The sequence below is a fragment of the Tessaracoccus lacteus genome, assembly GCF_029917005.1.
Taxonomy (GTDB): domain Bacteria; phylum Actinomycetota; class Actinomycetes; order Propionibacteriales; family Propionibacteriaceae; genus Arachnia; species Arachnia lactea.
Window position 1 is genome coordinate 2,624,712 of sequence record NZ_CP123967.1, and the last position, 57,671, is coordinate 2,682,382.

Sequence of the window (57,671 nt, forward strand, 5' to 3'; positions counted from 1 at the left end):
CCTGGCCTTCGCGGCCTGGGAACTGACCGGAGGGTCAGGAGGTGACCTTCTTCGACTCCTTCAGGATGTCGGTCAGCCTGGTCATCTGCTCTGCCTGCGAGTGGTAGTCGAACGCGGCGACGCCCCACTCGTGGGTCTGGCCCGCCGTCAGGGCCGGGTGATCCGCGAACGTGGCCTGCTCAGCCAGCTCGTCGGCCTGCATGCCCTCCTCGCTCAGCAGCAGCACGTCGCCGGTCATCATGTCAGCGGCGTTCTCCCAGGTGTAGATGTCCCAGTAGTAATCGCCGTCGGGGTTGAGGTTGGTGTAGGTGACGCCGAGCTCGGTGTAGTGGGCCGTCTCGGGCTCGTCGGCGGGCTTGACCAGGTAGATGCCGCTGGCGTCGGCGTACATCTGGGTGACCTCGAGGTCGCTGGACCCTGCGGTCTCCGTCAGGGCGGTGACTGCCGCGTCGTACTCGGTCCTGGCCTCGGCGATGCGGTCCTCGGAGGCGCCCAGCGCGGTGGCGAGCTTGTTGAAGCTCTGGGTGACGTCGGCGCCGCTGCCGCCGATCTCGATCGCGACGATCGGCGCGATCTTCTCCAGCTGGTCCTGCTGCTCACGGTCGGCGAAGGCGTACAGGGGGCCCTCGAGGTCGAGCGTGCCCTCACGGTCGGTCGGGTAGATGCCGGTGACGATGATGTCGGGGTCGGAGGCGGCGAGCGCCTCGAGGTCGATCTCCCCGTAGCTGTTGCCGACGATGGCGGTGTTCGAGATGTCGTACTCGGAGAAGCGCTCGTCCGTCGCGACGTCCATGCGGCCGAAGATGGCGGTCGGCGTCACGCCGTAGCTCAGCAGGCCGGCCGCGTAGTCGGCGAAGGCCGCGATGTTCGTAGGCTGCGCGTCGAGCTCGACGGTCTTGCCCGTGTCGTCCGTGAAGGTCCAGGGGCCGGAGGCCGAGGAGCTGACGGCGGCCGACGTGTCGTCGGTGGCGGTGTCGGTCGAGGAGCAGGCCCCGAGCGTGAACGCCGCGGTGAGGGCGAGGATGCCGGCCAGGCGGCCGACCTTCGAGATGCGAGTCATGCGGATTAAGTTAGCAAAGGCTTCCCTAATGAGGAAACGCGGGTCAGGCGGAGCCCAGCTCCTGACCCTCGCGCAGTAGTGGCACCACCAGCGGGGTCTCGCTGACGGGGTCCGGGATGACGAGCGCGCGCAGCCCGAACGACTCCTGCAGCGTCTCGGGCATCAGCACGTCCCACGGGGAGCCGTCGGCCGCAACGCGGCCGTCGGCGAGCAGGATGAGCCGGTCGCAGTAGCGGGCGGCGAGGCTGAGGTCGTGGAGCACCATGACGACGGTCGTGCCGCGGTCGCGGTTGACCTGCTCGACGAGGCTGAGCACCTCCACCTGGTGGCCGAGGTCGAGGAACGTGGTGGGCTCGTCGAGCAGGACGGTACCCGCCTGCTGCGCGAGCACCAGCGCGATCCACGCCCGCTGCAGCTGGCCTCCTGACAGGGAACCGGCGTCGCGGTCGGCGATGTCGGTCAACCCCGTCGCCTCGAGCGCCTCGTCGACGATGCGGGCATCCTCGGCGGTCCAGGGTCGCCAGAGGCTCTGGTGGGGGTGCCGTCCGCGAGCCACGAGGTCCCGCACGCTCGTCGCGGCCGGGGTGAGCGGCTTCTGCGGCAGCAGGGCAAGGCGGCGGGCAACGGACCGGGTGGAGACACCCGTGATGTCTTGGCCGTCGAACGCGATGGTGCCCGCCGTGGGCTTCAGGATCCTGCCGAAGGCCTTCAGCAGAGTGGACTTGCCGCAGCCGTTGGGACCCAGCAGGCCGGTGATCCGGCCCGGCTCGATGGCGATGTCGAGGTCGCGGAACACGACGTTGCCCTCGTAGCCGAGGGTCACACCTCGCGCCTCGAGTGCCGCAGTGGTGTTGACGGTCATGCTGTGGTCTCCTTATGTCGACCGCGAATGAGAAGCCAGATGAGGTAGGGCGCGCCGACGATGACGGTGATGACGCCGACGGGGAGGCCGGGAGCGACGGCCCGGGCGAAGGAGTCGCCGCCGAGCACGATGATGGCGCCCATCAGGGCGGAGGCCAGCAGCGGCGGGCGGGAGACACGTGCCACGCGACGGGCGATCTGTGGCGCGACGAAGGCCACGAACTCCACCGGGCCGCTGGCCGAGACCGCGACGGCGGTGAGCACGGTCGCGACGAACAGCAGCAGGAGGCGGTGCAGCTGGATCCGCACGCCCAGGCCGACCGTGAGCTCGTCGCCGAGCTGCGCGATGTCGAGGTTGCGTGACTGGCTCAGCGCGACCGGGGCCAGGATCAGCAGCGCCAGCGCGGCCGGCCACACGCTCGCCCACGAGACGCCCGACAGGCTCCCGACCATCCACTGCGCGGCCTGCGCCGCGTCGGTGATCTGCGCACGGGCGACGAGGAAGCTGGTGATGCCGCCGAGCGTGGCGGTGGCTCCGATGCCGATGAGAATGAGCCGGTAGCTCTCCACGCCGTCACGCCAGGCGAGCCCGTAGACCGCAGCCGACGCGGCCAGCGCGCCGACGATGGCAGCCAGCGGGATGCCGATGGAGCTGAGCGTGCTCGCCACGGCGTAGGTGCCGCCGCCCAGCACGATGGCGGCGACCGCGCCGAGGCTGGCGCCGGAGGTGACGCCGAGGATGTCGGGAGAGGCGAGCGGGTTGCGCGCGAAGCCCTGGGCGAGGGCTCCGGCCATGCCGAGGCACAGCCCGACGACGAGGGCCGCCGCCACCCGAGGCATGCGCAGCTCGAACACGATGAGCTGCATCTTGGCGTCGCCCTGCCCGAACAGCGTGGCGACGACGTCGGCGGGCGTCAACGACGAGGAGCCCACGACCAGACCGGCGACGACCAGCGCGGACAGGACGGCGACGAAGGCGGTGTCCGTGACTACGCTGCGCGCGGCGCGGCGACCGCTGGTGACGGATGTGCTGGCGATGCTCACAGCGCGGCCACCTTCACTCGTCGGACGATCAGGATGAACACGATGCCCCCCAGGACGGTCAGGACGACGCCGACGGGCACCTCCGCAGTCCCGTCGCCGCCGGCGGTGCGGCCGAGCACGTCGCTCAGCAGGAGCACGACCATGCCGATCAGGGCCGACGCCGGCAGCAGCGAGGCGTGGTTGCCGCCGACCATGGACCGCGCCACGTGCGGGGCGGTCAGGCCGACGAAGCCGATGGGGCCCGTGATCGCGACGGCGCTCGCCGTGAGCAGCGTGACGGCCGCGAGACCGACGAGGCGGGCACGGACGAGGTTGACCCCGAGCCCGGTGGCGAGTTCCGTGCCGAGCGCCAGCGCGTTGAGCGACGACACGTTCAGGCCCGCGAACACCGCCCCGAGGGCGGCGAGCAAGGCCGCGGCCTCGATGCCGTCGAGGCTGCGTCCCGAGAGCGACCCGACGACCCAGATCCGGTAGGCCGCAAGCGTCGTCTCGTCGCGGAGCACCAGCAGCGACGTGAGAGCCACCAGGAGGGAGGACACGACGGTGCCGGCGATGGCCAGCGGGACGGGGCTGCTGAGGTCGCGGCCGAGCGCGGCAACCGAGAAAACGACCACGCTGGCGACCAGTGCTCCCACCAGCGCGAAGCTCAGGGTGCCGAGTACCGAGGTGACGCGGAACAGGTACACGCCGGCCACCACGGCCAGGCTCGCGCCCGCAGAGACACCCAGCACGCCGGGGTCCGCAAGTGGATTGCGGGTCTGGCCCTGCATGACTGCTCCCGCCAGTCCGAGCGCCGCCCCGACTAGGAGCCCAAGCACCGTGCGGGGAACGCGCGACCCCCAGACGACAGAGCCGGTGTCGTTCGCGCGATCTACAAGGGCCGCGACCACCTGGGACGCCGAAATGGGATTGCTGCCGACCATCATGGAGAAGATGGCCGCCAGGGCGACGAGAACCAGCAACGCGACGAGCACGATGAGGGTTCTAGCCACTGGACGGGGCTTGGACATGTGCGGCAGCTTAGTGTGCCCTAACCTCGTCGCGAACTCCGGCTCCACCACGAGTTGTTACGCGCACGTCACCTCCCCGCAAACCAGTGATTAACGCCCCTCGACTAATGTGGGGGGTATGTCTGAGAACGTGCGCACTGACCAGCTTCCGCTGGCCGACGAGTCCCCGACCACCGAATCGCGTGATCTGGGACCCTCCGGGAACCCGACCCACCCGTTGGCTACCGCCCCCGTCGGCGCCCCGCCCCACTCCGTCGACGGATTCGTGAAGGAGTTCCTGCACGAGCTGAACACCAACCAGGGTGTCCCGCTGTCGATGTCGTCCGTCAACGACCAGTACATGGCGCTGGCGAGCACCGTCCGCAACTACCTGATGGCGCGCTGGCTCGAGACGAACCGCAAGGTGCACGAGAACAAGCCGAAGACCATCGGCTACCTCTCCGCCGAGTACCTGCTTGGCCGTCAGCTCGGCAACGCGCTGCTCGCGACCGACCTGAGCGACATCGCCGAGAAGGGCCTGGCCCTCTGCGGCATCGACATCGCGACGCTCCGCGCGCAGGAGGTCGAGCCGGGCCTCGGCAACGGCGGCCTCGGCCGCCTCGCCGCGTGCTTCATCGACTCGCTCGCCACCATGGACGTGCCGTGCGTCGGCTACGGCATCCGCTATGAGTACGGCATCTTCCGCCAGACCTTCGTCGACGGGCGCCAGGTCGAGCAGCCCGACACCTGGCTGTCGCTCGGCTCGCCGTGGGAGTTCCCGCACCCGGAGGCCTCCGTGCAGGTCGACTTCGGCGGCCACACCGAGCGCTACATCGGCGAGGACGGCCGCGAGCGCGTCCGCTGGGTGCCGGCGTGGAACGTGCTGGGCGTGCCCTACAACTACATGGTCCCCGGCTACCTCAACGGCCGCGTGAACACGCTGCGCCTCTGGTCCGCGCAGGCCACCAAGGCCTTCGACCTGCAGATCTTCAACTCCGGCGACTACGCGCAGGCCGTCCGCGCGCAGACGTTCGCCGAGAACATCTCCAAGGTGCTGTACCCGGAGGACTCCACGCCCCAGGGCAAGGAGCTGCGCCTCCAGCAGCAGTACTTCTTCGTCGCCTGCTCGCTGCGTGACTTCATCGACCACTCGCTGGAGGACGGCTTCGACCTGCACAACCTGCCGGAGCGCATCACGTTCCAGCTGAACGACACCCACCCGGTGATCGCGGTGCCGGAGCTCATGCGCATCCTGATCGACGAGTACGACTTCGAGTGGGACGAGGCGTGGGACGTCACGAGCCGCTGCTTCGCCTACACGTGCCACACGCTGCTGCCCGAGGCGCTCGAGGTGTGGCCGACCGACCTGCTCGGCCGCCTGCTCCCCCGCCACCTCGAGCTGATCTACCAGATCAACGACCACTTCCTGGCCGAGGTGCGCGAGGCCTTCCCCGGCGACGATCTGCGGGCCCACCACATGTCGATCATCAGCCACGGTCAGGGCGTGCGGATGGCGTTCCTCGCCACCGTCGCCGGCACCAAGGTCAACGGCGTCGCCGAGCTGCACTCGCAGCTGCTGCGCGACAAGGTGCTGCCGGACTTCTCCGCACTGTGGCCGGAGAAGTTCACCAACGTCACCAACGGCGTCACCCCGCGTCGCTTCGTCCGTCTGTCGAACCCGAAGCTCTCGGAGCTGATCAACGACACCATCGGCAACGGTTGGGTGACGGACCTCGAGCGCCTCAAGGAGCTTGAGCCCTACGCCGACGACCCGGAGTTCCGGGCCCAGTTCGCCGAGATCAAGGCGTGGAATAAGCACAGGATCGCCGACCTGCTGCGCGCCCGCGACGGCATCGACCTGCCCGACGGCCACCTGGTCGACGTGATGGTCAAGCGTCTGCACGAGTACAAGCGACAGTCGCTGAAGCTACTGCACATCGTGTCGCTGTACGAGCAGGTGCTCTCCGGCAAGATCGCCGCCTCTGAGGTCATGCCCCGTACCGTCGTGTTCGGCTCCAAGGCCGCCCCCGGCTACGCCATGGCGAAGGAGACCATCCACCTGATCAACAAGGTGGCCGCGACGATCAACGCGGACCCGATCCTCGAGGGTCGCCTGAAGATCGCCTTCCCGGCGAACTACAACGTGACCCTCGCGGAGAAGCTGATCCCCGCCGCGGACCTTTCCGAGCAGATCTCGCTCGCCGGCATGGAGGCGTCCGGCACCGGCAACATGAAGTTCGCCCTCAACGGCGCACTGACGATCGGCACGGACGACGGCGCGAACGTCGAGATCCGCAAGCTCGTCGGCGACAAGCACTTCTTCCTGTTCGGCATGTCCGAGCCGGAGGTCGCCGAGCTGGGCGCACAGGGCTACAACCCGCACTCCTACTACGACGCGAACCCGCAGCTGAAGGCCACGCTGGACCTCATCTCGTCGGGCGTCTTCTCGAACGGCGACCGGCACCTCTTCGACATGGTCGTGGAGAACCTGAAGAACCAGGACCGCTTCATGGCGCTGGCCGACTTCGATTCCTACGTCGCAGCGCAGGCCAAGGTCGAGGAGCGCTACGCGGACCAGGATTCGTGGATGCGTTCCGCGATCCTCAACATGGCCCGCACCGGCTACTTCTCCTCCGACCGCTCGATGCGCGACTACCTGCAGCGCATCTGGCACACCACGCCGATGCTCTGACGCGCTGGGGGACCCGAGGTACAGACCCGAAAAACGGTCAGTGGTCGATTCTCCCCGGTCAGGTGCCGAAAATCGGTCGCAGGGCACCGGCGCCACCCTTGCCGACAGACGCCATCCATGCCGACAGATGCCACCGCCATGGCGGTGGCATCTGTACCGGAGGGTAGCGTCGGTCGGTGAGGGTGGCGTTTGGGCCTGTAGCGTCGCCGACAGAGGCAGGTGCCGGCAGCTCGCTGAGCACTTCGACAGGCTCAGCACATGCTTGTCGAGTCGCCCTGAGCGCGACGAAGGGAAGCTCCGCCCGGCCAGGCCCCTCGCCCCCTTGAGGCACCTCCACAGGCATGTGCCGAGCCTGTCGAAGTGCTCGGCAAACCCGGCATGAGCGCGACGAAGGGAAGCTCCGCCCGGCCAGACCTCTCGCCCCCTTCGAGGCACCTCGTCAGGCATGTGCTGAGCCTGTCGAAGTGCTCGGCAAACCCGGCATGAGCGCGACGAAGAGAAGTCCTGCCCGGCCAGCCCCCTCGCTCCGCTCGAGGCACCTCGACCAGGTCGGGCGGGCTGAGCCTGTCGCAGCGCTCGGTGAACCGGGGCTGAGTCCGTCCTAGCTCGGTAGCGATGGCCCGCCCGCGGCAGAGCACGGTGAATCGGCTCGTTGAGCACTTCGACAGGCTCAGCACATGCTTGTCGAAACGCCCTGAGCGCAGCGAAGGGAAGGTCATGCCCGGGCAGACCTCTCGCCCCACTCGAGGCACCTCCACAGGCATGTGCTGAGCCTGTCGAAGTGCATGTGCTGAGCCTGTCGAAGTGCTCGGCGAACCGGGCATGAGCGCGACGAAGGGAAGTCCCGCTGCGCAGAGCTCGGAAACCAAGCCCGTCGAGGTCGGGAACCGGGACCAAGCCCGTCGAAGCTGCGGCAGACCTAGGCCAGGAAACCCCACCGTAAGCCCGGCCCGCCCGCTGCCCGTCTCCCGCGAGAGGGTCAGCCGGTGTCCGGCTCCAGGACGACGGGTCTTCGGGTCTCAGGATCGATCACGATGCGCCAGCCGTCGCGGCTCTCGACGCCGTCGGTGCGGGTGGGTTCCAGTTTGGCGTGGTGGAACGGGCACAACAGCGCCAGATTCTCCAACGACGTCGATCCACCTGCCCACCACGGAACGAGGTGATGCCCTTCACACTCGGCGGCCGTCGCCTCGCAGCCGGGGAAGATGCAGCCCCCGTCGCGGATCACCAGCGCCTGTCGTAGCGCCGGCGTGACCCACCGCTCCGCCCTGCCAAGGTCGAGCAACTCGGAGCGTCCACCCAGCACGACGGGGATCACGTTCGCGTCGCAGGCGATCCGCCGCATCTCCCCCGCTGGGATTCTCTGGCCGGACGCCAGGACGCCGCCCGCGTACGACTGGCTCAGCAGTTCCTCGTAGCTGACCGTCACCACGAGCGTCGGCCGCGCCCCCGCACCAGAGGGAACAGGTGTTGGACGCGGCCCCTGGGCCGCTGACATAGGTGTCGGCCGGGCGGGTGCCGCAGGCTCGACGGCCACCACGGAAGCCCCGTCACCCGTCGCCCCAACGGCCGCCGCGGGAGCCTCGTCACGCCCCACGGCGCCAGCCCTCACCGTCATGACTGCGACCAGCGCGTCGGCCTGGCGCTGCTGCCAGGTGGGGGTCAGGTCACGGTGTCGCTGACGGCGCTCGGCCCGCTTCCGATCCGCGACCTCCGCGGTGATCGCGTTCACCACTATCTCCGCCTCAAGCGTCGGCAGCGACCCCTTGATGAACCAGGAACCGGGATGCTCGGGATCAGGCCCGTACACGAGGTGGCGACGCTGGAGAGCCCGCTCACGCTGCCGACGCAGCCGCGCGTCGACCTGAGCGGCCGTCGGCAGCAACTCCGGAGCCACCGCCTGCAGCACCTCGTCGTGACACTCGGCCACCTGACGCGGGGTGGCGCTCCGCGCCTTCTCCAGGAGGAACTCACGGGCGCTGACCCGCTGTTCATCGGTCAGCACACCGGGCAGCCCGCCCAGCGCCTCTCCGATCCCGATCGCATGCCCCGGAGACAGCTGACCCTCCACCACCCGCCGCGCGACCTCCTGGTGGCTCGTCATCCGTCCCGCCTCAGAGATCGACCGCTGCGTCACCCGCCGGTCGAGATGCTCCTCACGACCCAGCAGACTCGACAGCTGCGTCCCGCTCACCACCTCCGCCGAGCCACGCTCCTCGGCCTCCGAGATCAGGCACGCCTCCAGCCCCGCCAACCGGTCCTTCGCCCGGCGCACCTGCCGCAGCAGGTCCAGCCGTTCACGATGGTCGATCCCGGCGCGCTGGGAGTGATCGATGGAAGACAGCGCGCTGGCGATCGCGGCCAACGCCGCGCCCGTCGACAGCTGCTCATCCCCCATAACGCGAGGCTACGGACCCCCACCGACAGTTTCTGAACGGATAGGTTCGATTCGGAGGCCGTTCACTCATGGCGAACGGCTGAGGGCGTAACCCCTTGTCAAACGTGCGCAGCACAACAACGAGGCCGCCACCGGTTGCCCGGTGACGGCCTCGCTGGTGCCGGTTCGGCGGTCTCAGTAGGCGGGTCCGTCATCGGCGGCTTCAGAGGCCTCAGGGGCTTCGGACTCGGCGGCGGGGGCCTCGGCACCCTTCGTCACCTCGGGAGCCGGGGCACTATCGCGACCCGCGCTGCGGCCACGGTCGGCCAGGTCACGGAAGCCACCGGCGATGTCGGCGACGAGCTTGTCGAGCTGGCTGCCGAGCTGGGTCAGGAAGCCGCTGGTCGTCTGGGCGTCCTCGTCCGGGTGCGCCGTGGCGTACTGCTTCTTCTGGTCGTCGTAGAACTCGCGGGCCTTGGAGCTGACGAGGTCGACCAGGCCGACGGTGGCGTAGGCCGTCTCTGTGGCTGCCTTCTTCAGGCCCTCGGCCAGCTGGTCGACATCGCTCTTCTGCTCGGGCTCACGGAAGTCCTTGGCGTCCTCGGCATCGACGATCGGGGTCTCCGCCGTCACGTCGTCGTTCTTCTCGGTCATGGGGCACTCCTTCTGCGCTGTTGCTTCAAGTCTGCCCGCCGCCAGGCGCGATCGGGAGCGGGAGGCCCCTGACCCGCCCCCGATCCGACCCCAGTCAGAGCAGCGAGGAGTACAGTCCCTCGATGTCCTCGAGCGTCGCGGTGCGGGGATTGCCCGGCGTGCAGACGTCGGCGAGAGCATCCGCGGCCAGCGCCGGGACGTCGGCCGCCGTGGCCCCGACCTCCGTGATGGTCGTCGGGTTACCCAGGTCGACGGTGAGCTTCCGCACGGCCGCGACCGCCGCGTCGCGGACGGCCTCGAGCTCGCCCGTGTAGGCGTCCTCGACTCCAAAGGCGGCCGCGATGTCGCGGTACTTCTCGCCCGAGAAGTCCTTGTTGTACTCCATGGCCGTGCCGAGCAGGATGCCGTTGGCCACGCCGTGCGCGACGCCGAGTCGGCCGCCGAGCGGGTGCGCCATGCCGTGCACCAGGCCCAGCCCGACGTTCGAATACGCCATGCCCGTCACGTAGGAGGCGTAGGCCATCTGCTCGCCAGCCGGGACGTCGCCGTCGGCCGACTTCGCAAGGTTCGCGGCGATCATCTGGATCGCCTTGAGCGACAGGGCATCGGACAGCGCCCACGCGCCCGGCGTGATGTAGCCCTCGATCGCATGGGTCAGGGCGTCGAGACCCGTGGCCACCTTGAGGCCTCGCGGCATGCCGTCGGTCAGGTCTGGGTCGACGAACGCGACGACGGGGATGTCGTGCGGGTCGACGGCGACGAACTTGCGCTTGCGCGCCGTGTCGGTGATCACGTAGTTGATCGTGGTCTCGGAGGCGGTGCCGGCCGTCGTGGGAACTCCAAAGATGGGGACGGACGGGTTGCGGGTTGCCGCGACCCCCTCGAGGCTCAGCACGTCGGCGAATTCCGGGTTCGCGCTGATGATGCCGATGCCCTTGCACGTGTCCTGAGGCGACCCTCCACCGAGGCCGATCAGGAAGTCGGCGCCCGACGCGGCGAACTTCTCGACGCCGTCGGTGATGCACTCGACCGGCGGGTTCGGCTGCACGTTGGTGAAGATCTCGTAGGCGATGCCCGCCTCGTCGAGGATGGCGGTCACCTTCGCTGCCGTGCCGACCGCAGGGTCGGCCAGGACCGGGTCGGTGACGATGAACGCCTTGGTGAACCCGCGCGCCGCCGCAACGGCCGGAATCTCGTTGATGGACCCGCGCCCGAAGTATGCGTTCTGGTTGAAGATCATGCGGTAGACCATGAGTCTCTCCTTCGAAACTGGTCGGCTGCCACCGCGGCAGAGCCCACGTAGCGGCGAGGATACGTCGCCTCTCCGACCGGATCACGGGGGTGCACCTAAGTACCGCGGTCGACCGACACGAGCGGCATCCCTGACCTCCCACGGGAGCAGAATCCCGGTATCAGGCGCGATCCCCTGCCCTCCTGGCAGGTGTATCCAGCCATGATCGGAGGCAGCATGTCCCAGGCAGCCCTACGGGTGCTCGACCCGCTCAGCGAGCCGCTGCCCTCCGGCTCCGCGCCGCACACCACCACCTACCTGGGCGACCGGGTCCTGGTGCGGGGGCTCCCCGGCCACGCCCAGGACGCCCCGCTGGAACTGCTCCGCAAGGTCGCGGAGGAGGCGGGGGTCGAGGTCGTCGCAGCCCGGGAGTCAGAAGTCCTGGAGAAGGTGCTGAGCGGCCTCGACGGCCGGCTCGTCGAGCTCCTCGACCGGTGCTGGGTGACCAGCTTCCGGCTGGTGCGCCGGGAGGGCCCGCCCGTCGACGCATGGCCGCTCCTACTGGCGGCCCGCCGGGCGGACCCGAAGACCGCCCGCGGTCTCTCGCTGGACCACCTGCTCACCCTCGGCCCCTACTACGTGTCGATGCCGTACTACGTCTCGATGCCCTATTACGTGTCCATGCCGTACTACGTCTCCATGCCCGCCGGCGAGCCGCCGTCGGCGCAGTACCAGCGGCCGGGCACCGGCGGACGCAGCCCCGTGGCGGTCGTCGCGGCCGACCCGGCGCTGCGGGCTCGCCGGCTCCGTCGCTCACCGCTGGTCGTGGTGTGTGACACGGCGCTCGGCGCTCACCCGTGGTTCGCGGACACCGCCCGCGCGACCGACGAGGTGCACGCGGCCGGGCTGCGGCTCGGGCTGGGCGGCGACGTCCCAGTTGCCGATCCGCCGGAGCCACGGAACCCGCTCGACGGCTCCCTCCTGCCGTTCTCCGGCCACGCGATGTTCATGGCAGGCCTGATCCGCCAGACGTGCCCCGAGGCCCGCCTGCAGGTGGTGCCGATCGTCGACGAGGCCGGCGGTGTGCCGGAGGGGGCACTCATCCAGGTCCTCGCTTTGCTGCTCGTCCGCCAGGTACAGGCGCAGGCCGACGAGCACACGGGCGATCTCATCGACGTCATCTGCCTGGCGCTGGGCTACTACCACGAGGACCCCGAAGACTCGCTGGAGGACGCCCCGCTCCGGGTCGTGCTCGACGACCTGGGCTCCGCCGGCGTCGCCGTCGTCGCCTCCGCGGGCAACCAGTCGACGACCGACCCCCTCTATCCGGCGGCCTTCGCGGGCGCGGCCCCGTTCGACGCGGCGGCGGTGCCGCTCGCCAGCGTCGGCGCGCTGAACCCCGACGGCACCGACGCGTACTTCTCCAACGCAGGCGACTGGGTCTCGTGCCACCGCCCGGGCGCGGGCCTGGTCAGCACGCTGCCCGTCGACCTCGACGGGGAGCTTGAGCCGGCCGCCCGGCTGCAGCACGCGGGCCAGCGGCGCGCCACCATCGACCCGGACTCCTTCGTCGGCGGGTTCGCCACCTGGTCGGGGACGTCTTTCGCGGCGCCGGTGCTCGCAGGGCAGCTGGCCGCGCGGCTGGCCGCCGACCGCACTCTGCCCGAACCCGATGTCGGCGCCTGCGTCCGCCGCGGCTGGGCAGCCATCACCGCAGAGCTGGGGTGGCTGCCATGACCACGCCCGGTCGCACCGGCTCGCTCGCCGACGAGGCGGGCGCCGCCTTCCGTGACTACCTCGCGGGCGACACCGCGCGCATGGCCGACCTCGTCCGGCTGCTCACCCCGCCGCTCTGGGCCGCCGTCAGGTCGTGCGGACTGACGCGCGAGCAGGCCGAGGACGTCGTGCAGGGCGCCTGGGTGTCCCTGGTCCGGCACGCCGACGGTGTCCGTGACCCACAGGCCGTGTTCGCGTGGCTGCTGACCAGCGTCCGACGCGAGTCCTGGCGCGTCGCCGGCGGCCGACCGACCCAGCCCCTCGACGTCGAGCCTGTGGACGAGACCTCCGGCCCGGAGGACAGCGTCCTCGACGCCGACGCAAACGCGCGCCTGTGGCGCCACGTTGCGACGCTCAATCCACGCTGCCAGGCGCTGCTGCGCGTCGTCGCGTACGCCGCGACGCCCGACTACGCGGCCATCTCGAAGGCGCTCGGCATGCCGGTGGGGTCCATCGGCCCGACGCGCGGCCGCTGCCTCGCCGCGCTGCGCGCCGCGCTGTCCCGCGACCCAGGATGGAGCCGGTCATGAACTCCCACGACGCCGATGCCCCGCTGACCGACGACGACCTCGCCCTGCTTGCGGCGCTCGCCGACGCTCAGGAACAGGCCGACCCGATGCCCCCCGGGATGCTGGACCGCATAGCCCTCGCCGTGTCGCTGGAGCTGATGAACGCCGAGTTGGCCGTCCTGACCAGCGATGCCCTGCAGCCGGCCAGGGCTGAGGTCGACACCGTCACGTTCACCGCGTCGACCATCAGCCTGATGGTGACGTGGGCCCCGTCCGACGACGGCGTGCGGGTCGCCGGATGGATCACCGGCGGCGGCGTCCGCGTCGACCTGCACACCTCCACCGCCGTGCACACGTCCACCTCCGACGCGACGGGGCGGCTCGAGTGGCCCGCGGTGCAGCCCGGCAGTGTCCGATTCGTCATCCACCCCGTCCGCGAGGGCGACCGGGCGGTGGCCACCCCGTTCATCGAGATCCCGGGAGCGTCTTGACCTCACCCACCGAGCTGTACGAACAGGCCCGCGCCGCGCTGGCTGAGCAGCGGACCGACGCGGCCGACCTGCTGCTGCGTCGTGCGCTCGCCGTCTGCGGCCCGTCCGACGCGGAGACGCGGTTGCGGGTGCGGCTCTCGTCGAGCTGGGTGACGTTCGAGAGGTCCGGGCCGGCGGCGGCGCTCGCCGAGGTCCGCGCCGTCGCCGCCGACGCAGCGCTGCTGCCACACGTGGCGGCGGCGGCCGGGGTGCAGGAGGGCATCGTGCTGGCGCGCTCGGGCGAGCTCGACGCCGCGCTCGCCGCGCTCGACCGGGTCGACCCCGACTCGCTCCCCCCGCCCGACCGCGTCCGGCTGTTCCTGAACCGCGGCACGCTCGCATCCGAGCTCAGGCGCCTCGACGCGGCGGTGACGGATCTGCGCGCCTGCGCCGAACTGGCCGGGGAGCTGGGCGCGATGCCGCTGCTGTTCATGGCCCGCCACAACCTCGGCTGGGTGCTGTTCGTGCGCGGCCAGTTGCCCGAGGCGCTGGCCGCCATGCGGGAGGCCGACGCGATCGACGTCGATCTCGACCGCAACACGGCGCGCCTCGACCGCGCCCGCGTGCTGCTCGAGGCCGGGCTCGTCGACGAGGCCAGGTCCCTGCTAGCCGACATGGCCCCCGCCGACCCCCAGCTGGGCGGCGAACGCGACCTCGAGCTGGCCCGCGCGCTGCTGCTCCTCGGACGCCCGACCGAGGCAGCCCGGCTCGCCAGGCGGGCCGCCGACGGTTTCGCGCGGCGCGGCGAGCCCGCCTGGGCCAGGCGCTGCCTCCTCGTGGCGCTGCAGGCGGAGCCTCAGCACGATGCCGCGGGGGCCCTGCTCGTGAAGGCACGGCGGGCGAGAGACCGCTGGGTCGCCCCGCAGGCCGCCGCCGTCCTCCTCTCGCTGACCCCGTCGGGCGACCCCACCCACGAGAGCCTCGCCGAGGCCACCCGCACGCTCGCCCGCTCCCCCGTCGTGTCGCGGCGCCTCGCCGGGCTCGTCGCCCTGGCCCGCGAGTCCGACCGCCAGGGTGACCTGCCGCGGGCACGCCGCCAGCTCCGGTCGGCGTACTCGACGCTGCTGCGGGCCCAACTCGGCACCTCCAGCCTCGACCTGCGCGCGGCCGTCGCGCTGCACGGAGTCCAGGCTGCCGACCTCGACATCGCCCTGGCCGCGCGGGCCGCCCCCGGCCGCCGCGTCGCCACACTGATCGACGCGACCGAGCGGTGGCGCGCGGCGCTGCGACCCACCCCGAGGATGGAACCCGACGAGGACCCGCGCGTCGCCGAGGCCGCCGCCGAGCTGCGTCGCGTGCGGGCCGCCGCGAACGCCGACCCGTCGTCGGCAGCCTGTGAACGGGCCGTCGTCGATGCGGAACGGGAGCTCCAGTCCGTCACGTGGCTCGCCACCGACGTGCCGGCCGCGGTCCTCACGCTGCCGATCGCCAGGCTGCGACGAGCCGTGCGCGAGAACGGCGTCACGCTTGCCGTGGCGGTCCCGATGGCCGACGAGCTGTGGGTGGCCGTCCTCGGGCAGGGACCCGAGCGGCTCGTGCGGCTGGGCGGCCGCACGGAGATCACGGCGCTGGCCGGCGCGGCGCTCACGGACCTCACAGCCCGGGCCCGCGTCGGCTCGGCGCACCCCCTCGCCGCCACCGTCGACGCCTCCCTGGCTGCGCGGCTGGGGGCGCTGTCGGAGGTGGTCGCCCGGCCGCTGTCCGGGGCCTCCCCGCTAGTTGTTGTCCCGTCCCGCGAGCTGGCGGGTGTCCCCTGGCTCGCGCTGCCCGACCTGGCAGGCCGGAGCGTCACCGTCGCCCCGACGGCGTCCAGCTGGGCGACCTGCGGTCGTCAGGTCGCCGACCCCGTCGTCACGGCGCTGAGCGGGCCCGACCTGCCGCTCGCCGACGCCGAGGTGGCCGCCGTCGAGGTCACCTGGGGCGCGGAGAGGGCCTCCCGGGTCGACGAGGCCCTCGCCAGGGCGGACCTGGTGCACGTCGCGGCCCACGGCCTGCACCGCCCCGACTCGCCGCTGTTCTCCAGCCTCCGGCTCACGGAGGGCACCGTCGTGGCGCACGAGCTGGAACGCGTCCGGCTCCGGGCCAGCCACATCGTGCTCAGCGCCTGCGAGGTCGGTCGCACGACGCACCGGCCCGGCGAGCAGCCCCTCGGGCTGACCGCGACGCTGCTGGCGCGCGGCGTCGCGTGCGTCGTCGCCCCCGTCTCCCCCATCGCCGACGCCACGGCCGCCGCCACGATGGCCCGCTACCACGACGGCCTGGCCCGCGGGCTCGACGCGGCGGCCGCGCTCGCCGCAGCCACCGTCGGAACCCCGGCCGCCGGCGCCTACACCTGCTTCGGCGCACCCTGGCGCGCAACCTGGAGTATCAACCGGGCCGCAGCCGTCTCCTGAGGGGTGTCGCGACGCGCCCGCGCCGCGCCCCACAGTCAAGGAGGCAGCATCATGGTCCAGGCAATGGGTCCGACGTACGCCGGGGGATCACAGCCGATCACCCACGGCGGCTACGACGTCCTCTATCTTCCGGACGTCAACAACCGCGAGCTCATCGCCGCTGGCGAGGCACCGGTCTTCTACTACATCCCCAACCAGGTGCGCATGGCGCGCAAGAACGGCCCCGACGACGGGGACTACCTGTTCAACCTCGTCCGGTTCTCCGGCACGGGCGGCGAGGGCGTGATCGGGGGCGGCGGCGACGTCGCCGGCGGCATGCTGACGTTCACGGTCACCGGGGCGCTGCCCGAGGAGACCCGCAAGCAGGCCGAGGCAGCCATCGCGGCGCAGTTCACCGACTCGGAGGATGCCTTCTGGGGCATCAAGCGCGCGAAGAAGGCGCCGACGTTCAGGCCGGCGATCATCACGCAGTCGACCACCAGCGTGTCCAACATGGCGCCGACCGAGGCCGGCTTCCCCGTGCTGGACCAGGGCGGGAACCGGGCCGTCGGCAGCGGGTTCCGCACCGTCGGCATGCCCGCGGCGCGCGCCATGACCCGCGACCCGGAGCCTGGCGCGACCGACAACAACCTCGACCCCTGGTACTGCGTCATGCAGGGCCAGGGCGCCGGCTCGATCGACCCGACGGGGGCGCATGCCTTCTCCGGCCTGCTCGGCAAGTACCCGACGTCCATCGCGTGGGCCGCCTTCCACGGCACCTCGAGCCCGCTGATCGTCATCCAGAACTACAAGCTGAAGGTCTGGTCGCCGGTGTGCACCATCAAGATCGACGGTAACTGGGAGTCGGTGTTCCAGCACTTCTCCGCCGCCGCGTCGGGCCGCTACCTGTGGGCGAAGGTCGACGCGCAGGCCGAGTTCAACAAGATGCGCAAGTCCGGCACGATCACCGTCGACATCAAAGTCGACACCACGCTGCCCGGCGCCGACGAGATCTCCAAGCGCATGGAGGAGCGCTCCGACCTGGTCTTCAACAAGTTCATGGAGATGGCCCAGAAGGCGATCTTCGACCCGCCCGCGCCGACGGTCGAGGCAGCGAAGGCCGACTCCGGCAGCACGTTCCTTTCCCCGTGGGGCGTCGGGCTGTCGCTCAAGATGCGCCGCGACGAGAACTACATGGACCTGCACTACGAGGAGACCAAGCAGTTCGCCTACCTGCAGGACCACACGATCTCCAGCTCGCTCGCCGGGCTGTGCGACGAGATCGCCGCGGACCCCGACGCCGAGCGCAAGTACTTCCTGACCGTCTACCTCGACGACTGGCCGCGCCGGCTCGCCCGCGTGGTGCGCCCCGTCGCCAGCTGGACCGACAACACCGTGCAGTTCCTGTCTGTGCAGGTCGGCTACCCGAGCACGACCGGAGAGATCAACTGGGAGGGCCACAGCTTCGCCGGCAGCGACGGCAACGACCCGACGTGGAAGTACCAGACGGCACAGAAGCTCGCCGCCGACGTCACCGGGGCCCCGGACGACTGGACGCCCGACAAGACGTTCGTGAAGCGGAAGGTGCACCTCGCCGAGCCCCCGAGCGAGATCCTCGACCCGTACAACCGGATCCAGATCGAGCGCAACGTCATCGACCTCGACCCCGAGCCGAACGGCACCCTGCTGAACGACACGACCCTCGAGGTCCGCGCCGACAGCGCAGGCCGCATCGCGGTGGGCCCCATCGGGCTGGGCGTGATGCTGGAGGATGCGTCGCAGACGGTGGAGGTCGTCGTCGAGGCTACGGACAAGACCTACGAGCCGATCGGCCTGGCGCCCGTGCGGTTCCGCTGGGGCTTCTCCGACGTCGACAGGGACCGGACGTGGACGGTGTTCTCCGGCGACCCGGAGCTCCTGCCGTACTACCGCTACCAGGTGACGGCGACCGTCAAGGGCACGCTGTTCCGCAAGGGCCAGTCCTGGACCGGCCCGTGGGTCACGGCCAACGGCAACGGCCCGCTGATCGTCGACGTTCCCCCGCCCGACGGCGAGGGCGTCACGACGCGCGGGCTCCTGGAGGACCGGGTCCGCGCGCTGCGCGAGCTCGCGGCTCCCGCCGGCAGCCGGGAGCTGCCCGCCGCTGACGCGACGGAGACGCACGCCACCCGGGACGCTGCCCGCGCCACCTTCCTCAGCTACCCGCTGTGAGGTGCCGACCATGTCCATCGTCACAGTGCGCAGGGCGGCCTTCTCGCTGGTCGTCCTGCTCTCCCGCACCCCGGCCCCGCACGAGCGGATCGGCTCGCTGATCCTCAGCGCGACCCTGGCCGTGGAGCTGCACTGCACGCTCGACCGACTGGCGCGGACCTCGTTCCGCGTCGGTGACGCCGAGGCGGTCACGGACGGGCCCTTCGGCACCGCCGCGCTCGCAGCGTCGCTGACGGGGCCGGCGGCCGGGGACCTCGTCGCGGCGCTGGCCGGCTCGGGGACGGGACCGCTCCTGCGCGTCGCGGCGCGCCGGGTCGACGGCCTGACCCGCGAGTGGGAGCTGCCGCTGGCCGAGGTGCTCGCCGGGGGCGTCGACGACGTCTCGGCGCACGTGCGGCTCGTCACCGCCGACGGTGGCATGGTCACCGACGTCCCGCCGGTGGTCGCAGGCCGCACCCGCGACCTCGCGACCACCGGCGGAACGCTCATGCTCCGCGACGGGGCGTTGCGCCCCGTCGCGTCGCTCGTCAGGCCGCATCCGGCGGTGCTGACCACGCTCGTCGCATCGGAGTCGCTGCTGCTGGTGCCGCTGGCCCCGGTGGTCGGCGGCCCGATCCTCGACGGCTCCCCGCTGCTGGGCGACCGCGATGGCACCAGCCGCTGGTACCTGCCGGAACTCACGCTCGTCGTCCCCCCGCCTGGTCAGGACCCCGACACGTCGCCGTTCCGCTACGACCTCGTTACCGTCGGGCACCAGGACGACGGGTCTCCCGGCCTCGAGGCGACCGTCACCGTCACGCTGGCGGCCGGGCCGTCCGCGGCGACCACCGCCGCCTGGGAGGCAGCGGGTCGGCCGGCCCTGAAGCCGCTGCCCTGCACGCCCACCGTCGGACTGCGGATCCCGTTCCGGGACGCGCAGGGTCGCGCGGCCTCCGAGGTCATCCCCGCCACGGGCACCGTCCTCGACGGGGTCCTCGGCGAGGACGGCTCCACGCTGACCGCGATGTTCGTGCTGCAGGACCGGTGGGCGAGGCTCGCGTACGGCGTCTTGTCATATCCGGGCTACCAGGCGCAGGCGCCTGCGCTGGAGGTCGGGCTCACGCACTCCGGCTGGCGCGAGTCGCGGCGGTTCCAGATCGACCCCGCGCTGATCGCCGGGAACAAGCTGCTGGCCCTGCGCCGCGGCGACGACGCCACCCGTGCGGTCGCGCCGACGCAGGTGCTCGGCATGGCGAAGGCCCGCATCCAGCTGCACCCGCCGGTCCTTCAGGCCCAGCCACTCGGCGTCACGCAGTGGCGCCAGGTCACCGCGACCACCGCGGCGAGCATGCCGACGGTGCTGCCGTGCGCCGACCACGGCCAGCTGTACCGGCAGCAGGGGGCGGCCGGCTGGGAGGCCATCGGCTGCCAGGACACCCTGCGGCTCGGGCAGGCCGACCACCGCGTGTGGCAGCCCGAACCCGTCGCCACCGCCGGCGCGACGGTGTTCCGGTCGCTGACCCAGCCCGGCCGCTACCTCGTGGTGCCCGCCGCATACGCCGTCGGCAGGCATCCCGCCGACGACCTGGACCGGGCGCTCCGGCCGACGCTGCTGCTGACGTCCACCATCGACGTCGACGACCCGTCGGGCATCCGCTGCGTGCTGGCCGCCGCGCTGCAGGCCGACCTGACCCCCGCCCGGTGGGCGATGCTCGGGGCGGAGCTGCGGGCGAAGGCCGGGCGCGACGTGGTGCTGCAGACCCCGTGGCAGGCTGCTCTCACGCCCACCGTCAGCTGGGCGATCCCCGGCGCCGACGACCTCGACTGCGTCGCCGTCGACGACGGATTCACGCTCGTGATGAGCACCGACATCCCCGGCCTGCTGACGCTGCGGGCCATGCTGCAGCGCGGCGGGTTCCTCGGCTCGGCACGGTGGCAGCTGCCCGGCGGCGACGTCGCGGTGGCCACGCTGCGCCTCGACCTCGGCACCGTCGTCGGGCCGGCGGAGGGCCCAGTCGCTGTCACCCGCACCGTCGACGAGGCGAGGCTGACTAATCTGCTCGACTCCCGCGTCGCGGTGCGGAGGCTGACTGCCGACGGGACCGTCGTCGCGTCGCCCGGCTTGGTGCTGGAGGCGCACGGATCCGCGACGGTCGCCCTCCCTGCGGGCACCGTCGGCGAGCTGGCCGTCGACCACGAGGTCGAGGCCGGGAGCGAAACCCTCGACGAGTCCCGCAGCTACATCGACGACCTCGAACTCGCAGTCACCTTCGTCGCCACCGGCGACCTCACGCAGGTGGCGGGGATCGAGATCTCATGCACCCTGCTCGGCGACGTCCCGGCGCCGCTGACCCTGACACGGTCCGTGCGCCAGGGCGAGCGGCGGTTCCTGATGCCGCTGACCCACTACGCCGAGGACCCCACGCTCCGGTTCACCGCCACCGCCGTCGCCGCCGACGGCACGCGCACCGCCGCCCCCGCCGTCGACTGGCCCGTCCGGTCGCGCGGCGTCCTGATCCCCATCGACACACCCACCCCCGCCTGACTACACGGAAAGGACCCTGACATGTCCGGCTACTCACTCCACCTGGGCCTCAACCGGCTCGACCCCTCCTGCTATATCCCGGCGCCGGCGGTCCTCGCGGGCTGCGTCAACGACGCCAACGACATGCGGGCCATCGCCGAGGCCGCGGGATTCATGCCGCGGGTCATGCTCGACGAGGAGGCCACCTCGTCGGCGCTGCTCGCGGCGCTGCAGCAGCTGACGCAGGTCGCCCAGCCCGGCGACGCGATCTTCATCAGCTTCTCCGGGCACGGCGGCCAGATCTACGACTCCACCGGCGACGAGGATGACGGCCTCGACGAGACGTGGTGCTGCTACGACCGCCAGGTGCTCGACGACGAACTCAACCGGATGTACGCCCAGTTCCAGGCCGGGGTCCGCGTGCTGGTGCTGTCCGACTCCTGCCACTCCGGCACCGTCGCCAAGACCGTGCTGGCCATTGCGACGCGCGAGGCGCTGACCCGCAACCCGCTCGGCCACGAGTTCTGGGAGGGCGAGGTCAAGACCCCGAAGCTGGTGCCGAAGTACCTGCCGCTCAGCACGGCGCTCGCCGACTCCCAGCGTCGCGAGGCCGTCTACTCGTCGGTGCAGGCGCTCGCCGGGCAGACCCGCGCGGCCGACATCTGCGCCGAGCTGATCCTCATCTCCGGCTGCCAGGACAATCAGCTGTCCAGCGACGGCGACGCCAACGGTCTGTTCACCGAGGTGCTGCTGAACGTGTGGAACTCCGGCTCATTCCAGGGTGACTACCGCGCCTTCCACCGCGCGATCGTCGCGCAGATGCCGCCCGACCAGACGCCGAACTTCTTCACGATCGGGCCGTCGTCGGGGTTCGCGTCGCAGCGGCCGTTCACGGTCGACGCGCCGGACCCGGGATCGGCCCCCGTGACGCCCACACCGTCGGGCGGTGCCGCGACGAGTCGCCCGACGCTCCGCCAGGGCGACCGCGGCGACGACGTGCGCTACCTGCAGCAGAAGCTCGTCGACCAGGGCGCGTGGCTGAGCGTCGACGGCAACTTCGGCCCGGCCACCGCGTCGGCCGTGCGCAGCTTCCAGACCCGGAACTCGCTGACCGCCGACGGCGTCGTCGGGCCCGCCACCTGGGCGGCGCTCGAGGGCACGGGAGGCACCGGCGGGATGACCGGAGGAACCACCGGCGGCGCGACGGGAGGGACCACAGGAGGAACCACCGGAGGCGGCTGGGGAACCGGCACCACAGGTGGCACGACTGGGACGACCGGAGGAACTACGGGCGGCACCACCGGCGGAACCACCGGAGGCGGCTGGGGCACCGGTACCACCGGAGGAACCACGGGCGGTACGACGACCGTCCGTGCGACCGTCCGGCGCGGCGCCACCGGCCCCGACGTGGTGTACCTGCAGAAGCGGCTGAACCAGTTCGGGTACTACCTGAGCACGGACGGCAGCTTCGGGCCGGCCACCGAGTCGGCGGTGCGCTCGTTCCAGCGCAGCGCGTCGCTCACCGCAGACGGCGTCGTCGGCCCCGCGACCTGGGGGGCGCTGGGCTGAGGACGCGCTCATGCAACCGGCCCGGGGGAAGCACTCCCCCGGGCCGGTTGTCCGTGTCAGCTCAGGCTGAGAGGACCTCGGCGGCCGGCGTCGACTCGCGGCCGATCAGGCGCTGCAGGTCGTCGCTGTCGCTGTACAGGGCGCCCGCCGCGGTCGCGACGTCCCAGCCGGCGAACATGGCCGCGATGGGCGCGGGGAGGCCCGCCCCCTTGAGAGTGGAGGCATACTCGCCGGCGCTCTGGTCGACGTAGGTCACCTCGGTGCCGAGGATGCCGCCGATGACGGCGGCGAGCTGGGCGTAGGTGAACGCGGGGCGTCCGGCGAGCTCGTAGACCTTGCCGGCGTGGCCCTCGCTGGTGACGACGACCGCGGCGGCCTCCGCGTAGTCCCTGCGGGCAGCCGCGGAGACCCGGCCCTCGCCGGCCGCGCCGAAGGTGTGGCCCGTGGCGCGCGCGGTCTCGACGGCGGACGCGAAGTTCTCGATGTACCAGCCGTTGCGCAGCAGGACGGTGGGGATGCCGCTCTCGGCGAGCAGCGCCTCGGTGGCGCGGTGCTCCTCGGCAAGGTCGAGCGTCGAGGTGTCGGCGTTGAGCAGGGAGGTGTAGGCGATCAGCGCGACGCCCGCGGCCTTGGCGGCAGTGATGATCGAGGTGTGCTGCGCGAGACGCTTGCCGACCTCCGAACCGGAGACCAGCACGAGGCGGTCGACGCCGGCCAGCGCGGTGGTCAGCGCGGCCTCGTCCTCGTAGGCGGCGACGGCGACCTGAACGCCGCGCTCGGCGAGGTCGGCGGCCTTGGCCTCGTTCCGGACGATGGCGACGATGTCGGCGGTGGCGACGCCCCTGGACTCGAGGGCGGCGATGACGAGGCGGCCGAGGTGGCCCGCTGCTCCGGTGACTGCGATGCGCATGGGGAGACTCCTTCTGAAGTGGTGACGAGACCCAGTTAAGCACTTACTTTTCCATAGCGCAAGGTCATCGGTTAGCACTTGGCGATCGGATGCGGGCAGCGTAGAATCGTGGCATGGTCGACACGCAGCAGGCACCGGATGTCATGAGCGCAGCCTGCCCGTCGCGTCCCACTCTGCAGCACCTGACCGGGCGCTGGGGAGCGCTGACGATGGCCGCGCTGGCCCACGGGACCCAGCGGTTCAGCGAGATCCGCCGTCGCATCGAGGGCATCAGCGACCGGATGCTGTCGCAGACCCTGGGCGACCTGGAACGCGACGGCATGGTCGAGCGGACCGTCCTGAGCGCCATCCCGCCGAAGGTCACCTACGCACTGACGCCCCTTGGCGTCGAGGTCGCCGACCGCCTCGAGGCGCTCATCACGCTCGTTGAGGCGAACATGGACGAGGTCACCGCCTCCCGCGAAAGCTACGACGCGACCCACTGAGCGGGATCCCGCGCCGCCGCCCCACGGTTCCCTGAGCCTGTCGAAGGGCCCTGAGCCTGTCGAAGGGTCCTGAGCCGGAACCCCAGCCGCCGCCCCACGGTTCCCTGAGCCTGTCGAAGGGCCCTGAGCCTGTCGAAGGGTCTCCCTCTCGCTCCGCTCAAGGCACCTCCGCAAGCTCGCCCCGCCAGCCTCCGTGCCGTCGCGACACGCCCGCCGGTGGCGCTGCCCGATTTCTCCCGGCACGCCTCCGCGACCACTCTCCGACACGGCATTCAGGCTCTGCCCGACCGCCCGCAGAACCCGACCCGCCGATCGGATGAGCCTCGCGGTCGTCCTCCAACACGAGACACACCCACCCACGCTGGACGTGGATGGGCGTGACTTCGCGCAGGGCTCAGAAGCCGAGGCTGCCCGCGACCTCGCGGATGTGGTCGGCGCTGGCCTTGAGGCCCTTGTACTCCTCGTCGGAGAGCGGCAGTTCGAGCGCGTCGCCCACGCCGCGGCGCTCGACGACGCGCGGCACAGACATGCACACCCCGGAGATGCCGTGCCAGTTGTCGAGCATGCCGGAGACGGGCAGGACGCGGTGCTCGTTGCGGAGGATGGCCTCGATGATGCGGGTGCCCGACAGGCCGATGGCGTAGTTGGTGGCACCCTTGCCCTCGATGACCTCGTAGGCGGCGTGCACGACGCGGTGGGCGATGTCGTCGCGGACGGCCTTCCCGAGCTGGCCTGTCTGACGCTCCCAGTCGTCGATCGGGATGCCTCCGATGGAGGCGCTGCTCCAGAGCGGGATCTCGGTGTCCCCATGTTCGCCGCAGACCAGCGTGTGGACGTTGCCCATGGCGAGCTGGACCTCGTTGGCGACGAGCCACCTCAGGCGCGACGAGTCCAGCACGGTGCCGGAGCCGAAGACCTGGTTCTCGGGCAGGCCGGAGATCTTCAGAGCGGCCAGCGTCGTCACGTCGACGGGGTTGGTGACCATCAGGAAGATGGCGTCGGGCGACTGCTCGACCAGTGGCGGGATGATCTTCTTCATGAGCCCGACGGTCTTGTTGGCCAGGTCCATCCGGGTCTCACCGGGCTGTTGCTTCGCGCCGGCCGAGATGACGACGATGTCGGAGCCCTGCGTAACGGCGACGTCGTCGGAGCCGTCGATCCTGGCCGAAGGGATGAACTGGCTGCCGTGCGCGAGGTCGAGCACCTCGGCATGCACCTTCTTGGCGTTGATGTCCTGCAGCACGACCTCGGATGCCACGCCCTTGATCAGGGCGGCGTACGCCAACGACGTGCCAACTGCTCCCGCGCCGACGACTGACAGTTTCGTTCCGGTGCGCTTCTCTGCCACGGGGTGCTCCTTCGTGAGGGATCGACTCGATCCTAGCGAGGCCGACAATCAGCCCGGCCTCACCCCTACCACTCCTGCCGGTGCGCTCGCCCTTCTGCCTGAGCCACCCGGCTCCCTGAGCCTGTCGAAGGGCCCGCACCACCGGCTCCCCGAGCCTGTCGCACCACCGGCTCCCTGAGCCTGTCGAAGGGCCCGCACCACCGGCTCCCTGAGCCTGCCGAAGGGCCCGCACCACCGGCTCCCTGAGCCTGCCGAAGGGCCCGCACCACCGGCTCCCTGAGCCTGCCGAAGGGCCCGCACCACCGGCTCCCTGAGCCTGCCGAAGGGCCCGCACCACCGGCTCCCTGAGCCTGTCGAAGGGCCCTGAGCGCAGCGAAGGGTCACCTTTCGCTCCGATGCACAAGCGCGGCGACCCGGTTCCCTGACCCCGTCGATTGCTCATCCGCGAGACAATGCCCCGAACGACTGTCCGCCGACGAAGGAGCGACGATGGAACTTGAGGTCACCCACGACTCGGACATCCCACCGTTCGAGCAACTGCGGCGCCAGCTGATCGAGCAGATCACGACCAGGGCGCTTCCCGCCGGAACGAGGTTGCCACCGGTGCGTCGCCTGGCGGAGGACCTCGGACTGGCGGCCAACACCGTCGCGCGGACCTACAAGGAGCTGGAGGCGGAGGGGTTCGTCGTGACGCGGGGCCGCGCGGGCACCGTCGTGTCGGACATCGCGGCCCCAGACCAGGCGACGGTCACCCGCGCCGCCGAACTCACTGATGCCTTCGTCGCCTCCCTGCACGCCCTCGGCCTCGGCGACGACGCCGTCGTCGCCGCCGTGCGTCGCGCCCTCGGCCCCGGCCGCTGAGACTTCGTCCCACCTCCAGCGAGAGCACCCACTCGCGGACGCCAACGGTATTGCCCAGACGCCAACGGTATACACCGACGCCAACGATATTCACGCGAATATCGTTGGCGTTGGTTGATTTCGTTGGCGTCTACGGATGGAGACGCCTCCAGAGCTTCAGCACACCACCGAGATATAGAAGTAGGCGTTGTACAGCTCGGACTCATGCGTGATCGAGTCCACGTACCACGTGAACACCCTTACCTTGCCGTACTCGGTAGCGGCACTGGCGAAGATTCCGACGCCTCCGAACACGCCGACGGTGGGCGTATAGAAGCTGACGTCCTGATCGAAGGTCACGGTGTACTGCCCCGTACTGATAATGGTTGCGGACAGGATCCGCGAAGAGCCGGAGTAGACAGAGCCACTGGGGCCGATCAAGGCATGGAGCTGTGGTGCGTAGTATCCGTTGATGTCGATCGCGACGTCAGTCTTCGCCCCCGATCCCCTGATACTCAGCATGTTCCCGCCGCCTGGGCGCACCGCGATGCTCTGTCCATGGGAGACGGTGGCCTTGTTGAACCGCAGCGCAGTGCCCGACGGAACCGACCCACCGGATGCCCATGCGCGGATCGCGCCGGACCCCGACGGGCTGACAGCCACGATCGACGCCGCGACCGCCGTCGCCGACGCTGGAACCCCGCACCCGCTCGGGTTGCCGCCCTGCGCCGCGAACCCCGCTGACCCGGAAACCTTGAGGTTGCGCGTCGTGTCGACCGGCAACGGCTTCGCGAACACGCCAGTTCCAGCCCTGGTGTCGGCGATCCTGCACGTCGCGATGGGCACGAAGACGGCCGCGGACGTGGCCGGTGCGTAGGCCTGAGCGGACAGCTGAGGCGGCACTGGCTGCTCGGGCGGCTTGTCCTACGCGACGGCGGATCCGACGGTCAGCCCGCCGACCAGCAGGAACGAGCAGATCAGGACTCTCACAATGCGTCTGTGCATGACGGCGCCTTCCCCCTAGGCGTCGGGAATCGCGACGCGCCCCTTACGACGCTGCGGGGTGGCCCCGCTGGTGTCACGCTTCGCCCGTCCTCCATTCAGGACACCAACGAGATTTCCGCGACGCCAACCGTATACACAGACGCCAACGATATTCGCGTGATTATCGTTGGCGTCTGCGAGAAGGGGGCCAAGCGGTCGCGTCGACAGACGGTCGCCGGAGAGACCGGAGTTATCCACAGCTGATGCGCTGCCCCGCATCTCGACCCGTCCGACGGTTTCACTGTCCCGCATGGACACCCCCGAACCGCTCTCCTACCGTCGACTCCGCGACGGCGGGCTCAGCCACCGCGACATTGACCAGCGCGTCCGAGGCGGCAGCCTCCGCAAGCTGCGGCACGGCATCTACTGGGCGCCGGGCGAGATCGACGGGCGCGCACGACACCGGGCTCTCCTCCGCGGCACGGGTGGGCTGGTCGACGGCTCGAACGTGGTCAGTCACCAGTCCGCGGCCGTGCTGCACGACCTGCCGCTGCCAACCGGTTCGCTCTCCAGCGTCACGATGACGCGGCTCTCGTCGGGGCACGGCGACACGGGAAACGATCTGCGCGTCCGCCAGACCCCGCTGTATCCCGAGGAGATCACGATGGTCGACGGGATCGCGGTCACCACCCTGGCCCGCACCGCCGTCGACCTGGCGAAGGTCCTCCCCTATGAGTGGGGAGTGGCGGCATGCGACGCGGCGCTCGCCCGCGGCCTGTCGCCCTGGGATCTGAGCGCCGCCGTCGCGGCAGGCCGTCGCCTTCGCCGACAGTCGGAGCGAGTCCCCCGCCGAATCCCTCAGCCGGGTCGCCATCGCCCGGGCGGGGCTCCCGCTCCCCCGCCTCCAGGTGGAGCTGTTCGATCGCAACGGCATCCTCATCGCCAGGCCGGACTTCCTCTGGGAAGGGGTCCGGCTCGTCGGCGAGGTCGACGGCCGCTGGAAGTACGACGAGCTACTTCGCCACGGGGAGACGAGCGCCGACGTCATCATGCGCGAGAAGCGTCGCGAGGAGGCCATCCGTCAGGCCGGCTACTGGATCGTCCGCTGGGACTGGAAGGCAATCGTCGACGGCACCGTCGCGTCACTCGTCCGCCAGGCGATCCTCCACCAGGCCGCAGCGCTCGGCATCGCCGCGCCGCTCCCCTGCTGACGCGCCGCACCGCTCCCCTGACGCGCCGCTCCTCTCACCGGTCCGAACGCCAGCGCCCGCCGTCGGCTCCCCTGCAAACGCCAACGGTATGCACGGACGCCAACGATATTCGCGCGAATATCGTTGGCGTCCGTGCATACCGTTGGCGCCTGGGTTTTTTCGTTGGCGTCTGCGCATTTCGTTGGCGTCTGCGACGGGGCAGGGCAAGGAGTCAGCGTGCAGGCGGCGTCGTCGTCGTCGACGGGTCCGGGCGGCGCGTCGACGGGGGGAGAGCAGCCAACGGGACGGACCGCTGGAAGTGGCCGTGGTGCACCGCGCCCGACGACTCGGCGGTGAACACCCGCCGCGCGACGCGGTCGCTCTGCAGGTGGCGCACCAGCTCTCCGAGCCGCTCAACCTGGTCGCGCAGCGCGTCGACGTCCGACTCGAGCGCGAGAATCCGACGGATCCCCTCCAGATTGATGCCCTCGGACTGGCTCAGATGCTGCACGTGGCGCAGCTTGGCGACGTCGCGCAGGGAATAGCGCCGGCCACGGCCCCGGGCCCGCTTGGGGACCACGAGGCCGAGCCGGTCGTAGCCGCGCAGGGTCTGCGCGTGCATGTCAGCCAGCGACGCGGCCACCGACACCGTGAAGACGGCGGCGTCCGGGTCGAACGGCTGAGGAAGAGACTCCACGCTCGTCACTCCCCGAAGAGCGCGACGCGGGGGTTCTGCTCGTGCGCCTTGGAGGCGTACTCCTGCAATGCGGCCTTGGCCTCATCGCTCAACTCGTCCGGCACGGCGACCTTGACGGTGACCAGCAGGTCGCCGCGGTGACCGTCGGGCTTGGAGGCGCCCTTGCCCCGGACGCGCATGGTGCGGCCGTTGGGCGTGCCCGCCGGGATGCGGAGCCGGACGCGCGGCCCGCCCAGCGTCGGGATCTCGATGTCAGCGCCCAGCGACGCCTCCGCGAAGGTCACGGGGACCTCCAGCGTCAGGTTGCTGCCGCTGCGGCCGAACAGCCGGTGCGGCGTGACGTGCACCGTGACGTACAGGTCGCCCGACGCGCCGCCGTTCTCGCCCGCCGCACCCTTGCCCTTCAGACGGATCCGCTGGCCGTCGTCGACGCCAGCGGGGATCCGGACCTGCATGGTCTTGGTGGACTTGCCGCGGCCGGAGCCGCCGCAGTCCGGGCACGGGTCGTCGACGATCAGGCCGCGCCCCAGGCAGTCGACACACGGCTGCGACATCTGGAAGACGCCGCCCGCCTGCGACGACTGCATGCCGGACCCCTCACAGGTCGGGCAGACGCGCGGCAGCGTGCCGGCCTTCGCACCGGTTCCCCGGCACGAGGAACACGGCTGGTCCGACGTGGTGCGCAGCGAGATCGTGGTTCCCTCGACTGCCTGCTCGAACGTCAGGCTGGCCTCGCCCTCGATGTCCGCGCCCCGACGGGGCCCGCGCTGGGTCGCGCGCCTCGTCTGGCCCTGGTTGAACAGCCCACCGAACAGGTCGGAGATGTTGCCCGACGCACCCGCCCCGCCGGCACCACGGAACAGGTCCTCGAAACCGTGGGCCTGGCCTCCGGCCTGCCCCGGCTTGTTGAACCGGAATCCGCCGCCGAACAGGCTGCGGGTCTCGTCGTACTCCTTGCGCTTCTCGGGGTCGCCGAGGACGTCGTTCGCCTCGGAGGCCTCCTTGAAGCGCGCCTCCGCGGTCTTGTCGTCCGGGTTCTGGTCCGGGTGGTTGTCACGGGCGATCCTGCGGAACGCCTTCTTGATGTCGGCGGCCGACGCGCTCTTGGAGACGCCGAGAATCTTGTAGTAGTCCTTCTCGACCCAGTCCTTCTGACTCACTTCCCGCTCATCTCCTTCCGTTGCTCGTGGACGCTCAGGGGTTCGCCACCGCGACGCGGGCGGGTCGGATGACACGACCCTTCAGCTCGTAGCCCTGCTGCATGACCTGCGAGACGGTGACCACCTCGACGGGGGACTCCAGCTGGACCTGCATCAGTGCCTCGTGGCGAACCGGGTCAAAGGCGTCGCCGACGGCCCCGAACGCGACTAGGCCGTTCTTCGCGGCGACCTTCTCCAGCTCGCCGATCACCATCGTGAACCCGTCGCTCAGGTCGTCGTGCTGGCGGGCCAGCTCGATGGAATCGAGCACGGGCATGAAGTCGCGCAGCACAGACTCGACGCCGGACTGGCGGGCCAGGTCGCGGTCGCGGTCGACGCGCTTCTTGTAGTTGGCGTACTCGGCCTGGAGGCGCTGCAGGTCAGCGGTGCGCTCGGACACGAGGGCCTCCAACTCGGCGCCCCGGTCAGCGGTCGTCTCCTCGGAGACGTCAGCGGTCGCGGCGTCGGTGGCGGCGTCGAGGCCGAGGCCCTCGGGCGAGAGCGCCTCAGCGGCGCTCTCGCCCGTGGCCGCGCTGTTCGTGTCGAACTGCGGATCGGTCACTTGTTGTCCTTGTCCTCGTCGACGATCTCAGCGTCGACGACGTCATCGTCACCCTCGGGCGCGGCGGACTCACCGTCGGCCGGGGCCGACTCCTGGGCCTTGGCCTGCGCGGCGGCGTAGATGGCCTGGCCCATGGCGGCCGCCTTGGTGTTGAGGTCGTCGATCGCGGCCTTGACCGCGTCGTTGTCCTCGCCCTTCAGGGCCTCCTTGAGTTTCTCGGTTGCCTCGACGACGGGAGCCTTGACGTCCTCGCCGATGGCCTCGGCGTTCTCGGCCAGCAGCTTCTCCGTGCGGAACACCAGGGCGTCGCCCTCGTTGCGCATGTCGACGGCCTCGCGGCGCTTGCGGTCCTCCTCGGCGTGCGACTCGGCGTCCTTGATCATCTTGTCGATGTCCTCCTTGCCGAGGGCGGAACCGCCGGTGACGGTCATCGACTGCTCCTTACCGGTGGCGAGGTCCTTGGCCGCGACGTGCACGATGCCGTTGGCGTCGATGTCGAAGGTGACCTCGACCTGCGGGACGGAGCGGGGGGCCGGAAGGATGCCGGTCAGCTCGAAGTTGCCGAGCGACTTGTTGTCGCGGGCGAACTCACGCTCGCCCTGGTAGACCTGGATCATCACGGAGGGCTGGTTGTCCTCGGCGGTGGTGAACACCTCGGAGCGCTTGGTCGGGATGGTGGTGTTGCGCTCGATGATCTTCGTCATGACGCCACCCTTGGTCTCGATGCCGAGGCTCAGGGGGGTCACGTCGAGCAGCAGCACGTCCTTGACCTCGCCCTTCAGGACGCCGGCCTGCAGCGAGGCGCCGAGCGCGACGACCTCATCGGGGTTGACGCCCTTGTTGGGCTCCTTGCCGCCGGTGAGCTCCTTGACCAGGTCGACGACGGCGGGCATCCGGGTCGAGCCGCCGACGAGCAGGACGGAGTCGATCTTGTCGATCGAGGTCTTGGCGTCCGCGATCACCGCGTTGAACGGCGCGCGGCAACGGTCGAGCAGGTCCTGGGTCATGCGCTGGAACTCGGCGCGGGTCAGCTTCTCGTCGAGGTGCAGCGGGCCCTCGGCCGAGGCGGTGATGTAGGGCAGGTTGATCGCGGTCTCGGAGGCCGAGCTCAGCTCGATCTTCGCGCGCTCGGCGGCCTCCTGGAGACGCTGGCGGGCCATCTTGTCCTTGGACAGATCGACGCCGTTCTTGTTCTTGAACTGCGTGACGAGCCAGCCGACGATGACGGCATCCCAGTCGTCGCCGCCGAGGCGGTTGTCGCCCTTGGTGGCCTTGACCTCGAACACACCGTCTGCGATATCGAGCAGGGAGACGTCGAAGGTACCGCCGCCGAGGTCGAAGACCAGCACGGTCTGCTCCTCCTCGGCCTTGTTGAGGCCGTAGGCCAGAGCGGCCGCGGTGGGCTCGTTGATGATGCGGTCGACGGTGAGGCCTGCGATCTCGCCGGCCTCCTTCGTGGCCTGACGCTCGGCGTCGGAGAAGTACGCGGGCACCGTGATGACGGCGTTGGTGACGGACTCACCGAGATAGGCCTCGGCGTCCCTCTTCAGCTTCTGCAACACGAACGCGGAGATCTGCTGGGGGCGGTACTCCTTGTCGTCGATGGAGACCTTCCAGTCGGTGCCCATGTGACGCTTGACGGAGCGGATGGTGCGGTCGACGTTGGTGACGGCCTGGCGCTTCGCGACCTCTCCGACGAGGACCTCGCCGGAGGGAGAGAACGCCACCACCGACGGCGTGGTGCGAGCGCCCTCGGCGTTCGGGATGACGGTGGGCTCGCCGCCCTCGAGGACGGCGACGACGGAGTTCGTGGTGCCGAGGTCAATGCCTACTGCACGAGCCATGTGATTTCCTCCTGTAGGAGATTGGATGTCCAGGTTGATCCCTTGAGCGGGGTTGACTCAAGACTAGGCCCTGAGCCATCCACACTCAAGTTCAAAGTTGAGTACATCAGACTCAACCCGGGTCGCCTCAGGGTTATTCCCGATCCGGTCACTAGGCTTGGGGCAGTCGAGCTCATGGAGGAGTGGTCATGGCGGTCAACGTCGAACAGGTCATCGCGTCGGTCCCGGTCGGGCAGTTCATCGCAGGTCAGTGGCACACCACCGGCGCCTGGTTCGAAGTGACGGACCCCGCGACCGGGGAGGTGCTCAGCCGGGTCAGCGACGCCTCCCCCGCCGACGCCGCAGCGGCGATGGACGCCGCCTGCGCCGCGGCTCCGGACTGGGCCGCCACCGCACCCCGCGACCGCGCCGAGATCCTGCGCCGCGCCTTCGACCTCATCCAGGAACGCAGGGACACCTTCGCGGCCCTGATGACGCTGGAGATGGGCAAGCCGCTGGCCGAGGCCTACGGCGAGGTGGCCTACGGGTCGGAGTTCCTGCGCTGGTTCTCCGAGGAGGCGTGCCGCGCGGAGGGCCGCTGGTCGGTCGCACCCGCGGGCGGCACCCGGTTCCTGACGATGAAGCAGCCCGTCGGCCCCGTCTACGCCATCACCCCGTGGAACTTCCCCCTCGCGATGGGCACCCGCAAGCTCGGCCCCGCGTTGGCCGCCGGCTGCACCGTCGTCATCAAGCCGGCCTCCGCCACCCCGCTGACGATGCTGTACCTGATGCAGGCGCTCGCCGACGCCGGCCTGCCCGCCGGCGTCGTGAACTGCGTCGTCAGCTCGCGCTCCTCGGATGTGTCCGCCCCGATCCTTGCCGACGACCGGCTCCGCAAGCTCACCTTCACGGGCTCGACCGAGGTGGGTCGCTCGCTGCTGGAGCAGTCGGCCGGGCATGTGCTGCGCACGTCGATGGAGCTCGGCGGCAACGCCCCCTTCGTGGTGCTGTCCGACGCTGACGTCGACGAGGCCGTCGCCGGGGCGATGGTGGCCAAGTTCCGCAACAACGGCGAGGCCTGCACGGCCGCCAACCGGTTCTTCGTGCACACCGACCTCTACGACGAGTTCCGCGACAAGCTCGTCGCGGCGGTGGAGAAGCTCGTGGTCGGGCCGGGCATCGCCGACGGCACGACGCTCGGCCCGCTCGTCGACGAGGCCTCGGTCGACAAGGTGGCCGGGCTCGTCGACGACGCGGTCGCCAAGGGCGCGGTGGCACTGACCGGCGGCTCCCGCGTCGACGGCCCCGGCCACTTCTTCGCCGCGACGGTGCTGGCGGACGTCAGCCGCGACGCCCGCGTCCTGAAGGAGGAGATCTTCGGCCCCGTGGCGCCGTTGATTCGCGTCGACAGCGACGACGAGGCCATTGCGCTGGCCAACGACACCGAGTTCGGCCTGATGGCCTACCTCTACTCCCGCGACATCTCGCGGGCGCTGGCCGCGGTCGAGAAGCTTGAGTCGGGGATGGTGGGGCTGAACACCGGCCTGGTGTCGAACCCGGCCGCCCCGTTCGGTGGGGTGAAGCAGTCGGGGCTCGGCCGCGAGGGCTCGCACGAAGGCCTCGACGAGTACCTCGAGATCAAGTACGTCGGCCTGCCCCTCTAGCGCCACAATGAGGCGACGAGACACGAACGGAGCCCGCCGTTGAGCAGCGACGCACGCCCACCCGCGGGGCGCCCCGACGCCTGGGTCGACCCAGCGACCGGAGCCTCGCAGGACGCGTCGGGCGCCCCGTTGCGTCCGCCTCCGCCTCGCCCCGAGGCGCATCCGCCACGTCCCGGGCCGGTTCCGCAGCCGGCCGACGCGGGCCCCGCGCCCCACGCTCCCCCACCGTCGTTCTCCCCGGTACCCGAGGCTCCCCGCCGCGCGCAGAGCTCCGGCTCGACCTTCCGCTGGGCCGCGGTGGGCGTCGCCGGGGCCCTGGTGTTCGCGGCTTCGGTGGCGGGCGCCACCTGGCTCGCCTCCGACCGGCCCTCCGACCGGCCGTCCGACGTCCCGACCGCGGAGGCGTCCACGTTCGACCCGACGGTGCTGCCCGGACCCACGTCGGGGGTCGTGGGCATCGGGCCGCTGACGCTGAACGTGCCGTCGGGCTGGGGTGTGGAGACGGCCTCCGACGACGATGGCACCACGGTCATCCTGACCCCGGCCGCGGACGACGCGTGGCTGCGGTTCACCTGGCAGCCGGACGGTAACGACGTGGACACGACCTGCCAGGACGCCCTCGACAGCCACCAGGTCGACCTCGAGAGCGACACCGGCGGCATCTCGCCGGTGTCCTGGGCGCCCGGCCGGGGCGACATCACCGCCGCGAGGTGCCGGCTGCACGGGTACGGGATCGGGCGCAGCACCTATCACGCCTGGCAGGCGACGGCGATCCAGCGCACGAGCGAGGGCGACACCGTGTTGGAGTTCGGCTACGAGGGGCCGGACACGGTCCCTGAGCTGAGTGAGTGGGAGACGTACCTCGGGTGCTCGCTGGCGAGCCAGCTGGGCGGGACGCTGCTGGACTGCTGAGGCGTCAGGCGTTGTCGGCGAGCTTGACCGAGTGGCCCGCCCAGAAGAGGAAGCCCTCGATGACCAGCGTGCCGTTCGAGCCGTCGCCCTGCGCGTTGGTGTCCACGTCGCTGCCGGCCATGATGGCCATCGACTGGTCGAGGACCCGCACGCCGCGCGGCACGCGGATGTCGTGGCCGGCCATGATGGCCGTGAGACGCAGGGTCACGATGCGGCCCGGGCCCATCGCCTGGGTCAGGTCGTAGGTGTTGCCGCCCCACCAGGCGAAGTCGGAGACACTGCGGGTGTTGGGCGTGACGACGACCTTCTTGCCCGACATGATCGTCAGGGTGCCCGGCTGCTCGATGACGGGCAGGTCGCCGACGCGGGGCGCGACCGGCGCGGGCGGCGTCATGGGTGAGACCAGGTCCGCGGCCTCGGGCAGGTCCGCGAGCAGCCCGGGCAGCTCGTCGGTGTAAACGACGCGCAGCGTCTTCTCCTGGCGCTCGTGCATCTCCTCGAGGTCGAGGCGGCCGGCCTCGTAGGCGCGCTGGAGGGCGTTCAGCGCCCGGTCGCGCTCGGCGTCGCCGGCGCGCAGCCGCTGCTCGGGAAGGTTCGACTCAGCCATGCCGAGAGCCTACCGCCCTGCTCAGCTGGTGCGGCAGGGGCCGAACCCGAGCTCGACAAGCCGTTCCGCGGCGCCACGGGAGTCAAGACGGGTAAGTCGCCGGCTGAGGGGAGGCCGGGTCGGGTGGCGCCACCGGCCGCGACGACCGTGACCTGCTGCTGGGCGGAGCGCCCGCTGACGGTGCCGGTGGACGTGAGCGTGTACGTCCCGGGCGCGGTGCCCGCGGGGATGGGGATGGTGCCGCGGAACGCGCCGTCGGCCTGCGCGCGACCCTTGGCGCCGATGGGCAGGGTGGCGAGCGTCACTGTGCTGCCCGACGGGCCGATCAGGGTGAGGCGCACCGGCTCGGCGACCGGCTCGGGAGACAGGTAGCCCTCGCCGCGCACGAGCATGGTCTCTCCGCCAGCGACTGAGCCGTCGTAGTCGAGGAGTTCGAGCGAGACAGGCACCGCGGCGGCGCACGCGTCGGCCACGTCCGCGGGCACCTCGTAGGTCACGGAGTCGAGCGGGGTCGGGTCGCCGCCGCCGGCCGGCGCTCCGGTCAGGCTGAGCTCCACCGGGTTGAGGAGACTCGCCGGGAGCGTCAGGTCGTAGGCGATCCCGTTGGTGTCTGGCTCGTAGTACGCCCACTCCCAGGCCTGCCCCGACGCGGGGGCCACCTCCGCGAAGAACGCGTTGCCGCGCCCGCCGGTCGTCACGGTCGCGCGGAAGCTACACCGGTCCACTGCCACGTCCGTGATGCTGCCCGTCGGGGTCTCCGGAGCTGCGAGAACCTCCACGTCGTAGCCGTCGTAGGGCCACGACGAGGTGTAAGTGTCGCAGGTGGCGCTGACGGTCAGGGTGTCGACATCGGCGGCGGTGGGGATGTAGTCGATCTGCCAGGAGCCGTCGTCCTCCACCGTCGGCGACACCGTCGTGCCGTTGAAGGAGACGGACACCGATGCGGGGCCGCTGCCCTCCGACACGCAGTCGAGGCCGCTGACCGAGTACGGCATGCCCACGATCGCCAGCGAGTCGGGCGAGTAGAGGGTCGTGTCGGCGGCGCTCGCGGCGAGCGGAGCGCCGGCCAGCAGCAGCGAGGCGCCGAGCGTGACAGAGCCGATCACCGTGGCACGGCGCATGATTCCTCCTGTGGTCCGACTGCTGTCGATCCTTCCGCAGCCGAGGGGCGCTGACAAGCCCCAGCGGGCGGGGTCAGCCGGCGGCCTCGATCGCGGCCCGCACCGCGTCCGCATCGGCGGGGATCTGCGTGACGTGGCGCGGGAGGTCCTCGATGCCGTCGAAGCGCGCCGGGCGATCGGGCTGGCTCCCGAGCGCCTCGACGATCGTTTCGGCGAACTTCACAGGGAGGGCTGTCTCGAGCACGATCACGGGCGACGCCCCGGCCAGCCCCCGCGCTACGTGGACGCCGTCCGCGGTGTGCGGGTCGACGGTGTAGCCGTCGGCCTCGTGCACGCGGCGGATCTCGGCCAGCCGATCCGCATGGGAGGAGGCTCCCGCAACGAAACCGAACCTCTCCGCCTGGGCCGCGAACTCCGGAGTGCCGGACAGGTCGAAGCAGCCGTTGGCCGGCAGCTCCTGCGAGAACAACTGGCGGACCCGGTCCGCGTCGCGGCCGAGCAGGTCAAAGATGAAGCGCTCGAAGTTCGAGGCTTTGGAGATGTCCATCGACGGGGAGCTGGTCGCCAGGGTCTCCGCCGAGCCACGGACCCGGTAGACGCCCGTGCGGAAGAACTCCTCCAGGACGTTGTTCTCGTTGGTGGCGAGGATCAGCCTGTCGATGGGCAGCCCCATCTCGCGGGCGATATGACCCGCGGCGATGTTGCCGAAGTTGCCGGACGGCACGCAGAAGCTGACCGGGCCCCCGTCGCTGACCTGCAGCCAGGCGGCGAAGTAGTAGACGACCTGCGCCATCAGCCTGGCCCAGTTGATGGAGTTCACGGCGCCGATGCGGTGCTTCAGCTTGAAGGCCGCGTCGGCGTTGATCTCCTTGACGAGGTCCTGGCAGTCGTCGAAGACGCCCTCGACGGCCAGATTCACGATGGCCGGGTCGTCGATCGAGAACATCTGGGCCTGCTGGAACGGCGACATGCGTCCGGCCGGGGACAACATGAAGACCTTCACTCCGGGCTTGCCGCGCAGCGCGTACTCGGCTGAGCTGCCCGTGTCTCCGGAGGTGGCGCCGAGGATCGTGATGGTCTCGCCGCGGCGGGCCAGCTCGTAGGGGAACAGCTCGCCGAGCAGCTGCATCGCCATGTCCTTGAAGGCAGCGGACGGCCCGTTGCTCAGGTGCGCGAGCCACATGCCGTCGCTCAGCTGCGAGACCGGCACGATCGCCGGGTCGAGGAACTTCGACGGCTCGTACGCGCGGGCCGTGATGCCACGCAGATCCTCGGCGGGGATGTCGTCGACGAACATGGACACGACCTCGAAGGCCAGCGCCGCGTAACCCTCGTCGCGGAGCACGGACCGCCAGCGCGCCAGGGTCTCGGCGTCGACCTGCGGGTACTCCTCGGGCAGGTACAGGCCCCCGTCGGGCGCGAGGCCGGCGAGCAGGATGTCGCTGAACGGACGGGAGGGCGCGTCGGAGCGGGTCGAGACGTAGCGCATGGCGGGCAGTCTATCCGCCGGCCCCCGTGTGCCCGCGCCGTCGCCGCGGCGGCGGTCAGCCCCGCACGTCGCGGCGGTTGAAGGAGATGAGCGCGGCCGTCGCGAGCAGCGCGATCACGACGAGGTGGTAGCCGATCGCCTCCGGCCGCGTGATGTCCGATCGGGTGTACTCGGCGGTGTACATGGCAGACCCGGCCAGGAGCGCCTGGCCCTGCCAGACGGGCGACACGTGGTAAATCCACCAGGCCGGCGTGGTCGGGCTGATTCCCTCGACGATGACCTCGGTGACCAGCGTGAGGAAGGCCAGGCCGCTCGCCAGCGCGGATCCACCCAGGCAGAACACCAGCAGCGCACCCACGGCCCCGAGCAGAATCCCGTACAGCATCGCGGACCAGAGGGCCGCCAGCAGCCCTTCGCCTGCGCCCACGGACCCGAACCCATGCAGCGCCAGGTACCAGACGATCGACACGGAGCTGCTGGTGAGGGTCGCGACGGTCATCAGAGCGCCGCCGAGGAGCGCCGCGCCGCAGGTGCGGGCCGCCAGCACCGCGGGGCGCCTCGGGGTGAAGGTCAGCTGCGTTGCGAGCGCGCCGGAGGCGAAGTCGGAGCCGACGTAGGTGACCACGATGAAGAAGACGACGAACGCGACGAACAGTCCGCTCTCCGCGACGCTCCGCGCCACGTCCTCGAAGTCGAGGACGGTGCGGAGATACTGGTCGAGGGTGCAGCCGTCGGGGCAGTAGCCGGCCGCCGTGTCCGACTGCAGCCAGGCCCGGGCCTCCGCGATCTCCGCCGAGGTCAGCGGCTGCGCGTTGGGCATCCACTGCGTCGGAAGCAGCACCCCGATCAGCACCATCAGCAGCACGCTCCAGGTGGCGCGGCGGCGGTAGCGGAGCCGGACGACCTCGGCCCTGAGCAGGTCCACGAACATCAGGCGGCCTCCCGGCTCGGCAGGTTCGTGTCCGCGGTCAGTTCGAGGAACACCTGCTCGAGGCTGTGCCGGTCGGCCCTCAGCTCACGCGGCCACAGGTCCGCGGCGCCGAGAGCCCGCGCGACGCAGGCGGGGTCCGGCTCGCGCCCGTCTCGGCAGGTGATGCGCAGGCCCGCATCCTGGGACTCGACCCGCCAGCCTGCGGAGCGCAGCACCTCGGCCGCGCGCACGTCATCGTCGACGACGACGCGGACGTGAGGCGTGCCGCTGCGGAGGAAGTCGTCCATGGACCCCTCGGCGACGAGTCGACCGCGGGCGATGATCGACATCGAGTCGGCGATCTGCTCCACCTCGCTCAGGATGTGCGAGCTGACGAGCACGGTCCGTCCGGCGTCGGCAAGACCCCGCATCGTGGAGCGGATCTCGTGGATGCCGACGGGGTCGAGGCCGTTCGTCGGCTCGTCGAAGATCAGCAGTTCCGGGCTCTTGAGGAGCGTCGCGGCGATGGCGAGGCGCTGCTTCATGCCGAGCGAGTAGGTGCCGAAGCGACGGTCGGCGTCAGCGACGAGGCTGACCTCCAGCAGCACCTCCATGACCCGGCGACGGGGCTGTCCGATCGACACGGCAAGGACGTCGAGGTTCTGGCGGCCGGTCATCCGGGGCGCGAACTTGGGCGACTCGACGATGGCGCCGACGCGGCCGATGACGTGTGGCAGATCGCGGGGCACATCGTGCCCGAGGATCGTCGCGTGACCCTGCGTCGCGCGAGCGAGCCCGAGCAGGATGCGGATGGTGGTGGTCTTGCCGGAACCATTGGGGCCGAGCAACCCGTGCACGCCGCCGCGCGGCACCCGAAGGCTCAGCCCATCGAGGACGGCGCGACCGCCGTACCGCTTCACGAGGCCTGTCGCCTCGACGGCCCACTGCTCCGATCCCATGCGGGAACCCTAGTGCGCGACGCGGGGCGAGGCATCACACCGTGGTCGCGGCGCCGTAGGCCACCGGTCTCAGGCGACGGGCAGGGGCGAGTAGCCGGTCCTGCCCCAGGAGCGCAGCATCAGGAACAGCGGGACAGCGAGGATCGCCATCGCCACGTACGGGGAGATGAGGTCCTGCAGCGGCGGCAGCAGCCCGGCGGCGAGCACGCCCAGCAGCCACAACCGGTTCCAGCGCGCCCCGAGTCGGCACAGCACGAAGAAAGGAATGAACCACGTCACGTACCAGGGCTGCAGCGCAGGGCCGCACACGCAAGCGACCACGAGCACCGCGACGAGGAAGGGCCACGGCCTGGCGACCGTGTCACCGCGCGGGCCGAGCAGCACCCACACGACCACGATGCCGATGGCGATCAGGACGGTGGAGGCGAGGCTGACGAGTCAGACCCAGTGCGGTTCACCCCATCACCCACCGTCATCTGTGAAGAGCCGATGAAGTAGCCGAGGAACGCGTCTCTCCACTGGTTCAGGGTTCTGCCGAGGCGGGCGATCTCGGGGATCGGGCAGGTCGGGAACGACGTGAGGATCTGTTCAGCGATGCGGCGGCCGTCGGCGGGGCTGGTCTGGTGGTAGATCGATCTGACCTGTTGGGGGGGCATCCCCAGGCGACCTCGACGGAGACGTGGTCGTTGTGGGCGGCGAACGCGGCCTGGAGCAGTGCCTTCTGCCGGTCGGTGAGGTGTTCCTCGCCGGCGCGGAGCAGGTTGCGGATCCGATAGAGCGGATCGTTCTTGCGGCCGCGGTGGCCGTGGATGTCCTGCTGGATCCGGCGGCGGACCTCGTCGACGGCTGCGGTGGCGAGGTTCACGACGTGGAAGGCGTCGAGCATCACGACCGCGTCCTCGAGCTGGTCATCGATGGCGTTCTTGTAGCCGTGGAACGGATCCAACGTCGCGACCTTCACGCTCGTGCGGAACATTTCGCCGCGGTCGATCAGCCAGGTCTTGTAGGCGTCGCCGGAGCGTCCGGGGACCAGGTCCAGCAGCCGGGCCCTCACGCGTCCGTGCTTGTCGCGGGTGAGATCGACCATGCCGGTGAACCTTTTCGGCCCCAGACCGCCCTGCTCCAGCGGCCTCGTGGAGACGTGGTGCCACGATGTGTTCGTCGACGCCCAGCTCCGTGACCCCGGCGAAGCGGGACTCATCGTTGGCGGCGGCCTCGAGGACCGGGCGGGTGGCCCGCCACAGGGTCTTCCAGGCACAGCCCAACTGGCGGGCCAGGCCCTGGACCGAGGCGTTCTCCCTGCGCATCTGCCCGACCGCCCAACCGACGGCCCGGGTCGTGAGCAACGCCCGCCGCCCCGCGACGCTGGGGTCCTGCTCGAGGAATGTGCCGGTCGGGCACGACGGCTCCGGACACAACCAGCGACGCTTCCGCCACACCAGCCTGACCGGGGAACCGAAGCACGGGGCGTCGATCAGCCGGACGGACTGCCGGCCGTGAGCGTGCGCGACCACCCCGCACGTCGGGCAGCCCATCACTGCAGGCGGCGACGATTCGACCTGGACCCTGAGCCGGCGGTCGTCGCGGTCGACGCGGTCACATGAAGGCCGGGAAGCCCGACAAGATGATCACAGCGCTGGCAGTACACGCCGCCAACGCAACGGCAGGACGTAGGATCGGGCATCGGCAAGGTCCTTGCGGATCAGGTGGTGTGGTAACCCCGATTCTTGAGGGCCTCGCCCCTCACACCCGCTCCAACACGCCGACCCCGCCGGCCACGCTCACCCCACGCTCAAGTCAGAAGAGCCCCCATGTCGGACTCTCCTTCAGGACCTACATAACGGCCCTGCCACTAAGTCTGACGCGCGACACCACGACACCGCCGACATGTAGCCAAGTTGCGAGAATCAGAGTGGCAGATCCCGCCACTGGGCAGGGCGCGGTATCTCCCTTATACGCTTTGCAAAAACTGAGACGCCCAGCGCGACCAGCATCGGGCTGAGCGCGACAGTGTAGGCCACAGTCGGACCGAAGCCCTGCAATGCGAGCCCAACCAAGAAGGGCGCCACAGCACCGATGCCCACCGAAAACGTCGCCAGCAACGCCTGGGCTCTTCCCTGCATTGACTCTGGAGTAGAAGCAAAGAAGTACCCAGCCATGGCGGCATTGATAGCAGGCACACCAAGGAATGTCAGCATCAGGAGGACGACAAGCGGAGCACCACTGTTGAACACGGCGATCCCCGCCATACCGACGGCGAGCCACAAGAACGTCAGAGAGATCACGAACCCGGTGCGAATCTGACGGATAACAACACCAGCCACGATGGCCCCGACGATGACCGAGATACCTGCCGCCGTTGTGAGCAGGCCCGCGTCCAGTGCACGGCCAGTACGAGCGACAGCCGTGAACTGAGTAGTCGTCATCACACCGCTGACACTGAAGTTGACAGCGCCCACCAACAACGCGAGGAGTAACGCGCGGGGTCGATGCCGAAGCCACCTGACTGCCTCCACCATGAGGCCCAATGCACCTTGCGCCTTCTCACCACCCGTAGGGGCAACTCGCAGCGGGCGAATCAGTATGGCCGAGAGGCACTGAAGCGCTGCCGCTATCGCGAGGCTCGCGCCAGTTGCGATACCCAGAAGAAAACCACCGACAGGGGCGGCTGCGAGCCGTAACGCCGCATCGCGGCCCTCATTGACCGTAATGGCCTGGGGATAGCGCTCCACTGTCACCACGCTCCGCAGGAGGGCATCGCTGGCTTCCCCCAGCCACCCGCTGGTCAATCCGAAGACCGCTGCTGCCCCCAGCAGGACGCCGAGAGACAGTTGTCCGGACCATCCCAGGACCGCGAGTAGGAACAGCACAACGGCGTTAATCACGCCGCTGAGGACAATAAGTCGCTTGCGGTCGAATCGATCAATGATCAGCCCACCGGGTATGAGAAAAGCCTGAGTGAGGACAGCCTGAACCGTGCCGACGAGGCCCGCTTGGGCAGCCGACCCGGTGACCATGAGTGCCAGAAGCGGCAGCACAAAGTCCCGCAGACCAGTGGCTGCAGCAGCTGATGAGTCGGATGCCAGCCACCAGCGGTATGCGGACGGGGTGGGAGCAGGCCCAGGACCTGATCCCACCCCACCCACCGGTGGCTCAACTACCATGTCACGCGAAGGATTCGGCACTCAATTGGTCGGAACCCTTGGGTCCCGAGGCCATCCACATCGTCTAGATCCAGCGACATGAATGCCCTCCTCTCCTCCTCCGACAGCACAAAGCGGTCGAGTACATCTTGCGTCTTGCAGGTGAACTCTGCCCGTAGAGCATCTTCGTCCGCGAGACGCTCCAGCAGCATCGTGGCATCTGACATTTGGTCACTCCTCCTTACAAGACTGGACTCACCATGCGATCTGTAGGATTCTGCACTCAACGGGTGGCAGCCGAGGATCAGCGATCGTCTCGAGAACGGACAGCTCAAGGTCTAGGAAAGCTTGCCTTTCTGGACCGGTCACTTCCTCGAAGCGGGCGAGTACCTCCTCGCGGCCGTATCTGAATTCCTCACGGAATTCCGGGTCCGTTGCTAGCCTGCCTAGAATCTCACTGGACTGATTCATGTAACACCTCCTCTCGTTCATTTCGCGTTGCAAGGGGATTGGGTGTGGGGCTAGCCATGCGGTTCTTCGCAGCGACTTCGAGGGCCGACCACACCAGGGGAACCGGGACCTCCGTCGGAACGAACTCATCAAGCCGAACAACTAGACTCAGATAGCGCTGGTCGAGGAGCACGAGAAGACCGAGATCAGTTAGCCGGTCGAGTGCGTCCGCAACCTCTCTGGAAGCAAAGCCCGCCGAGATGCTCTCCTCAGCGATGCGCCGGGGACTAGCCCCCGAGGCACACGCTGTCAGCAGCCATGCATCGACTCCAGACATACTCAGCCGGCGTGGATCGCTGGGGTCCCGTGTATCCAGCACCCATAGCTTCCCTTGGAGAGTGGCTCCGACTAGGAACGCCTGGCGGTACACCGCGTGCCATCTCTGCAACTCGGCCATGACACCAGTCACGTAGGTGCGGGGGGTCCTCCCATCTGAATACTCATAGTCGAAGTAGTAACAAGCATCGAACACGGAGCGAGCGTCTGGTGAGGCGGCAACGGCATCCCAGAGATCTGCGAATATAGGGTGAGGCCGAACGTTCTCGAGCCCAAAATCATGTGGCGCATTGAACATCGGACTGAAGCGATCCAAGCGAACCCATCCCCCAGCACCGTCAATGATTCCAGGGGGTTCCAAGTGATACAGGAGAGGGATAAGCGCTTCCATTGCGTCGTAGTCCTCAGGCTCTTCATCGGGGAAACCGTAGAGCAGATTCCACCCCACTCCGACTCCATGTCGGGCTGCGCTGATGAGAACGCGAATATTCTGATACGGTCGCACACCTTTTCGCATCAGTTGCAGCACATGAGAGCTGAGACTTTCGATGCCCGGCTGTATCGCGCGCACTCCCGCCTGAGAAAGCGCGCGCACATCATTGTCACTGATGTTGGATTTGACCTCGTAGAAGATAGTCAAAGGCAGCTGCGCCTCTGCCAGCTTTGGCAAGAGGCTACCGAAGTAGCTTCTCTCGATGATCGGATCTGTGGTGTAGACAAACCGACCGCCAGACTCGGCTACATCTCGGAACTCCTCGAATGCCCGTTCGGCGGACTTGCTGGCGAAGGCAATCTGCTCACCGTTCAGCCCACAGAAGGTGCATTGCTGCGCCTGTCCATACCAACAGCCGAGTGCGGTCTCGACTGGGACCCACGCGGTGTCGGCCTTACCTAGCCCGAGGGCCTCACGCTCAGCAAACCAATGGCGATAGTCAACGCGGGGAAGCGCGTCCATGTGCAGCGGCGCGGCAGCGGGGCCGGCTACAACCTGGCTTCCATGCCGGGTGACCACTCCTGGTACACCGACCGCAGACTGGCCGCAAGAGATGCGGTGGAGCAGCGCTGGGAACGACTGCTCGGCGTATCCACGCACCACGTGGTCGAGTTCCGGTACGAGTTCGAGGAGTGCGGGTCCCATTGGGCCCTCGCAGTGTGATCCACCCAGAATGATCTCTCCATCGAAGCCGTGTTCGCGTAGCTTCTTGATCGCGATGATAGTTGGGAAGAGCGCGAACACCGCAGTGAGCCCGATGACGTCGTAGGAGCCAGAGGCAATTCGGCGCGTCTCCTCATCGAGGAACCGTGAGAGCGGAGCGTAAGCACGCTCTAAGGTATCGCCCAGACGCTTCACATCGAAGACTTCGCCCATGCGCTGATTCAAGATATCCATGAGCGGCTGTATGTCCAACGTCGGATTCACCGCCCTAACAAATGCGATGTCTGCCAAGAGCGAGTCATTCGGTGCACCGCACAACTCCCTGTAGAGGTCGACTCCAATCGAGTGGGCGCAATGCAGGTTGCTGTAGAGCATCTCTACTGTGTGGCCACTGCTTCGAGCAGCTGAGGCGACGAGACTCAGGCCAAGTGATGGACGATCGTCATTGAGCGGTGGCATTTGCACCAGAGCGATTCGCATGAGCTCTTCTCCTTTGAAGGTACCGGGCTGCAAGCTGCAGCGTCATTTGCTGAGCTTCATCCAAATCCAGAAGGTCAACAGAGCGGTTTCGGATGAGTTGTAGGCACGCACCGCACTGTGAGCGTGCGCCGCGGACATCGGCTGAAAGAACTTGCGCGACGCCGATTGGACCAAGTTCTGCCAACGCCTGCTGAACCGGGCTGCTCGTGGCCCGGGTGACAATGTCAACCAGTGAATCGGTGGGAAATCTGCCAATGATGTGCTCGCGGATGAGTAAGCCGCAGCACACATATGCGGCGCCATCAACATCCACGGTGACGCTGCGTGTCGCAGCGTTGCAAGGCCCGGCCAATAGCTCAGGCCGAAGCTCAGCCACCCATGTATCGGCGGGTAGATCTGCGGCACGTCCTACTGGAACGAACTGCGAGGCAGCCACCGTGATGCCTTGGCTCGCCCACCACCCACTGTCGGTATCTCCCCGATCCTCGCGCTGCAGCACTTTGTTCACGGCCACCGCGATTCCGAGCCTTCTCGCGACTGCCACTAGACGCTTCACACGCACCAGGGGCACGAACTCCTGATGAAAGAGGTCCGTGGATGTCGTCAGACTTATGCGCCCGGTATCCGAGAGGAGTTGTAGACGTGCCGCTATACGACGCGTGTCAGTGGCCCAGTAGGCATTCGTCGTTATATTAACGTCCATTCCCAGGTCGTGACATGCAGCAACCACACGACTCAACAGTCTGAACCGCGAGAACGGTTCACCCCCGGTTAATGCGATCGACTGGATACTCGTCAGCGGTGCGGCTTGGCAGAGAATCTCGTGGATGAGGCTCTCATCCATCCAAGCATGCGCTTCAGGCCCACTCGATGTAATACACATGGTGCAGCGCGCAGGGCAAGACCGCGTAAGAATGATCCCGAGAGACGCACCCGATGATTGCAGAGAATCAACCCGATCCGCCGGAAGGGGCGCGGGAGCGTTCTCCCTGGTCATATTGGCTGAGCCCTGCACGGGAGCCTCCGTCCGAGCGTCTCTACTACATTATGTAGGACTGCGGCAGTGCGCGGAGGTGATCCCGTGAAATTCCCCACAAGCGCATCGAAGTACCACTCAACGCACCCATCGACGGCTGCCGTCATCAGCACCAGCGGGGAGCCAGACAGGTGTTCGCGCACCGCCAGTTCATCAGACTCCAACCAGCGGACCAACAGCCCGGCCGCCTTCAGGCCACGAAAGGAGCGACCCCGTGGATGCCACAGCATGTGTCCACGGGGTAAGCCGGCTCTTCACGAACGAGGGTGTAGTCGGTTGAGCGCGTCGGTGGCCGGGTAGGGGCCGAGGTCTCCCGGATGATGGAAGTTCTTCACGCTCACCATCGCCGAAAGACCTCGACGTGCTCCACCCTACGTTCGCGACCCCTGACCTGACCACGTTCTGCCGCCTCGACGAGCTCGGTATGGTCGCCATCGGCCAGTTGATCGAGCCGGATCGGGCTACGATCGAGTGCCGGCCAGTCGAGACGGACCCGTGGTGCCGGAGGTGCGGCGCTGAGGGCGTGCCGAGAGACACAGTGACGCGTCGGCTCGCGCATGAGCCGTTCGGGCATCGGCCGACGACGCTGCTGGTGCGGGTGCGCCGGTACCGGTGCGCGCACTGTCGACGGGCGTGGCGGCAGGACATGACGAAGGCGGCGGCGCCGCGGGCGAAGATCTCCCGCCTCGGCGTGGAGTGGGCGTTGCGGGGCGTCGTCATCGACCACCTCACCGTGACCCGTGTCGCCGCGGGCCTCGGGGTGTCCTGGAGCGCCGCGAACACCGCGGTGCTCGCCGAGGGCAAGCGCCGACTCATCGAGGCCCCTGCCCGGTTCGATGGGGTGACCACGATCGGCGTTGACGAGCACGTCTGGCGTCACACCAGGGTCGGTGACAAGTACGTGACCGTGATCATTGACCTCACCCCGGCCCGTGAGAAGACGGGTCCCGCACGGCTGCTGGACATGGTCGAGGGTCGTTCGAAGGCGGTGTTCAAGCAGTGGCTCGCGGCGCGGCCGACCGAGTGGAGCAAGCGGATCGAAGTCGTCGCGATGGACGGGTTCGCAGGCTTCAAGACCGCCGCCGCCGAAGAACTCCCCGACGCCGTCCCGGTCATGGACCCCTTCCACGTCGTCCGCCTCGCCGGCGACGCGTTGGACCAGTGCCGACGACGCGTTCAGCAAGACCTGTTCGGGCGCCGCGGGATGAAGAACGACCCTCTCTACAAGGCCCGCCGCACCCTGCACACCGGCGCGGACCTGCTCACCGACCGGCAGCGCGTTCGACTGGACGCGGTGTTCGCGAGTGAGGAGCACGTCGAGGTCGAAGCGACTTGGGGCATCTACCAGCGCATCGTCGCCGCCTACCGGGAGCCCGACAAGAAGAAGGCCAAGGAGATGATGCAGTCCGTGATCGATGCGATCACCACAGGGGTCCCCGCGGCGCTCGTCGAGATCCGCAACTCGGTCGCACCATGATCGGATCCCATGCCGGCACCCTAGAGCGCGACGCGGCCCGCGGCATCACACCGTGGTCGCGGCGCCGTAGGCCACCGGTCTCAGGCGACGGGCAGGGGCGAGTAGCCGGTCCCGCCCCAGGAGCGCAGCATCAGGAACAGCGGGACAGCGAGGATCGCCATCGCCACGTACGGGGAGATGAGGTCCTGCAGCGGCGGGAGCAGCCCGGCGGCGAGCACGCCCAGCAACCACAGCCGGTTCCAGCGCCCCCCGAGGCGGCAGAGCACGAAGAAGGGGATGAACCACGTCACGTACCAAGGCTGCAGCGCAGGGCCGCACACGCAGGCGACCACGAGCACCGCGACGAGGAAGGGCCACGGCCTGGCGACCGTGTCACCGCGCGGGCCGAGCAGCACCCACACGACCACGATGCCGATGGCGATCAGGACGCTGGACGCGAGGCTGACGAGCTGGTTCGCTGTGGCGACCGGCAGCAGCTCGTGGTAGCGGAAGAACGACGCGACCCAACTGAGCGGGGCGTTGCTCGTCGCCTCGATCGGGTTGCCGGCCGTCGGGTTCCGCCATCCGAGGCCGAAGCTGACCGACGAGGCGAGGAAGGCGGCCACCGTGATAGCCCCGGGGACGACCGCGGTGGCGGCGAGCCTGCCCCAGCCGTCCCCCTCGCGGCGTCGCAGCTGCCAGGCGACGGCGACCAGGCCCAGCCCGAAGAGGGCCGCGGACTGTTTGATGCCCATCGCCAGCCCGAGCAGCAGGCCGCCGACGACCAGCCCCCGCCAGCCCCGCCACCCGAGATCGCAGGCGGCGAGCACCGCGGCGGCGGCGAGCGCGACCATCAGCGCATCGTTGTGCACGCCACCTACCCACTGGACGAGGATCACGGGGTTCAGGAGCCCGGCCCAGAGCGCGAGGCGGGGATCGACGCCGACCCTTCGGGCGAGTGCGGGCAGCACGAAGGCCAGGATCACGAGAGCCAGCACGGCCGGGAGGCGCATGGCCACCGTCGTCCAGTACAGGTCGGCGCCGGCGAGCCGGGACAGGAGCCCGAAGATGTCGAGCTGCAGCGACGGGTACACCGAGGTGGTGTCGAACCAGTGGATGCCGACCAGCAGCCCCGGCTGCCCGGCGGCGCCCAGAGTCGTGACGTAGGGGTCGAAGCCGTTGTCCACCTGCCAGCCGGTCGCCCCGTAGGCGTACACGTCGCGTGAGTGCAGCGGGAAGGAGAAGATCATCGGCAGGGACCAGATGGCCGCCGTCAGCAGCGGGCGCTTCCACCGGGGGCCGAGCTGCCACCAGGCGAGCAGGATGACCGCGTGGGCCGGGAACGTGACCAGCGGACGCCACCAGGACGCGCGGTGCTCAAGGAGCCCGTGGAGATCCGCGTTGACGGCCCCCATCACGACCAGGACGCCCATGAGGCCCGCGAACACCCACCACCACGGTCGCACGGGCTGTTCCTCGGGCGCGCTCCTCAGCCAAGTCAACGGCACCTGTTCCCACTCCCGACTCGTTCCAGGCGACGTGCGCCGCCTGACGCTACCGTAACGTCCCAGCGTCTGTCGGACTCCATGCAGGGCTGGCGGGGGGATTAGGTTACGCTGTCCTGGCGAAATCCCTATCTGTTCGAAGGAGCTGCATGCCCAGGCATCACGTGGTAATCATCGGATCCGGGTTCGGAGGGCTCTTCGCCGCCAAGGCACTGAAGCGCGCGGACGTCGATGTGACTCTGATCGCACGGACGACCAGCCACCTCTTCCAGCCGCTGCTCTACCAGGTGGCCACCGGCATGCTGTCGGCCGGCGACATCGCCCCGCCCACTCGCGAGATCCTCCGCCACCAGAAGAACGCCCGGGTCCTGCTCGGCCTCGTCGACGACATCGACCTGGCGAACAAGGTCGTGAAGTGGCGTTTCCACAATGACTTCCAGGAGACGAGCTACGACTCCCTCATCGTCGCGGCGGGAGCCGGCCAGTCCTACTTCGGCAACGACCACTTCGCCACCTTCGCCCCCGGCATGAAGACCATCGACGACGCGTTGGAGCTGCGCTCACGCATCCTGCAGTCCTTCGAGCTCGCCGAGTTCGCGTCTCCGGAGGAACGCCGCCGCCTGCTCACCTTCGTCGTGGTCGGCGCAGGCCCGACCGGCGTGGAGATGGCAGGCCAGATCCGGGAGCTGGCGAGCTCGACGCTGCGCGAGAGCTTCCGCTCGTACGATCCGGCTTCGGCGCGGGTCATCCTGCTCGACGGGGCCAAGCAGGTCCTTCCGCCCTTCGGCCCGGAGCTCGGCGCCAAGACGCAGAAGGTGCTGGAGAAGCTCGGCGTCGAGGTGCAGCTGGAGAGCATCGTCACGGACCTCGACAACGAGGGCCTCACCGTGCGCAGGGCCGACGGCAGCGTCGAACACATCGAGTCGGCCTGCAAGGTATGGGCGGCCGGCGTGCAGGGCTCCGAGCTCGGCAAGACGATCGCCGAGCAGTCCGGTGCCGAGTTGGACCGTGCCGGCCGCGTCGTGGTCGGCGACGACCTGAGCATCCCCGGCCACCCCGAGGTGTTCGTGCTCGGAGACATGGCCGCGATCCCTGGCGTCCCTGGAGTGGCCCAGGGCGCCATCCAGAGCGCGCGCTACGCCGCGAAGGTGTTGATCTCCCGCCTCGACCACACCCCCGACCCGGGGCCTTTCAGATACAAGGACAAGGGCTCCATGGCGACCATCGCCAAGTTCGACGCCGTCGCGCTGGTGGGGCGGTTCAAGCTCACGGGCTTCATCGCCTGGGCCGCCTGGCTCTTCCTGCATCTGCTCTACATCGCGGGCTTCAAGCAGCGCATCACGACACTGCTGTCCTGGTTCATCACCTTTGTCAGCAACGGAAGATCACAGCTCGCGGTCACAAACCAGATGATGGTCGGTAGGTTGGCCCTCGAGAAGCTCGGCACGCACTCGTCAGGCAAGCTGTTCCAGGGCGAGGAAGTGACGCCACCGAAGGAGTAACCAGGATGCAGACCTTCCTCAGGGTCGTCCGCGACATCGCACTGCTCGCGTCACGCATCGTCGCAGGGCTCACGCTCGTGGCGCACGGCTGGCACCGCTGGCAGGTGTCCGGACTCGAGGCGCAGGTCACCATCCTGGCCGACGCGGGACTCCCTGCCGCGCAGGGGCTCGTCGTCACCACCATCGCCTTCGAGCTGATCGGCGGCGTCCTCCTGGTCTTCGGGTTGGCGACGCCGCTCATCGGGCTCGGCATGGTCGTGCTCAACGTCACCGTGATCCTCACGGTCCGCGAGCACGCGGGCTTCTACCTCACGGCGGGGGGTTGGGAGTACAACGCGATGCAGGCCGCGATGGGCCTGGTGTTCCTGACGCACGGCTCGGGGCGCGCCGGCCTGGACAATCTGTTCATCCGACCGGCCGGAGATCAGGAGCCCCTCATCGAGACCGAACCGGCGTCCTGAGCAACTGACAGGTAAGACACAGGTTGGGCATAGCCTGTGAACACGCTGAGATGAAAAGGTGGGCCTCATGGCCATGACAGAACCCCTCAGCCGCCCCGACGGGACCCCCATCCGCATCCTCGCGGTCGACGACGAGCCGAGCCTCATCGAGCTCCTCGCCATGGCCATGCGATACGAGGGCTGGGAGGTCCACACGGCCAGCTCCGGCACTGACGCCGTGAAGGCGGCGCGCGAGGTACAGCCCGATGCGCTCGTGCTGGACATGATGCTGCCCGATTTCGACGGGCTCGAGGTGATGCGCCGTGTGCGCACCGAGCAACCGGACGTGCCGGTGATCTTCCTCACGGCGAAGGACGGTGTCAGCGACCGGATCGCCGGCCTCACGGCGGGCGGTGACGACTACGTCACCAAGCCGTTCTCGCTGGAGGAGGTCATCGCTCGGCTCCGGGGCCTGCTCCGTCGCTCGGGCGCGACGACAGTTCGCCCCGACACCCAGATCGTCGTCGGGGATCTGATCCTCGACGAGGACTCCCATGAGGTCACGAGGGCCGGGGACCATATCCACCTGACCGCGACGGAGTTCGAGCTGCTGCGGTTCCTGATGCGCAACCCGAAGCGGGTCCTGTCGAAGGCACAGATCCTCGACCGGGTCTGGAACTACGACTTCGGTGGGCAGGCCAACGTCGTCGAGCTGTACATCTCCTACCTGCGCAAGAAGATCGACGCGGGCCGGGAGCCCATGATCCACACCATGCGCGGGGCCGGCTACGTGCTCCGCCCGGCCGCCGGTCAGTGAGCATGCGCCGCGGTTCGCTCGCATCGCAGCTGCTGCCGCGGCTCGTCGTCACCGTCGCCGTCATGGCGGTGCTTCTGTGCCTCACGACGCTGTTCGGCGCCCACGCGATCCTGATGTCGCAGCTCGACACCGAGCTGGACTCGACCCAGGCCAGGCAGGCGCGCGGCTTCGACCGCCCCGGATTCGGTGACTCCGTGCCCGGCATCGACGCGGCCGGCGTGCGGGTCGGCACGGTGATGGCCGTCGAGCTGAGCAACGGCACCGCGCTGGCCGGCCGTCTGGCCGACGCCACCAGCGCCGGGGTCGCGACCACGGTCGAGCCCCTGTCCGACACCGCGGTGGAGGAGCTCCTGGCGGTCCGGGGCGACGGCGAGAAGTACACGCTGACGCTGACCGGCTACGGCGAGTTCCGCGTCGAGGCGCGGGCGACCTCGCAGGGTGGAACCATCATCATCGGCCTGCCGACCTCCGAGATCAACCGGTCCCTGCTGTGGCTCGGCATCTTCGCCGGCAGCGTCTCGCTCGTCGCCATCGGCGCGACCGCGCTGGTCACCCGGGAGGTGCTCGGCCGCGCTACCGGCCCGTTGGTTGCCCTGACGAACACCGCCACCGAGGTCAGCCAGCTGGAGCTGGAGCGCGGCGCCGTCGACGTGCCGCGAGTCGAGGACTCTCAGCAGCCGGACACGAACGAGGTCTCCCGCCTGGCCACCGCCTTCAACCACATGCTCGACCGCGTCGAGAGCGCCCTGACTGCCCGCGAGGCGTCCGAGGTCAAGCTCCGTCGCTTCGTCGCCGACGCCTCGCACGAGCTCCGCAACCCGCTGGCGGCGATCCGCGGCTACGCCGAGTTGGCCCAGCGCGCCCCGGAGGGACAGGATCCGGCCTTCGCGCTCGGCCGGATCGACGCTGAGGCCAAGCGGATGAGCAAGCTGGTCGGCGACCTGCTGATGCTGGCACGGCTCGACTCGGACAAGCAGGTCGAGCCCCGCCCCGTCGACGCCGTCGAGGTCGTCCTCAACGCCGTCAGCGACTCGCAGGCCGCCAGTCGCGACCACGCGTGGCTGCTCGCACTGCCGGATTCCGAGGTCACCGTGCTCGCCGACGCTGATCAGCTTCATCAGGTCATGGTCAATCTGCTGTCCAACGCCCGCACGCACACGCCCGCCGGCACGACCGTGCGCACCTCCGTGCACACGCGCGAGGGTCGCGCCGTGATCGAGGTCTCCGACGACGGCCCCGGCATTCCACCCGAGACGCTCCCCCACGTGTTCGAGCGCTTCTCCCGCGCCGACGACGCCCGCGCGCATTCAGCAGCCCACTCGACGGGCCTAGGCCTGGCCATCGTCCGCGCCGTTGTCGAGGGATTCGGTGGCAGCGCCACCGTCTCCTCCGCCCCGGGCGCGACCACCTTCCGCGTGGAGCTCCCGCTCGCCCCGCGGCCGCCGGTCGCCGCTCACTGAACCGGGTTCCGCGCACAAACATGCCTATACCGGGGCTGCTGCTCCCATGTTGCAGCTGGCCCGAAATAGGCATTGTTATGCCGGAAGGGGGAACCGGAGGGACTCAGGGAATGGGGCCGCCGAGGCAACGTTGCTTCTTGTTCCACTTCGTCCAGGTGCCATCAACTGCTTCCTCACGGTCCGAGCCGGTCTCCCTTGCGCCAGCTGAGTAACCCTAGACACTCAACCTCGATTCGGCCAGCTCTCGAACTAATCTCTTTTCAGAATGCCGGCCGACGCTCACCCGGAGTGAGCGATGCCCCCGCGGTAGCCTTGGGGGACTGTCACCATCCCTTCACTTGGAGTCCGCATGGAGATCACCCGCACCGCCCTGGCCAAGATGGTCGACCACACGCTGCTGAAGACCGACGCGACACATGCGCAGATCTCCGCGCTCGTGGCCGAGGCCCGGGAGCTGGGCACCTTCTCGATCTGCGTGTCGCCGTCGATGCTGCCGATCACCGATGAACTCGGCGAGGTCAAGGTCGCCACCGTGTGCGGCTTCCCCTCCGGCAACCACACCCCCGCCGCCAAGGCCGCCGAGGCCGCGGAGTCCTCCAAGCTCGGCGCCGATGAGGTGGACATGGTCATCAACATCGGCCTGCTCAAGGAGGGGCGCGCCGACCTCGTCGAGGCCGAGATCGCGGCCGTCCGCCAGGCGACCTCCGGCCTGCTGAAGGTCATCATCGAGTCCGCTGCCCTGACCGACGAGGAGATCGTCGCCGCCTGTAAGGCCGCCGAGGCCGCCGGTGCCGACTACGTCAAGACCTCCACCGGCTTCCACCCCGCGGGCGGCGCCTCCGTGCACGCAGTCGAACTGATGGCCGCCACCGTCGGCGGTCGCCTCGGAGTCAAGGCCTCCGGCGGCATCCGCGACTACGCCACCGCCAACGCGATGGTCGAGGCCGGCGCCACGCGCCTGGGCCTGTCCGGCACGCGCGCCGTCCTCGACGGCTCCACCGACGACGGCGACTACTGAGCAGGCCGTTCCGCCTCGCTCCGCTCGGCGCCCTTCGACGCTGATACTTGTTAGGTCCTCGTCTCGGCGGGGTGTGGCTCTCCCTTCGACTGACTTCGTGTCTTGGGTTTGATCTGTCCACTCCGCCCGGGGCGGGGACACATTCTCGGAGTCCTGCCCGGGGACCCGTGGCATGTCTTGATAGGAGCCTGGGGCTTGATTGGCAAGCCGCCGTCAGCGTCCTGACTGCCTGGTCCCCGAGCAGGTGTCACCCCCCTTGAAAGGCGACACCTCACATGATGCCAACCCATCCATCCACAGTGGTAGCGGGAGTCGATACCCATCTCGCCACCCACCACGTCGCGGTCCTCGACCACACCACCGGGGCACTCCTCGGCGACCTGGAGATCGAGACCAGTCTCACCGGGTACCGCCAGCTGCTGGACTTCGTCACTTCGTTCGGGACGGTCGCACTGGTCGGGGTCGAGGGAACCTCGTCGTATGGGGCGGGCCTGTCCCGGTTCCTGACCCGGGCCGGGATCGCAGTGCGTGAGGTGATCCGCCCGAAACGCGCCGCCCGCAGACTCCATGGCAAGACCGACCCGTTGGACGCGATCCTGGCCGCCCGCACCCTCCTGACCGGCGAGACCCTCCCCCTGCCGAAACCCGGCACCGGCAATGTTGAAGCGATCCGGGTCCTCCTGACGGCGCGGGAGTCCGCGGTCAAGGCCCGCACCCAGGCCATCGTCCAACTCAAAAGCCTGCTCGTGACCGCCCCGGACCAGGTCCGCGACACCTACCGCCGACTCACTGGGAAGGCCCTCCACGCGAAGCTGGCCGCCTGCCGACCCCACGGCCCCGTCGACCAGTCCTCCACCATGACCGCGCTGCGGTCCCTGGCGCGACGGATCCGTGACCTCGACGACGAGATCAACCTCCTCAACCCCCAGCTGCAGACCCTGGTCGCCCAGACAGCACCCGGCGTCCTCGATCTCGTCGGGGTCGGGGTGATCTCCGCCGCCCAACTGCTGGTCACCGTCGGCGACGACCCGACCCGGATCCACTCGAAGGCAGCGTTCGCGAAACTCTGCGGCGTCGCCCCGATCCCCGCCTCCTCCGGCAAAACCCACCGGATGCGCCTCAACCGCGGCGGAGACCGACGCGCGAACCGGGCCCTACACACCATCGCCCTGGCCAGAGCCCGCATCGATCCTGACACGATCGCCTACCTCGCGAAGAAACAAGCAGAAGGCAAAACCCGCCGCGAAGCGACCCGCTGCCTCAAGCGCTACATCTCCCACCTGATCATCACCGCGATCTGGACCCCACCCGTGGTCCCACCCATCAACGACCTCAGACCCCTCCGCCACGCCAAAGGCCTCACCACCACCCAAGCCGGCCACGCACTCGGCGTCTGGCCAGCCCGCATCTCCGGCATCGAACGCGGAACACTGCGCAACGACACCCTCACCACCCGCTACAGAGAATGGCTCACAACCGCTTGACACCACATAGGAGCATCAAGCTCAGGGAACCGGGTCGTTGAGCCTGTCGAAACGCCCTGAGCGCAGCGAAGGGGAACAGGTGGCGTCTGGCTCAGGGAACCGGGTCGTTGAGCCTGTCGAAACGCCCTGAGCGCAGCAAAGGGGAACAGGTGGCGCCTGGCTCAGGGAACCGGGTCGTTGAGCCTGTCGAAACGCCCTGAGCGCAGCGAAGGGGAACAGGTGGCGTCTGGCTCAGGGAACCGGCCACGGAGCGGCTACCGCGCGTCGGCGTCGTCGAACTGCGTCGAGTACAGCGTCGCGTAGTGACCGCCGGCGGCCAGCAGCTCTTCATGCGTGCCGGACTCGACGACGCGCCCGGCCTCGACGACGAGGATCCGGTCCGCGTGGCGCACCGTCGAGAGGCGGTGGGCGATGACGATCGACGTGCGGCCCTCCCGCGCGGTGTCCAGGGCTACCTGCACGGCGGCCTCCGACTCCGAGTCCAGGTGCGCCGTCGCCTCATCCAGCACCAGGATCGGCGGTGCCTTCAGCAGCAGCCGGGCGATCGCGAAGCGCTGACGCTCGCCGCCGCTCAGCCGGTAGCCGCGCTCCCCGACGACGGTGTCGAGCCCGTCGGGCAGGCGGCGGACGAGGTCGGCGATCTGCGCGGACTCCAGCGCCCGCCACAGGTCCTCATCCGTGGCCGACGGCTTCGCATAGCGCAGGTTCGCGCCGACGGTGTCGTGGAACAGGTGGGCGTCCTGCGTGACGTAGCCGACCTCGTCCTGCAGCGACGCCAGCTGCAGCTCGCGCACATCGGTCCCGGCCACCTGCACGCTGCCCGAATCGACGTCGTACAGCCGCGACACCAGGTGTGTGATCGTGGTCTTCCCCGACCCAGAGTGACCGACGAGCGCCACGGTCTGGCCAGGCCGCGCCTCGAAGCTGATCCCCTTGAGCACCGGCTCCGACGGCGTCTCCTGCACCGCGGCAGCGGGCTCCAGCGACGGCAGCGAGACCTCCCGGGCGTCGGGATAGGTGAACACGACGTCGGTGAACCGCACGCTCGGCGGCCCGGAGACCGGTCGGGCGTCGGGGGCGTCGACGATCAGCGGCGTGAGGTCGAGCACCTCGAACACCCGCTCGAAGCTGACCAGGGCACTCATCACGTCGACGCGGAGGCTTGCGAGCTGCATCAGCGGCCCGTACAGGCGGGCCAGCAGCGCCACCAGCGCCGTCAACGTGCCGACGGTGAGCTGCCCCGAGATGGCCGACAGCCCGCCGAAGCCGTAGAACACGGACGTGGCCAGGGCCCCGACCAGCGTCAGGGC

At 69.4% G+C, this 57,671-nt stretch carries 48 protein-coding genes and 2 pseudogenes (1 of these 50 only partly in view); 21 read left to right on the forward strand and 29 right to left on the reverse strand.

Features of this window, described 5'->3' with window-relative positions; all coding sequences use genetic code 11:
• Nucleotides 1-34 precede the first annotated feature (34 nt).
• From QH948_RS12255 to QH948_RS12270, 4 genes are read right to left on the reverse strand one after another with little or no spacing between them, the layout of a single operon-like run.
• Nucleotides 35-1,060 (reverse strand): ABC transporter substrate-binding protein, encoded by a 1,026-nt coding sequence (locus tag QH948_RS12255; protein ID WP_281144643.1) that lies wholly within the window; start codon nucleotides 1,058-1,060, stop codon nucleotides 35-37.
• A gap of 43 nt (nucleotides 1,061-1,103) precedes the next feature.
• Nucleotides 1,104-1,922, reverse strand: a complete 819-nt coding sequence (locus tag QH948_RS12260; protein ID WP_281144644.1) for an ABC transporter ATP-binding protein — start codon at nucleotides 1,920-1,922, stop codon at nucleotides 1,104-1,106.
• On the reverse strand, nucleotides 1,919-2,965 hold the full coding sequence (locus tag QH948_RS12265; protein ID WP_281144645.1) for a FecCD family ABC transporter permease: 1,047 nt from the start codon (nucleotides 2,963-2,965) through the stop codon (nucleotides 1,919-1,921). Before QH948_RS12265 ends, QH948_RS12260 begins: the two co-directional genes overlap by 4 nt.
• Nucleotides 2,962-3,957, reverse strand: a complete 996-nt coding sequence (locus tag QH948_RS12270) for a FecCD family ABC transporter permease (protein WP_281144646.1) — start codon at nucleotides 3,955-3,957, stop codon at nucleotides 2,962-2,964. The genes QH948_RS12265 and QH948_RS12270 overlap by 4 nt, the downstream gene beginning before the upstream one ends.
• A gap of 136 nt (nucleotides 3,958-4,093) precedes the next feature.
• Between QH948_RS12270 and QH948_RS12275 the strand changes: the two genes are divergently transcribed.
• Complete coding sequence (locus QH948_RS12275) at nucleotides 4,094-6,646, forward strand: glycogen/starch/alpha-glucan phosphorylase (RefSeq protein WP_281144647.1); 2,553 nt, start codon at nucleotides 4,094-4,096, stop codon at nucleotides 6,644-6,646.
• A gap of 979 nt (nucleotides 6,647-7,625) precedes the next feature.
• On the opposite strand, the gene QH948_RS12280 is transcribed toward QH948_RS12275, so the two are convergent.
• From QH948_RS12280 to fucO, 3 genes are all read right to left on the reverse strand, one after another.
• Entirely contained in the window at nucleotides 7,626-9,044 is a 1,419-nt protein-coding gene (locus QH948_RS12280; protein WP_281144648.1) for an HNH endonuclease signature motif containing protein, read from the reverse strand.
• A gap of 174 nt (nucleotides 9,045-9,218) precedes the next feature.
• On the reverse strand, nucleotides 9,219-9,677 hold the full coding sequence (locus QH948_RS12285) for a hypothetical protein (RefSeq protein ID WP_281144649.1): 459 nt from the start codon (nucleotides 9,675-9,677) through the stop codon (nucleotides 9,219-9,221).
• A gap of 94 nt (nucleotides 9,678-9,771) precedes the next feature.
• Complete coding sequence (fucO, locus tag QH948_RS12290; protein WP_281144650.1) at nucleotides 9,772-10,929, reverse strand: lactaldehyde reductase; 1,158 nt, start codon at nucleotides 10,927-10,929, stop codon at nucleotides 9,772-9,774.
• 216 nt (nucleotides 10,930-11,145) lie between these two features.
• Here fucO and QH948_RS12295 point away from each other — a divergent pair, with 216 nt between their 5' ends.
• The 7 genes from QH948_RS12295 to QH948_RS12325 are packed head-to-tail and all read left to right on the forward strand — an operon-like array spanning nucleotide 11,146 to nucleotide 22,378.
• Entirely contained in the window at nucleotides 11,146-12,645 is a 1,500-nt protein-coding gene (locus QH948_RS12295; protein WP_281144651.1) for a S8/S53 family peptidase, read from the forward strand.
• Complete coding sequence (locus tag QH948_RS12300; RefSeq protein ID WP_281144652.1) at nucleotides 12,642-13,214, forward strand: RNA polymerase sigma factor; 573 nt, start codon at nucleotides 12,642-12,644, stop codon at nucleotides 13,212-13,214. Before QH948_RS12295 ends, QH948_RS12300 begins: the two co-directional genes overlap by 4 nt.
• On the forward strand, nucleotides 13,211-13,684 hold the full coding sequence (locus QH948_RS12305; protein ID WP_281144653.1) for a hypothetical protein: 474 nt from the start codon (nucleotides 13,211-13,213) through the stop codon (nucleotides 13,682-13,684). Before QH948_RS12300 ends, QH948_RS12305 begins: the two co-directional genes overlap by 4 nt.
• Nucleotides 13,681-16,116: a CHAT domain-containing protein gene (locus QH948_RS12310; RefSeq protein ID WP_281144654.1), complete on the forward strand. Its 2,436-nt coding sequence runs from the start codon at nucleotides 13,681-13,683 to the stop codon at nucleotides 16,114-16,116. The genes QH948_RS12305 and QH948_RS12310 overlap by 4 nt, the downstream gene beginning before the upstream one ends.
• Nucleotides 16,117-16,167: 51 nt before the next feature.
• Nucleotides 16,168-18,306 (forward strand): hypothetical protein, encoded by a 2,139-nt coding sequence (locus tag QH948_RS12315; protein ID WP_281144655.1) that lies wholly within the window; start codon nucleotides 16,168-16,170, stop codon nucleotides 18,304-18,306.
• A gap of 10 nt (nucleotides 18,307-18,316) precedes the next feature.
• Nucleotides 18,317-20,830 (forward strand): hypothetical protein, encoded by a 2,514-nt coding sequence (locus QH948_RS12320; RefSeq protein WP_281144656.1) that lies wholly within the window; start codon nucleotides 18,317-18,319, stop codon nucleotides 20,828-20,830.
• A gap of 21 nt (nucleotides 20,831-20,851) precedes the next feature.
• Nucleotides 20,852-22,378 carry a peptidoglycan-binding protein gene (locus QH948_RS12325; protein WP_281144657.1) on the forward strand — a complete coding sequence of 509 codons (1,527 nt, stop codon included), beginning with the start codon at nucleotides 20,852-20,854 and terminating at the stop codon, nucleotides 22,376-22,378.
• Nucleotides 22,379-22,439: 61 nt separating this feature from the next.
• On the opposite strand, the gene QH948_RS12330 is transcribed toward QH948_RS12325, so the two are convergent.
• Complete coding sequence (locus tag QH948_RS12330) at nucleotides 22,440-23,288, reverse strand: SDR family oxidoreductase (protein WP_281144658.1); 849 nt, start codon at nucleotides 23,286-23,288, stop codon at nucleotides 22,440-22,442.
• 113 nt (nucleotides 23,289-23,401) lie between these two features.
• On the opposite strand from QH948_RS12330, the gene QH948_RS12335 reads away from it, so the two are divergent.
• Nucleotides 23,402-23,773 carry a winged helix-turn-helix transcriptional regulator gene (locus tag QH948_RS12335; protein WP_281144659.1) on the forward strand — a complete coding sequence of 124 codons (372 nt, stop codon included), beginning with the start codon at nucleotides 23,402-23,404 and terminating at the stop codon, nucleotides 23,771-23,773.
• A 394-nt stretch (nucleotides 23,774-24,167) separates the two neighbouring features.
• Here the strand turns inward: QH948_RS12335 and QH948_RS12340 are convergent, their stop codons facing one another.
• Entirely contained in the window at nucleotides 24,168-25,121 is a 954-nt protein-coding gene (locus tag QH948_RS12340) for an L-lactate dehydrogenase (RefSeq protein ID WP_281144660.1), read from the reverse strand.
• A 489-nt stretch (nucleotides 25,122-25,610) separates the two neighbouring features.
• Between QH948_RS12340 and QH948_RS14100 the strand changes: the two genes are divergently transcribed.
• Complete coding sequence (locus tag QH948_RS14100; protein WP_348634923.1) at nucleotides 25,611-25,982, forward strand: GntR family transcriptional regulator; 372 nt, start codon at nucleotides 25,611-25,613, stop codon at nucleotides 25,980-25,982.
• A gap of 156 nt (nucleotides 25,983-26,138) precedes the next feature.
• Here the strand turns inward: QH948_RS14100 and QH948_RS12350 are convergent, their stop codons facing one another.
• Nucleotides 26,139-26,321: a hypothetical protein gene (locus QH948_RS12350; protein ID WP_281144661.1), complete on the reverse strand. Its 183-nt coding sequence runs from the start codon at nucleotides 26,319-26,321 to the stop codon at nucleotides 26,139-26,141.
• Nucleotides 26,322-26,433: 112 nt separating this feature from the next.
• On the opposite strand from QH948_RS12350, the gene QH948_RS12355 reads away from it, so the two are divergent.
• A complete protein-coding gene (locus QH948_RS12355; RefSeq protein WP_281144662.1) occupies nucleotides 26,434-26,838 on the forward strand; it encodes a hypothetical protein in 405 nt (134 codons plus the stop codon).
• A gap of 405 nt (nucleotides 26,839-27,243) precedes the next feature.
• Here the strand turns inward: QH948_RS12355 and QH948_RS12360 are convergent, their stop codons facing one another.
• Nucleotides 27,244-27,465 (reverse strand): hypothetical protein, encoded by a 222-nt coding sequence (locus QH948_RS12360; protein ID WP_281144663.1) that lies wholly within the window; start codon nucleotides 27,463-27,465, stop codon nucleotides 27,244-27,246.
• A gap of 388 nt (nucleotides 27,466-27,853) precedes the next feature.
• Between QH948_RS12360 and QH948_RS12365 the strand changes: the two genes are divergently transcribed.
• Complete coding sequence (locus QH948_RS12365; RefSeq protein WP_281144664.1) at nucleotides 27,854-28,156, forward strand: putative endonuclease domain-containing protein; 303 nt, start codon at nucleotides 27,854-27,856, stop codon at nucleotides 28,154-28,156.
• 211 nt (nucleotides 28,157-28,367) lie between these two features.
• Here the strand turns inward: QH948_RS12365 and QH948_RS12370 are convergent, their stop codons facing one another.
• Genes QH948_RS12370 through dnaK form a run of 4 tightly spaced genes read right to left on the reverse strand, consistent with a single transcriptional unit; the run spans nucleotide 28,368 to nucleotide 32,437 of the window.
• Nucleotides 28,368-28,832: a heat shock protein transcriptional repressor HspR gene (locus QH948_RS12370; protein WP_281144665.1), complete on the reverse strand. Its 465-nt coding sequence runs from the start codon at nucleotides 28,830-28,832 to the stop codon at nucleotides 28,368-28,370.
• A 5-nt stretch (nucleotides 28,833-28,837) separates the two neighbouring features.
• Nucleotides 28,838-29,992: a molecular chaperone DnaJ gene (gene dnaJ / locus QH948_RS12375; protein ID WP_281144666.1), complete on the reverse strand. Its 1,155-nt coding sequence runs from the start codon at nucleotides 29,990-29,992 to the stop codon at nucleotides 28,838-28,840.
• 34 nt (nucleotides 29,993-30,026) lie between these two features.
• The gene (locus QH948_RS12380) at nucleotides 30,027-30,593 is read right to left on the reverse strand and encodes a nucleotide exchange factor GrpE (RefSeq protein WP_348634924.1); all 567 of its coding nucleotides are present in this window, start codon (nucleotides 30,591-30,593) and stop codon (nucleotides 30,027-30,029) included.
• Nucleotides 30,590-32,437 carry a molecular chaperone DnaK gene (gene dnaK, locus QH948_RS12385; RefSeq protein ID WP_281144667.1) on the reverse strand — a complete coding sequence of 616 codons (1,848 nt, stop codon included), beginning with the start codon at nucleotides 32,435-32,437 and terminating at the stop codon, nucleotides 30,590-30,592. Before dnaK ends, QH948_RS12380 begins: the two co-directional genes overlap by 4 nt.
• Nucleotides 32,438-32,625: 188 nt before the next feature.
• Between dnaK and QH948_RS12390 the strand changes: the two genes are divergently transcribed.
• A complete protein-coding gene (locus QH948_RS12390; RefSeq protein ID WP_281144668.1) occupies nucleotides 32,626-34,080 on the forward strand; it encodes an NAD-dependent succinate-semialdehyde dehydrogenase in 1,455 nt (484 codons plus the stop codon).
• Between the two features lie 39 nt (nucleotides 34,081-34,119).
• Nucleotides 34,120-34,992 carry a hypothetical protein gene (locus QH948_RS12395; protein ID WP_281144669.1) on the forward strand — a complete coding sequence of 291 codons (873 nt, stop codon included), beginning with the start codon at nucleotides 34,120-34,122 and terminating at the stop codon, nucleotides 34,990-34,992.
• 4 nt (nucleotides 34,993-34,996) lie between these two features.
• Here QH948_RS12395 and QH948_RS12400 read toward each other — a convergent pair whose 3' ends face one another.
• The 12 genes and pseudogenes from QH948_RS12400 to QH948_RS12455 form a co-directional block, all read right to left on the reverse strand.
• Nucleotides 34,997-35,599 (reverse strand): DUF1707 SHOCT-like domain-containing protein, encoded by a 603-nt coding sequence (locus QH948_RS12400; RefSeq protein ID WP_281144670.1) that lies wholly within the window; start codon nucleotides 35,597-35,599, stop codon nucleotides 34,997-34,999.
• Nucleotides 35,533-36,720, reverse strand: coding sequence for a hypothetical protein (locus tag QH948_RS12405; protein ID WP_281144671.1), 1,188 nt, complete (start codon nucleotides 36,718-36,720; stop codon nucleotides 35,533-35,535). The genes QH948_RS12400 and QH948_RS12405 overlap by 67 nt, the downstream gene beginning before the upstream one ends.
• 73 nt (nucleotides 36,721-36,793) lie before the next feature.
• Entirely contained in the window at nucleotides 36,794-38,209 is a 1,416-nt protein-coding gene (thrC, locus tag QH948_RS12410) for a threonine synthase (RefSeq protein WP_281144672.1), read from the reverse strand.
• Nucleotides 38,210-38,264: 55 nt separating this feature from the next.
• Nucleotides 38,265-39,140, reverse strand: a complete 876-nt coding sequence (locus tag QH948_RS12415) for a hypothetical protein (RefSeq protein WP_281144673.1) — start codon at nucleotides 39,138-39,140, stop codon at nucleotides 38,265-38,267.
• Nucleotides 39,140-40,078 carry an ABC transporter ATP-binding protein gene (locus QH948_RS12420; protein WP_281144674.1) on the reverse strand — a complete coding sequence of 313 codons (939 nt, stop codon included), beginning with the start codon at nucleotides 40,076-40,078 and terminating at the stop codon, nucleotides 39,140-39,142. Before QH948_RS12420 ends, QH948_RS12415 begins: the two co-directional genes overlap by 1 nt.
• Nucleotides 40,079-40,147: 69 nt before the next feature.
• Nucleotides 40,148-40,474 carry a hypothetical protein gene (locus QH948_RS12425; RefSeq protein ID WP_281144675.1) on the reverse strand — a complete coding sequence of 109 codons (327 nt, stop codon included), beginning with the start codon at nucleotides 40,472-40,474 and terminating at the stop codon, nucleotides 40,148-40,150.
• A gap of 127 nt (nucleotides 40,475-40,601) precedes the next feature.
• Nucleotides 40,602-41,165: a transposase gene (locus tag QH948_RS12430; protein ID WP_281144676.1), complete on the reverse strand. Its 564-nt coding sequence runs from the start codon at nucleotides 41,163-41,165 to the stop codon at nucleotides 40,602-40,604.
• Nucleotides 41,166-41,370: 205 nt separating this feature from the next.
• Nucleotides 41,371-41,613, reverse strand: a pseudogene (locus QH948_RS12435) (transposase family protein); the annotation flags it as partial.
• Between the two features lie 372 nt (nucleotides 41,614-41,985).
• Entirely contained in the window at nucleotides 41,986-43,116 is a 1,131-nt protein-coding gene (locus tag QH948_RS12440) for an MFS transporter (RefSeq protein ID WP_281144677.1), read from the reverse strand.
• Nucleotides 43,117-43,476: 360 nt separating this feature from the next.
• Complete coding sequence (locus QH948_RS12445; RefSeq protein ID WP_281144678.1) at nucleotides 43,477-43,692, reverse strand: hypothetical protein; 216 nt, start codon at nucleotides 43,690-43,692, stop codon at nucleotides 43,477-43,479.
• Entirely contained in the window at nucleotides 43,676-45,643 is a 1,968-nt protein-coding gene (locus tag QH948_RS12450; protein WP_348634925.1) for a RiPP maturation radical SAM C-methyltransferase, read from the reverse strand. Before QH948_RS12450 ends, QH948_RS12445 begins: the two co-directional genes overlap by 17 nt.
• Nucleotides 45,606-46,640, reverse strand: coding sequence for a radical SAM/SPASM domain-containing protein (locus QH948_RS12455; protein ID WP_348634926.1), 1,035 nt, complete (start codon nucleotides 46,638-46,640; stop codon nucleotides 45,606-45,608). The genes QH948_RS12450 and QH948_RS12455 overlap by 38 nt, the downstream gene beginning before the upstream one ends.
• A 400-nt stretch (nucleotides 46,641-47,040) precedes the next feature.
• Between QH948_RS12455 and QH948_RS12460 the strand changes: the two are divergent.
• Nucleotides 47,041-48,138 (forward strand): annotated as a pseudogene (locus tag QH948_RS12460) (ISL3 family transposase); the annotation flags it as partial.
• Nucleotides 48,139-48,236: 98 nt separating this feature from the next.
• On the opposite strand, the gene mptB reads toward QH948_RS12460, so the two are convergent.
• Nucleotides 48,237-49,601, reverse strand: a complete 1,365-nt coding sequence (mptB, locus tag QH948_RS12465) for a polyprenol phosphomannose-dependent alpha 1,6 mannosyltransferase MptB (RefSeq protein WP_281144680.1) — start codon at nucleotides 49,599-49,601, stop codon at nucleotides 48,237-48,239.
• A 188-nt stretch (nucleotides 49,602-49,789) separates the two neighbouring features.
• On the opposite strand from mptB, the gene QH948_RS12470 reads away from it, so the two are divergent.
• From QH948_RS12470 to QH948_RS12495, 6 genes are all read left to right on the forward strand, one after another.
• Nucleotides 49,790-51,142 (forward strand): NAD(P)/FAD-dependent oxidoreductase, encoded by a 1,353-nt coding sequence (locus QH948_RS12470; RefSeq protein WP_281144681.1) that lies wholly within the window; start codon nucleotides 49,790-49,792, stop codon nucleotides 51,140-51,142.
• A 5-nt stretch (nucleotides 51,143-51,147) separates the two neighbouring features.
• Nucleotides 51,148-51,603: a DoxX family protein gene (locus tag QH948_RS12475; RefSeq protein WP_281144682.1), complete on the forward strand. Its 456-nt coding sequence runs from the start codon at nucleotides 51,148-51,150 to the stop codon at nucleotides 51,601-51,603.
• A 67-nt stretch (nucleotides 51,604-51,670) separates the two neighbouring features.
• Complete coding sequence (locus QH948_RS12480; protein ID WP_281144683.1) at nucleotides 51,671-52,399, forward strand: response regulator transcription factor; 729 nt, start codon at nucleotides 51,671-51,673, stop codon at nucleotides 52,397-52,399.
• A 2-nt stretch (nucleotides 52,400-52,401) separates the two neighbouring features.
• The gene (locus tag QH948_RS12485) at nucleotides 52,402-53,859 is read left to right on the forward strand and encodes a sensor histidine kinase (protein WP_281144684.1); all 1,458 of its coding nucleotides are present in this window, start codon (nucleotides 52,402-52,404) and stop codon (nucleotides 53,857-53,859) included.
• A 349-nt stretch (nucleotides 53,860-54,208) separates the two neighbouring features.
• Nucleotides 54,209-54,877 (forward strand): deoxyribose-phosphate aldolase, encoded by a 669-nt coding sequence (gene deoC, locus QH948_RS12490; RefSeq protein ID WP_281144685.1) that lies wholly within the window; start codon nucleotides 54,209-54,211, stop codon nucleotides 54,875-54,877.
• A 275-nt stretch (nucleotides 54,878-55,152) separates the two neighbouring features.
• Complete coding sequence (locus QH948_RS12495; protein ID WP_281143793.1) at nucleotides 55,153-56,361, forward strand: IS110 family RNA-guided transposase; 1,209 nt, start codon at nucleotides 55,153-55,155, stop codon at nucleotides 56,359-56,361.
• A 254-nt stretch (nucleotides 56,362-56,615) separates the two neighbouring features.
• Here QH948_RS12495 and QH948_RS12500 read toward each other — a convergent pair whose 3' ends face one another.
• Nucleotides 56,616-57,671 carry the 3' portion of an ABC transporter ATP-binding protein gene (locus QH948_RS12500; protein WP_281144686.1) on the reverse strand. 831 nt of this gene lie beyond the right edge of the window, so only the last 1,056 of its 1,887 coding nucleotides appear in the window; its start codon lies off the right edge, out of view; the stop codon is at nucleotides 56,616-56,618.

Excerpts from the sequence above, each read along its gene's own strand:
- QH948_RS12450 (WP_348634925.1), bottom strand. The coding sequence starts at position 45,643 with ATGCGAATCGCTCTGGTGCAAATGCCACCGCTCAATGACGATCGTCCA.
- dnaK (WP_281144667.1), bottom strand. The coding sequence starts at position 32,437 with ATGGCTCGTGCAGTAGGCATTGACCTCGGCACCACGAACTCCGTCGTC.
- QH948_RS12480 (WP_281144683.1), top strand. The coding sequence starts at position 51,671 with ATGGCCATGACAGAACCCCTCAGCCGCCCCGACGGGACCCCCATCCGC.
- QH948_RS12285 (WP_281144649.1), bottom strand. The coding sequence starts at position 9,677 with ATGACCGAGAAGAACGACGACGTGACGGCGGAGACCCCGATCGTCGAT.
- QH948_RS12315 (WP_281144655.1), top strand. The coding sequence starts at position 16,168 with ATGGTCCAGGCAATGGGTCCGACGTACGCCGGGGGATCACAGCCGATC.
- QH948_RS12415 (WP_281144673.1), bottom strand. The coding sequence starts at position 39,140 with ATGTTCGTGGACCTGCTCAGGGCCGAGGTCGTCCGGCTCCGCTACCGC.
- QH948_RS12430 (WP_281144676.1), bottom strand. The coding sequence starts at position 41,165 with ATGGTCGATCTCACCCGCGACAAGCACGGACGCGTGAGGGCCCGGCTG.
- QH948_RS12330 (WP_281144658.1), bottom strand. The coding sequence starts at position 23,288 with ATGCGCATCGCAGTCACCGGAGCAGCGGGCCACCTCGGCCGCCTCGTC.
- QH948_RS12295 (WP_281144651.1), top strand. The coding sequence starts at position 11,146 with ATGTCCCAGGCAGCCCTACGGGTGCTCGACCCGCTCAGCGAGCCGCTG.
- QH948_RS12305 (WP_281144653.1), top strand. The coding sequence starts at position 13,211 with ATGAACTCCCACGACGCCGATGCCCCGCTGACCGACGACGACCTCGCC.
- QH948_RS12445 (WP_281144678.1), bottom strand. The coding sequence starts at position 43,692 with ATGAATCAGTCCAGTGAGATTCTAGGCAGGCTAGCAACGGACCCGGAA.
- QH948_RS12455 (WP_348634926.1), bottom strand. The coding sequence starts at position 46,640 with ATGACCAGGGAGAACGCTCCCGCGCCCCTTCCGGCGGATCGGGTTGAT.
- QH948_RS12255 (WP_281144643.1), bottom strand. The coding sequence starts at position 1,060 with ATGACTCGCATCTCGAAGGTCGGCCGCCTGGCCGGCATCCTCGCCCTC.
- QH948_RS12420 (WP_281144674.1), bottom strand. The coding sequence starts at position 40,078 with ATGGGATCGGAGCAGTGGGCCGTCGAGGCGACAGGCCTCGTGAAGCGG.
- QH948_RS12280 (WP_281144648.1), bottom strand. The coding sequence starts at position 9,044 with ATGGGGGATGAGCAGCTGTCGACGGGCGCGGCGTTGGCCGCGATCGCC.
- QH948_RS12355 (WP_281144662.1), top strand. The coding sequence starts at position 26,434 with ATGTCGATCGCGACGTCAGTCTTCGCCCCCGATCCCCTGATACTCAGC.
- QH948_RS12325 (WP_281144657.1), top strand. The coding sequence starts at position 20,852 with ATGTCCGGCTACTCACTCCACCTGGGCCTCAACCGGCTCGACCCCTCC.
- QH948_RS12495 (WP_281143793.1), top strand. The coding sequence starts at position 55,153 with ATGATGCCAACCCATCCATCCACAGTGGTAGCGGGAGTCGATACCCAT.
- QH948_RS12475 (WP_281144682.1), top strand. The coding sequence starts at position 51,148 with ATGCAGACCTTCCTCAGGGTCGTCCGCGACATCGCACTGCTCGCGTCA.
- QH948_RS12335 (WP_281144659.1), top strand. The coding sequence starts at position 23,402 with ATGGTCGACACGCAGCAGGCACCGGATGTCATGAGCGCAGCCTGCCCG.
- QH948_RS12260 (WP_281144644.1), bottom strand. The coding sequence starts at position 1,922 with ATGACCGTCAACACCACTGCGGCACTCGAGGCGCGAGGTGTGACCCTC.
- fucO (WP_281144650.1), bottom strand. The coding sequence starts at position 10,929 with ATGGTCTACCGCATGATCTTCAACCAGAACGCATACTTCGGGCGCGGG.
- QH948_RS14100 (WP_348634923.1), top strand. The coding sequence starts at position 25,611 with ATGGAACTTGAGGTCACCCACGACTCGGACATCCCACCGTTCGAGCAA.
- QH948_RS12470 (WP_281144681.1), top strand. The coding sequence starts at position 49,790 with ATGCCCAGGCATCACGTGGTAATCATCGGATCCGGGTTCGGAGGGCTC.
- thrC (WP_281144672.1), bottom strand. The coding sequence starts at position 38,209 with ATGCGCTACGTCTCGACCCGCTCCGACGCGCCCTCCCGTCCGTTCAGC.
- deoC (WP_281144685.1), top strand. The coding sequence starts at position 54,209 with ATGGAGATCACCCGCACCGCCCTGGCCAAGATGGTCGACCACACGCTG.
- QH948_RS12405 (WP_281144671.1), bottom strand. The coding sequence starts at position 36,720 with ATGCGCCGTGCCACGGTGATCGGCTCTGTCACGCTCGGCGCCTCGCTG.
- QH948_RS12400 (WP_281144670.1), bottom strand. The coding sequence starts at position 35,599 with ATGGCTGAGTCGAACCTTCCCGAGCAGCGGCTGCGCGCCGGCGACGCC.
- QH948_RS12390 (WP_281144668.1), top strand. The coding sequence starts at position 32,626 with ATGGCGGTCAACGTCGAACAGGTCATCGCGTCGGTCCCGGTCGGGCAG.
- QH948_RS12320 (WP_281144656.1), top strand. The coding sequence starts at position 18,317 with ATGTCCATCGTCACAGTGCGCAGGGCGGCCTTCTCGCTGGTCGTCCTG.
- QH948_RS12275 (WP_281144647.1), top strand. The coding sequence starts at position 4,094 with ATGTCTGAGAACGTGCGCACTGACCAGCTTCCGCTGGCCGACGAGTCC.
- QH948_RS12300 (WP_281144652.1), top strand. The coding sequence starts at position 12,642 with ATGACCACGCCCGGTCGCACCGGCTCGCTCGCCGACGAGGCGGGCGCC.
- QH948_RS12485 (WP_281144684.1), top strand. The coding sequence starts at position 52,402 with ATGCGCCGCGGTTCGCTCGCATCGCAGCTGCTGCCGCGGCTCGTCGTC.